The organism is Mesorhizobium sp. M0060 (assembly GCF_040323155.1).
Classification (GTDB): Bacteria; Pseudomonadota; Alphaproteobacteria; order Rhizobiales; family Rhizobiaceae; genus Mesorhizobium.
Genome location: NZ_JAMYUP010000018.1, coordinates 57055 through 113275 on the forward strand (window position 1 = coordinate 57055; position 56221 = coordinate 113275).

The following is a 56221-nucleotide window of genomic DNA, read 5'->3' on the forward strand; positions in this document are numbered from 1 at the left end:
CAACACGGCGGCTGCTTTGCCGCCGGCTCACATAGAACGCCTGCAGTTCCTTTTTCCCGGTGTCAGGCTCTATTCGATGTATGGCCTGACGGAATGCAAGCGCTGCACCTATCTGCCGCCCGAGGAGCTCGACCGTCGGCCGGGGTCGGTCGGAATAGCCATTCCAAACACCGAAGCCTTTGTCGTCGACGACCACGGGCAACGAGTGCCGCCGGGCGTAGCAGGTGAGTTGGTCATTCGCGGGCCGCACGTCATGCAGGGTTATTGGCGAAACGAAGCTGCGACGGAACAAGCCCTGCGACCAGGCCCGAACCCTTGGGAGAAGGTTCTCTACACCGGCGATCTGTTCAGGACCGATGAGGACGGCTTTCTTTATTTCGTCGGACGCAAGGACGACATCATAAAGTCGCGGGGAGAGAAGGTGGCGCCCAAGGAAGTGGAAGCCGTGCTTCACGCTCATCCGGGCATCGCGGAAGCAGTGGTTGTCGGTGTGCCGGATCCTGTGCTCGGGCATGCGATCGGCGCACTCATCGTACGGTCCGACCCGGCGCTTAGCGAAAAGGATGTCGTTCGTCACTGTGCACGTCACCTTGAGGACTTCATGATCCCCAAGGTCATCGAGTTCCGCCGCGAACTGCCGAAGACGGATACCGGCAAGGTCAGCCGTCGGCTTGCGGCAGAAACCATGGAGGCCGCGCAATGAATGTTCGCCCAACCGAGGACGCGCGGATCTTTCTGGCGCAGGCTCTGGCGATCGATTTGGCCGCCGAAACGGACCGTATCGTAACGGCCTTGCGCGAGCAGTTGCGCGGGCTTCGCAAGCGGGGCCTTGTGCTCGGTCTTTCGGGCGGGATCGATTCGAGCGTGTCGGTCGCGTTGGCCGCACGAGCCGTCGGCCCCCGGAATGTGCTTTGCCTGTTCATGCCGGAAAGCGATTCCGATCCCGAAAGTCTGCGGCTCGGCCGCCTCGTCGCCGACACTTTCGGTGTCGAGGCTATTACGGAAGATATCGGGGCGGCCTTGCGCGCAATGGGCTGCTACAAGCGTCGGGACGCCTTCATCCGCGAATTGGTCCCGGAATACGGGGAAGGCTGGGCCTCGAAGATCGTGATCGCGAACGCGCTCGAGGGCCAAGGCTATAATATCTCGTCGCTGGTGGTGCAGGATCCTGAAGGCAAGCAGACGAAACTGAGAATGCCGTTGCCTGTCTATCTCGGCGTCGTCGCCGCTACCAATATGAAGCAGCGCACCCGCAAGCAGATCGAATACTACCATGCCGATCGTCTGAACTTCGCCGTTCTTGGAACACCGAACCGGCTGGAATATGATCAGGGTTTCTTCGTGAAGAACGGTGACGGCGCCGCGGACGTCAAGCCGATCGCCCACCTCTATAAAACACAGGTTTATGCGCTGGCGGCCCATCTCGGTGTTCCGGAAGAAATCCGGAACCGGCCGCCGACCACCGATACCTACTCGCTGGCGCAGACGCAGGAGGAGTTCTACTTCTCGCTTCCTTATGACCGCATGGACCTTTGCCTTTGCGGTCTCAACAACGGCGTGGCGGCAGAAGCGGTGGGGCAGGCAGCGGGATTGGCCGCCTCCCAAGTGGAACGCGTCTGGGCCGATATCGTCGCCAAGCGCAAGGCGACGCGTTATCTGCACATGCGTCCGCAACTCGTCGAGGAAGTCGAAGAACTCGGTACCTGACCTGCTTCGAGACCGGCCACGTCCCAAAGCGCCTTAGGTGAAGCGGCTACCGATCAGCCGGCTCCACTGCTCGCCCGCAAGCCCGTTCAGGAAAACTTGCGAGTTCTTCATGGCGTCCAGAACCTCTGGATCACGTGAATGCACCACCGTGGAGGCAACGGTCAGGAAAGCGACGCGTCGTCCAAGCATCGCTTCCAGAAGTGCAGGTTGAATACGTCCGCGCAGGCCGCTGACGCCGCGCGCGGCGGCATGATCGATCAGGCAGTCTATCACGGAGCCCGCCTGGCCGGGGAGGGCGAGGATCTGCAGCACGCGACCGATTTTATACTTCCGTGCGTAATAGGCGAAAGCGCCGACATTGGTGCCGACTGGCGAAGTCACGCAAACGTAGACAAGCTCGCCCAGGTCCGGCTTCTGTGCCGCGTCGGTCAGGATGTGGTCGAGTTGGCCTTCCGTCCAGTCCGGCCGCAGGGCGAATTGAGTGGCAAACGGTTCGATGAGCTTGGCAAATGCGTGGCTGTCGACTTCGGAGGTCCGAAAGGCTCCGTGGCCTGCCCCGTCCACCGCCACGCCCGACCAGCGTCGTTCGCTGGACGTCATTCGCCTGCAATAAAATCGGTCGACGGCACGCGCCAGCGGATTGAGCACTCTGGCAAGCGCCATGCGATTGGCGGAAAGGCTGAGCATGAAGGCCGCCGGGCGCAATACGCGTACCCAGTCAAGGCTGTATTGCGGCAGGACCACGCCGCGCAGCCGGGTCCACAATTTCACGGAAATATCATTGGCGGTCTCGCTGAAGGAGATGTCCTGCGGACCGTCCAGGTAGGCTTTCAGCAAGCGTGCGCCGGCCATCGGGTCGCGCTCACGGTCCTCGACCATCAGCGAGCTACAGACAGCAGCGCGTAATTGTCGGCCGTTGAACGTCATCGGCAATACGTGAACGCCGACGAACCCGGAGACATGACCGGCATCGTTGACATGGACAAGCGACCGGAGATCGCCTCCGCAAGCGGGCGCGTCCAGATAGAACCGTCTCATGTATTCGACGAGAGAGGCCGGCGCTTCGGTCCGTTGTCTCAGCAGCACGCGTTGGAACATGTTCGCGACTGCCGGAAGGTCGGCGCCCTCCAAGGCGCGAATGAGGCTCAAGCCCGGCTCCCGGCACCGAAATCCAGCCCGCCGAGTTTCCGGGCGATGGCGACGCGAGGCGTCCCATCGGCCGTCGCGGCGAACGTCGGGTGTTCGTAGGATTTCGTTCTCGACAAAAGGGCAGCTACCTGGCGATCCTGGCCTTCCCCGAACTCGAACAACAGCCATCCGCCCGTCTTGAGGAAGGCTGCGGCCTCGCGGACCAGCCTTTGAAGGATCGAAATGCCATAAGGGCCTCCATCGAAAGCCTCGCGGGGTTCATTCTCCAGCAGGTGCACGCTTTCGCCCTCGACGCGGGATGACGAAATGTAGGGCGGATTGCACACGATCATGTCGACGGCATCTTCTAGATCGTCGCCCCCGAGCGCGGCAAACAGGTCGCCTTGCCGAATCGTAATCCTGTCTTGCAAGGCGAGACGTGCAACGTTGCGGCGGGCAAGCGCAACCGTGCTGTCGGTCAAGTCCGCTGCCCATGCCCGAACCCGCGGACAAGCGTTCGCGATCCCGATTGCCAGATTGCCACTACCGCAGCACATGTCGATCAGGATCGCTTCGCCTGCTCGTTCGCGAAGCATGGCTTCGGCCTCTCGGCCAAGCAGTTCCGTTTCCTCTCTCGGCACGAGTACATCGGGCGTGAGCTCCAGTTCGACCCCCATGAAGCGGTGCAACCTCGGCCAGTTGCGATCGCTCGGGTGACCGAGCGGAGAGGTGAAATGCTGCTGCAAGGTGGACCCTTTGCTGAACCGACGAAAACGGGCGTCATAGCTGCTAGCAGATTCAGGTAAACCGATATTAAAGTCCTTGCCTTGAATGATAGCGAACCGGGGTTTGTCGGCGCGGCTCAGCGGACATGGATTTGATCACGCATTCCACGCCGTCATTGCGGCTGCCCAAAGTTTCGCGTGGCGGCTCTTGACTAGGGGCGACGGCGTAATACGGTAAGGACAAATACCGGCTCTGGTCGCCGGACGGCAAGAATGCCTCGTATGCCTCGCCCTTTGCGGCGGCGGCTGCGGGGCATTGTCATTTGGGGCTTTGTTTGAAACCGCATATCGAGATCGGCATTCTCTACTCGCGGTCCGGCAACTACCGGCTGCTGTCCGAATCCTGCCGTGCGGGCGCGATAAACGCCATTGCCGACGTCAACACCGATCCCGCGATCCCGTTCGAATTCGTCCCGGTCGAGCGCGACCCGCAGGGCAACATCGATCGGTATGCAACCGGCTGCGCGGACATTCTCGCCAACAGCGGCGCGCGCCACATCATTGGCTGCATCACCTCGTGGAGCCGCAAGGAGGTCATTCCGATCCTGGAAAGGGCAGGCGGCACGCTCTGGTACGCCTGCCCCTACGAGGGCTTTGAAGCCAACGAGCATGTCGTCTACACGCACGCCTGCCCCAATCAGCATCTCGTCCCGCTGCTTGCCTATGTCGTGCCTCGTTTCGGCGCCGACGGCTTCCTGCTCGGTTCAAACTACATCTGGGGCTGGGAGACCAACCGCGTGGCGCGCGACCTGATTGCGGACGCCGGCGGCAAGGTGCTGGGGGAACGCTATCTGCCGCTCGGCGAGGTCGATGTTGCGAGGCTGATCGCAGAGATCCAAGCGACGAGACCTGATTTCGTTCTGAACAATCTCATCGGCTCTTCTTCCTATGCCTTCATCGCCGCTTATGCCGAGCTTGGCCGGCGCGATCCGCATTTCAGGCCGGAGCGTTGCCCGATCCTGTCCTGCAATCTCACGGAATGCGAATTGCCGGCGCTCAACGGGGCCGGCGATGGCCATCTTTCCGTTGGGCCCTATTTTCACGACATCTCGGTAGCGGATCGCGGAGCGGCTTTGGTGTCTTCCGTTATGCCTGCCTCATCCTTCGAGGCGGCTGCCTATGCCTCGGTGCGCACGCTCGCCGAGATACTCACCCGCAACTCCGATGCACAGTGGATGGACCTTCCCAAGGTCTTTGCCGGAACATCATTTCGAACGCCGCTGGGCGACATCGCTATCGATCCGCAAACCCAGCACGCTACCTTGCCGGTGCAGATCGGACGTATCGAAGGGACATCGTTCAAGACGGTCACGCTGACGAAGGGCGTGGCACCCGATCCCTACCTTTCCCGCTATGACCGGACGGAGACGTTCGGGCAGCCGCGCCTGCGGGTGGTGTCGTGAGCAAGATGCCGCGCATCCCGAATCTCGGAGGCGCCAAGGCTTTTGTCCTGCATCGTCCACATCCGATCGTGCAGGCGATCACGCGGCAATTGTCGGCCATCGGCCTTGAGACGATTGGCTTTTGGCCGGAACTGCCGGCCGAAGCTTTGGCGGCAGACTTCGTTTTCTTCGACGTCGATCTCGGCTTTGACGAGCAATTCCCTTGGAAGCCGGGCGAGGCACCGATGCCACTGATAGCGCTGATCGGCTCCGAGGCGCCGGGCCGCGTTGAATGGGCACTGTCGCACAAAGCTGATGCCCAGCTGCTGAAGCCGGTCGGCAATGCCGGCGTCTATAGCGCGCTTTTGATCGCAAGGCAGAGTTTCGAGGCGCGCAAGCTTCTGGCCAGCGAGATCGCCTCGCTTCGTCAGCGGGTCGCCGAGCGCCAGACCATCGTGCGCGCGGTGGAGGTCTTATCGAAGGGCGCCGAGGACGGTCGCGCCTATGCGCAGCTCCGCTCACTGGCGATGAGCTGGCAAATCAGCGTCGAGGAAGCCGCACGCCGGATCGTGGCAAGGACGCAAGAAGAAGGCGACGATGACCAATCCGATCGCGCCTGAGCTTTCCGCCACCCGGCGCATGCCGGCCAAGCCGCACGCTGGCCTCTGGCGACGTCTGCTAAAACGGCCTCTGGCGTTGCTCGGCCTGGTGATCATTGCCCTCGTCGTGGTCGGCGCCGTCCTTGCACCGTGGCTGACAGGCTACGATCCCAACGAGCAGATGTTCGACGGGCTCACCCTTGAAGGCGCGCCAATGCCGCCGGGCGCCCAATTCTGGCTGGGCACCGATCTGCTTGGCCGCGACCTCCTGACCCGTCTTCTCTTCGGCGCGCGCACCTCGCTGATCATCGGCATCGTCGCCAATGGCGTGGCGCTTCTGATTGGCACGCTGATCGGCATCACCGCCGGCTATTTCCGCGGCTGGATCGGCAGTGCGCTTATGCGCTTCACCGATTTGATGATGGCCTTCCCGGCGCTGCTGCTTGCCATCTGCCTGGCGGCAGTGCTCCAGCCGAGCCTGTGGATCGTCGCCATGGTGATCGCACTGGTGAACTGGGTACAGACCGCCCGGGTCATCTACACCGAGACAAGCTCGCTCTCCGAGCGCGAGTTCATCGACGCCGAGCGTACCATCGGGGCAAGCGCCCCACGCATCCTGTTTCGCCATATCCTGCCGCACCTGGTGCCGACGATCATCGTCTGGGGCACGCTCGGCATCTCGACCACGGTGCTTCTGGAAGCGACGCTCAGCTATCTCGGCATCGGCGTGCAGCCGCCGACCGCATCCTGGGGCAACATCATTTTCGAAAACCAGACGTACTTCCAGGCAGCGCCCTGGCTGGTCTTCTTTCCGGGTACGGCGATCCTGGCGCTGGCGCTGGCCTTCAACCTCGTCGGTGATGCGCTGCGCGACATCCTCGATCCGACGCAAAGGGGCCGGGCATGATCGCCTATCTCGGCCGCCGCGTTGTCCAGTCCGTGCTCATCTTGCTCGGCGTCTCTCTGATCACCTTTGCACTGCTCTATCTGCTGCCCGCCGATCCCGTCCGCCAGATCGCCGGCCGCAGCGCCACGCCCGAGACGGTCGAGAACATCCGCCGGCAGCTCGGCCTCGACCAGCCCTTTGTCGTCCAGTACTGGCACTACCTGACCAGGCTGCTCAGCGGTGATCTCGGGCGCTCCTACATCCAGCGTTCCGAGGTGACTGAGCTCATCATTTCACGGCTGCCGGCAAGCCTGCTACTGATGGTCGGTGCTATCGCTTGCGAGGTCGTGATCGGCCTGACGATGGGCCTCATCGCGGCCGTCAAGCGTGGCACCGCCACCGACCAGTCGCTGATGGTCGCCTCCTTCGTCGGCGTTTCGGCGCCGCAATTCGTCGTCGGTTTGCTGCTGCTTTATGTGTTCGCGGTGCGGCTCAGCTGGTTCCCGATCGGCGGCTACGGCACCTGGCGGCATCTGGTGCTGCCGTCACTGACCATGGGAATTCTCGGCGCCGGCTGGTACGCACGCATGATGCGCTCGTCGATGATCGACGTGCTGCGCCAGGATTACGTGCGCACCGCGCGTGCCAAGGGCCTTGCGCGCAGCGCCATCATCTTTCGCCACGCGCTGCCCAACGCCATCCTCCCGGTCATCGCCATGATCGGCATCGACATCGGCATCTTCATGGGCGGCATCGTGGTCGTCGAAAGCGTGTTCGGCTGGCCAGGTATCGGCCAGCTTGCCTGGCAGGCCATCCAGCGCATCGACATTCCGATCATCATGGGGGTCACCCTGGTTTCGGCCTTCGCCATCGTGCTCGGCAATCTCCTGGCCGACACCGTCGCACCGTTCATCGATCCACGCATCAAGCTCAGATGAAAACCAAGAAAACCAGAGAAAGGGAACATGACATGAGAAACTATTTGATATCGACCGTGACGGCATCGGCGCTTGCGCTGGTGCTGCTTGGCATGACAAGCGTGCGCGCCGAAGATGCCGTCGATCCGAATGCCAAGCAGGGCGGCGCGATCACCATCACCTACAAGGACGACGTCGCCACGCTCGATCCAGCCATCGGCTATGACTGGCAGAACTGGTCGATGATCAAGAGCCTGTTCGACGGGCTGATGGACTACGAGCCGGGCACCACCAACCTGCGGCCCGACCTCGCCGAGAGCTACGAGATTGCGCCCGACGGCAAGACCTTCACCTTCAAGCTGCGCCACGGAGTGAAGTTCCACAATGGCCGCGAGATGACGGCCGACGACGTGAAATATTCGCTCGACCGGGTCACCAATCCAAAGACCCAGAGCCCCGGCGCCGGCTTCTTCGGCTCGATCAAGGGCTATGACGATATCGCCGCCGGCAAGGCGGAAAGCCTGGCGGGCATCACCGTCGTCGATCCCTACACGATCAAGTTTGAACTGACCCGGCCCGACGCTACCTTCCTGCATGTCATGGCCATCAACTTCTCGCATGTCGTGCCGAAGGAGGAGGTCGAGAAATACGGCGCGGATTTTGGCAAGCATCCGGTCGGCACCGGCGCCTTCAAGCTCGCCGAATGGACGCTTGGCCAGCGTGTGGTCTTCGAGCGCAACCCGGATTACTGGCACAAGGGCCTGCCGCATCTCGACAAGATCACCTTCGAGATCGGCCAGGAGCCGATCGTGGCGCTGCTGCGCCTGCAAAAGGGCGAGATCGACGTTCCCGGCGACGGCATTCCGCCGGCCAAATTCCAGGAGGTGATGGCCGATCCCGAGCAGAAGGCCCGCGTCGTCGAGGGCGGCCAGCTGCACACCGGCTACATCACCATGAACACCACCATGGCGCCCTTCGACAATGTGAAGGTACGGCAAGCGGTCAACATGGCGATTAACAAGGAGCGCATCGTCCAGCTGATCAACAACCGCGCGGTGCCCGCGAACCAGCCGCTGCCACCGTCGATGCCCGGCTATGACAAGACGTTCAAGGGCTATCCCTATGACGTGGCACAGGCCAAGGCGCTGCTTGCCGAGGCCGGCCACCCCGACGGCTTCGACACGCAGCTGTTTGCCATGAATACCGACCCCAACCCGCGCATTGCCCAGGCGATCCAGCAGGATCTGGCGGCGGTCGGCATCAAGGCCAGCATCCAGGCGCTGGCCCAGGCCAACGTCATCGCCGCCGGCGGCGACAAAGCCGGTGCGCCGATGATCTGGTCCGGCGGCATGGCCTGGATCGCCGACTTCCCCGATCCGTCCAACTTCTACGGACCGATCCTCGGCTGCGCCGGTGCCGTTCCCGGCGGCTGGAATTGGTCGTGGTATTGCAACAAGGATCTCGACAGCAAGGCGGCGGAGGCCGACTCGGTCGTCGACCCGGCCAAGGCCGGCGAACGCGCCAAGATGTGGAGTGCGATCTACGGCAAGATCATGGACGACGCGCCCTGGGCGCCGGTGTTCAACGAGCAGCGTTTCACCATGAAATCCACCCGCATGGGCGGCGCTGACAACCTCTATGTCGACCCGGTCCATATCCCGATCAACTACGACAATGTGTATGTGACCGATGTGCAATAACTGCGACTACACCATCCACGGGCGCCACCATCATTTCGGCTGGGATAATTCCTTTGTCCCGGCCGAACGGGTGGCGCCCGGGTCGACGATCGAGTTCGAGTGCCTCGATTCGTCGGGCGGCCAGCTGACGATGGAGAGCACTGTCGACGACGTTGCTCTGCTCGACTTCGCCAAGGTGAATCCGGTTACTGGGCCGATCTATGTCGACGGGGCGGAGCCGGGCGATGCCCTGAAGATCACCATCGAGGCGTTCAAGCCGTCCGGCTTCGGCTGGACCGCGAACATCCCGGGGTTCGGTCTGTTGACGGATGACTTCACTCAGCCGGCGCTGAACCTCTGGAAGTACGACGCCGTCTCGCTCCAACCGGCGCTGTTCGGCAAGAGCGGCCGGGTGCCGCTCAAGCCCTTCGCCGGCACCATCGGCAACGCCCCGGCTGAGCCGGGCCTGCATTCGGTGATCCCGCCGCGCCGCATGGGCGGCAATCTGGACATTCGCGATCTCGCTGCCGGCACGGTTCTCTACCTTCCCGTGGAGGTTCCGGGAGCGTTGTTCTCGGTCGGCGACACACACGCCGCGCAGGGCGACGGCGAGGTCTGCGGCACGGCGATCGAGAGCCCGATGAACGCCGTGCTGACACTCGATCTGGTCAAGGATGCCCGGCTGCGAACCCCTCGTTTCACGACGCCGGGTCCGGTGTCGCGGCATCTCGACGCCAAGGGCTACGAGGTGACAACCGGCATCGGGCCGGATCTGATGGACGGCGCCAAGAGCGCCGTCTCCCAGATGGTCGACCTGCTCTCCGGCCGCTACGGCATGGATCCGGTAGACGCCTATATGCTCGTGTCGGTTTGCGGCGACCTGCGCATCAGTGAGATCGTCGACATGCCCAATTGGGTGGTTTCCTTCTACTTTCCCCGCTGCGTTTTCGAATGAAGGTGGCGGAGGACACCAAACCACCCGGGCAGACCGCCGCGGAGAGTGGCTCTGTCAGGCCGGTTCTCAGCGTCTCAGGTCTGACCGTCGCCGTGCGTGGCGATGAGGGCGATCGCGACGTCGTTTCCGGCCTGACATTCGGCCTGATGCGCGGCGAGACGCTTTGCATTGCTGGCGAGTCCGGTTCCGGCAAGTCGATGACGGCGCTGGCCATCATGGGCTTGCTGCCGCAGCCGGCGGCACGCATCAGATCAGGCTCCATCCAACTCGGCGATCAGGATCTCGCGGCGCTCAGTGAGAGCCGCATGCGCCGCATCCGAGGCGACCGCATTGCCATGATCTTTCAGGAGCCGATGACGTCGCTCAATCCGGTTCTTTCCGTCGGACGGCAGCTCACAGAAGCGATCGAGGCCCACACCTCGCTGTCGCGCTCCAACTCGCGGCTGAGGGCGCTCGAGGCGCTGAAGGCAGTGCGAATTCCGGATGCGGAACGGCGGCTCGAGCAATATCCGCACGAGCTCTCAGGCGGCATGCGGCAGCGCGTGATGATTGCCATGGCTTTGGCCCTGAACCCGGACGTGCTGATCGCCGATGAACCGACCACCGCTCTCGACGTCACGGTTCAGGGCGAGGTGCTGGAGCTGCTGCGGGACCTGCAGCGCGAGCACGGCACCAGCGTTATCCTAATTACGCACGACATGGGCGTCGTCGCCGAGATGGCGGACCGTGTCATTATCATGCGCGATGGCCGGATGGTCGAGCAGGGCAGAGCGGCCGACATTTTCACCCGCCCGCAAGCTGACTATACGCGCGAGCTTCTGGCGGCGGTGCCGCGCATCGGCGGCGAACGGACGGCCGAAGACCGACAAGATGCCGCTAAAATGCCGGCCGAGCTTGTAGATGTCAGCGATCTTCACGTCCGCTTCGACCTGCGCGGCGGCTTCTTCGGCCGCGTCGACCGCAGAGTGCACGCGGTCGAAGGCGTCAGCTTCTCGATCGCGCCACACGAAACCCTGTCGCTGGTCGGCGAATCCGGCTGCGGCAAGTCGACGACGGCCAAGGCGATCGCCGGGCTGGTACCCTACACCGGCAGCATTTCAATCGGCGGTCAGGACCTGTCGACGCTCAGTCGCAAGGAGCGCAAGGCTGTACGCCGCAATGTGCAGATGATCTTCCAGGATCCCTTCGCGTCCCTAGACCCACGCATGCGAGTGGGCGATCTCGTGGCCGAGCCTCTGCTGATCCACGGTATCGGCGACAAGGAGCAACGGCACGCCCAGATTGCCGCCCTGTTCGAACGTGTCGGCCTCTCCGCTGACCAGATGGAGCGCTATCCTCACGAATTCTCCGGCGGCCAGCGCCAGCGAATCTGCATTGCACGGGCGCTGGCGCTGCGACCAAAGCTGATCATTGCCGACGAAAGCGTCTCTGCTCTCGATGTGTCGGTGCAGGCGCGCGTGTTAAGATTGCTGAAGGAGCTGCAGCGCGAATTCGGCGTCGCATATCTCTTCATCTCACACGATATGGCAGTGGTGGAGAACATCTCCGATCGCGTGGCGGTGATGTATCTGGGGCAGATCGTCGAGATGGGCACCCGCGACCAGATCTTCTCCAATCCGAGGCATCCTTACACAAAGCGGCTGATCGAAGCCGTTCCGGTTCCCGATCGAGGCCAGCGCCGCGCCCGGTTCGCGCGTCTGGACAGCGAAATTCCAAGCGCTATCCGGCGTGTCGGCGAGGAGCCCTCGAAACTCAAGCTTGAAGACGTTGGCAACGGCCACCTCGTCGCCACCTGATCGAGCTTAGGCTGCGTTGTCCAGCCAATCCCGCGGAGGCTCGGGGACAGCAGCATGTGTGATGCTCGGGCGGTAGGATGTGATCGGCGATGGCGCCGCCGCGGCAGCGCCGTTCGGCAGCGATCAGTTCGGAAGATCGCCAGTTTACATCTAACATGTTAGTGTGCTAGCACTACGCGCACATTGATTTAAACGGAGATCGCGTTGGCTTCCCGCTTTGGTCTTTCGGTTGCTCTCACCACACCCTTCGACGCGTCGGGACAGATAGCTCTCCCGCCGATGATCGCGCACGCCCGGGCCTGCCTTGGCGCCGGCTGCAGCAGCGCGACGTTGTTCGGCACCACCGGGGAAGGCGCCTCGGTGGGCACGGACGAGCGGCGGGTCGTCACCGAAGCCATGCTGGCGGCCGGTATTCCGGCACATCAGCTCGTGGCCGGAGTGCTGGTCGATGCGGCCGAAGACGCCGCCGATCAGGCTCGGTACGCTTTGCAGCACGGCGTTCGCAACATTCTGCTCGCTCCGCCGAGCTACTTCAAGAATGTCGGCGAGGAAGGGCTGTTCGGATGGTTTTCCGCCGTCTTCGCCGCACTCGGTCCGCTGGCTCGTGACGTCCTCCTCTATAACATCCCTTCTGTCACCATGGTGCCGCTCCCGCTTGGGCTGATCGGCCGGCTGCGCGCCGCCTTTCCCGCTGCGGTGGCCGGGGTGAAGGATTCCGGCGGGGATTGGAGCTACAGTGAGGCGCTGCTTGAAGCGCACGGCGATCTGGTGATCCTGATCGGCGACGAACGGCATCTGGCGGGAAGCGTGCGCCACGGTGGACAGGGTGCGATTTCCGGCATGGCTAATTTTGTTACCGGCGAAATCCGTGCAATGGTCGAAGACGGCCGCGACGATCCCCGCGTCGAGGACTTCGTGCTTGAATTGCTCAAATATCCGGTCACGCCGGCGGTGAAGGTCATGGTGGCGCGCAAGACCGGCGACGAGCGCTGGCTGGCGGTCCGCCCGCCCCTGGAGGCGATCGGCCCGCAAGGACAGCGACAGCTTGCTGCTGCCTACGACAGGCTGTTTGCGACAGAGCCGGCCTGATCGACAAAGCCAGTTGACTGACAAAGGAAGCGAGCTGAATTGGAAGACGGCAGCGAACCGATCACTCTCCGGGAGAAAGCCTATGCCAGCTTCACGCGGCATTTGCTGGCCCGCGATCTGCGGCCGGGGCAGTTCGTGTCTCAGCGCGAACTGGTCGCTTTCACCGGGCTGCCGCTGGGCGCCATTCGCGAGATCGTCCCGCGTCTCGAGGCCGAGGGACTGCTGACCACCATCCCGCAGCGCGGCATGCAGATCGCGCATATCGACATCAATCTGATCCGCGAGGCTTTTCAGTTTCGGCTATTCATGGAACGCGAGGCAGTGGCGCTATTTACGGTCAGCGCTTCAGATGCCGAACTTGCCCGCATGCGGCGCGAACATGAGGAGATGCTGGCTCAAGCCCTGCTGCAAGCGCCGACATCGGAAATGGAAGCCAAGGCCCAGAACGTCGACTGGGCCATGCACGACACCTTCATCAATGCGCTGGGCAACGAGATTATCGCCAAGGCCTATCTGGTCAACTCGGTGAAAATCCGGCTGATCCACCAGGAGCGTTTCCGCATCGACGGTCGTGTGGTGCCGGTGATGCGCGAACATTTGGCAGTTATCGAAGCCATGGAGAGCCGCAAGCCGCAAAAAGCGGTTGAAGCGATCAGTGTGCATATCGACAATGCACGCCGGCTGGCGCTCCAGATCTGAGGAAGTGAAGGCCGCGCCGCGGTCGCGATGCAACGCACACGACAGCAACCCGGGAGGAAAAAATGTCGTCCAATCCGTTCAACCCAACCAGGAGGCAACTCCTTGCAGGAACCGCGGCGCTTACCGCTGCCGGGCTTGTGGGACTCCGCCCCAGCTTTGCCGCAGGCGTCGACTGGAAACGCTTTGCCGGGACGACGCTTGACGTCAATCTGGTGAAAAGTCCGCGCAGCGACACCATCCTGAAATATCTCGCCGAATTCGAGGAACTGACCGGCATCAAGGTCAATGCCGAGGCCACGCCCGAGCAGCAGCAGCGCCAGAAGACCGTAATCGAGTTGAGCTCGGGCAAGCCGAGCTTCGACGTCGTGCATCTGAGCTACCACGTGCAGAAGCGCCAGTTTGAAAAGGGTGGCTGGCTGGCCGACATCGCCGGCTATCTCGCAGACCCGTCGCTCACCGACCCGGGGCTGGTCGAAAGCGACTTCGCCGAGGCCGGCATGCTGTTTGCCAAGGACGGCCAGGGCGTGCTGCGCTCGCTACCCTTCTCGGTGGATTACTGGATCCTCTATTGGAACAAGGAGTTGTTTGAGGCCAAAGGCCTCAAATACCCCGAGACGTTCGAGCAACTGGTGGCCGCCGCCGAAGCGCTGACCGACCCGTCGACCAACACATACGGCTTCGTCGCCCGCGGGCTCAAGAACGCAAACACGCCGGTGTGGACGTCGTTGATGCTCGGCTACGACGTGACGCCGCTCGACGACAAGGGGAAGCTGCGCACCGAGGCTCCCGAGGCGATCGAGGCTGCTGCCCTCTATCAAAAATTGATGACCAAGTCCGCCCCTCCGGGCGTCACCGGGTTCAATTGGGCCGAAGCACAGTCGGCCTTCCTGCAAGGCAAGATCGGCATGTGGCTCGATGGCGTGGGTTTTGCCCCGCCGATGGAAAACCCGGAAAAATCGAGAGTGGTCGGCAAGGTCGGCTACGGCGTCATGCCCAAGGGTCCCAAGGCGCATGCCTCGGGCACCTTCGGCGACGGGATTGGCGTTACCGCCGCCAGCGAGAAGAAGGAGGCCGCCTATCTGTTCTGTCAGTGGGCCGTATCGCCAGCCATGGGCGCGCGGCTGTTGCAGGCCGGCGCTGGCGTTCCGTTCCGCAAATCCGTGCTGGAGGATCCCAAGGTGCGCGAAGGCGTCACCATGCCGGCAAGCTGGCTTGATGCCGTGATCGGCTCAGGCAATATCAGCCGGCTGGCGCTGCCGGTCATCATCCCCGTCACTGAATTCCGCGACATCTATGGCGTGGCGTTGACCAACATGATTGCCGCCGCCGATCCCGCCGCGGAGCTGAAGAAGGCCACCGAGCAGTTCCAGCCGGTTCTCGACAGGAGCGAGCAGGGCTGATGTCGGCCACCACCCCAGAACAAGCCGGGGTGACGATGCCGGTTATCGACGGGAGCCAGACGATCCGGCTGGCTCCCAATTACTGGCCTTTCGTTGTCCCGGCACTCGTCGTCGTCGGCGCCGTCATCGTCTTCCCCTGGGCTTTCACGCTGTGGATGAGCGTCAACCGCTGGACGCTCGGCCAGTCGCGGAGCTTTGCCGGGATGGAAAACTATCTCCGGTTGGCCAGCGATCCGCGGTTTTGGGAATCTCTGGTTCATACATTGACCTACACCTTCCTCTCGGTTGCAGCGCCGATGTTCCTGGGCACTCTGGCCGCCCTGATCTTCGATGCCAGGTTTCCGTTGCGCGGCCTGCTGCGCGGCGTCTTCGTCATGCCGATGATGGCAACACCCGTTGCCGTGGCATTGGTTTGGACAATGATGTTCCATCCCCAGCTTGGCGTGCTCAACTACCTGTTGTCACTGGTCGGCATCCCGGCTCAGGAATGGATCTTCAATGCCAACACGGTCATCCCGTCGCTGGTTGCGGTCGAGACCTGGCAGTGGACGCCGCTGGTCATGCTGATCGTGCTGGGTGGGCTGGCCTCGGTGCCGCGCGAGCCCTTCGAAAGCGCGGAGATCGACGGCGCCAATGCCTGGCAGCAATTCCGCTATCTCACTCTGCCGATGATCGCGCCGTTCCTGATGATCGCGGTCATCATCCGCACGATCGATGCGCTGAAGAGCTTCGATATCATCTACGCGATGACCCAGGGCGGGCCGGGCACGGCCTCGGAAACCATCAACATCTATCTCTACAACACCGCCTTTTCCTACTACGATATCGGCTACGGCTCGGCCATGGCCGTGGTGTTCTTCATTGTCATCGTGGCCCTGTCTTTTGTCCTCCTAATGCTGCGCCAACGCTCGCAGTGGATCGATACGGAGGGCAAATAGATGAGTTCGCGGCTGCTCAACCAGATCGGTCTGTTTTTCGCTGCCCTGGTTTTCGTCTCGCCGGCGATCCTGTTCTTCCTCTGGATGATCTCGTTGTCGCTGAAATTCGAGATCGACAACGGTGCCTATCCGCCGATCCTGATCCCCGAACGTTTCGCCTGGTCGAACTATGTGAAAGTGTTCGAGGAGAATAACTTCCTGCTCTATCTCTGGAATTCGGTTCTGGTGACCGGCACGGCCACGTTGTTAGCGCTGTTGATCGGCGTGCCGGCGGGCTATGGCATCGCACGGCTCAAGGCTGAACGGTCGGCGGTCGTCATCATGATAGCCCGCATGACGCCCGGGCTATCCTATCTCATCCCGCTGTTTCTGCTGTTCCAGTGGATCGGGATCCTCGGCACGCTGTGGCCGCAGATCATCATCCACCTGGTGGTGACGGTGCCGATCGTGGTCTGGGTGATGATCGGCTATTTCGAGACCACGCCGATGGAACTGGAAGAGGCGGCCAACATCGACGGCGCCAGCTCCTGGCAGGTGTTCCGGCTGGTCGCCCTGCCCATCGCCAAGCCGGGCATCGTCGTCGCCTTCATCCTGTCCGTCATTTTCTCATGGAACAATTTCGTCTTCGGCGTGGTGCTCGCCAGCCGAGAGACGCGCACACTGCCGGTCGCCGTCTACAACATGCTGTCCTACGAGCAGGTGAGCTGGGGGCCGCTCGCCGCGGCAGCGCTGGTGGTGACGCTGCCGGTGCTGATCCTGACCATGTTCGCGCAAAGGCAGATCGTGGCCGGGCTGACAGCCGGCGCCGTCAAGGGCGGCTGAGGGCGCGCCCGGACATTCTTTTCCAGGAAAGATCCAATGGCATCGGTAACGATCAACAACGTGCAGAAGGCCTTCGGGGCAACCAAGATCATTCACGACGTCAGCGTCGATATCGCCGACGGCGAGTTTGTCATCCTGGTCGGCCCGTCGGGATGCGGAAAGTCGACGCTCTTGCGTATGATTGCGGGACTTGAAACGATCTCCGGCGGAAAGATCGCCATCGGCGAGCGTATGGTCAACAATCTGCGGGCGCGAGATCGGAACATCGCCATGGTGTTCCAGAACTATGCGCTCTATCCGCATATGACGGTCGCCGACAACATGGGCTTTGCCCTGAAGATCAAGAAGGCCGATCCGGTCGACACCGCGGGCCGTGTCAGGAAGGCAGCCGGCATTCTCGGCCTGGAAAAGCTGCTTGACCGCTATCCGCGCCAGCTTTCCGGCGGCCAGCGCCAGCGCGTCGCGATGGGCCGCGCGATCGTACGCGACCCGCAGGTCTTCCTGTTCGACGAGCCGCTCTCCAATCTCGACGCCAAATTGCGCGTCCAGATGCGCGGCGAGATCAAGGCCCTGCACCAGCGGCTGGGTACCACGACGATCTATGTCACGCACGATCAGATCGAGGCCATGACCATGGCTGACAAGATCGTCGTGCTGCATGACGGCCTGGTCGAGCAGATCGGCGCGCCGCTGGACCTCTACGATCATCCGGCCAATCTCTTCGTTGCCGGTTTTGTCGGCTCGCCCGCCATGAACTTCATTGCCGGCCGCATCGAGGAGGGCGTTTTCCGCAGTGCCGGCGGGCTGATTCTGCCTCTGCCGGAAGGTGCCCACCCGGCGGATGCTGCAGGACGCGAACTCGTCTACGGCATTCGCCCGGAACATATCCGGGCAACCGGGCAGGGCATGCCGGGTACGGTCACGCTTCTCGAGGCGACCGGCTCGGAAATCTTCGCCAGGGTCGACTGCTCCGGTGAAGAAATCTCCTGCCTCTTCCGGGAGCGGCTTGCCCTCAAGCAAGGCGAAGGGGTGCGGATCGAGATCGACCGCGCATGTGCGCATCTGTTCGACGCAGAAACCGGTCGGCGCATCTGACTCGACGGTCCGGTGGATGTCGTGGTCAGCCTAGGTCGGCAACGCGAATTCACCGGCGAGTTCGATGGCGCGGCCTTCGCGGGCCGATCTCTGGGCGGCGAGGCCCATGACGACGGCCCACCAGCCGTCTTGCAAGGTCACCTCCACTTTGCCCTGTCCGCGTACCGCAGCGGTGAAGCGGGCGTGCTCGAAATAGGTCGAGCCGTTATGGTCGCCTGCCTCGAGCAGCCGGGGGTCGACGGGAATCTCCAGCAGGCGTGGTCCAGGCGGATTGCGAGGGCTAACGATCAACTGGGGCACTGGCGCGGGGCCAAGGTGGGTCGGCCAGAAGCGACCCGGTCCCGGCACCAGACATTCGATCTTTCCGTTGCTGCCGACAGCGCAAAGTTCCTCCTGGTAGCGGCTGCCCTCGGCGAACATGCACAGTTCTAGCATGGCGCGCGCGCCGCTCGCGAAGTCAACCAGCACGTAGCCATGGTCGAGAATATCCGGCCTCTCACCGCCATAGCTTTCGTCGAGATGGTTTACGGCCTGTCCCGCGCTCGCCATCACACGGACAGGGTCGGATTCGAGGATCAGCCGCATCAGATCGAAGAAGTGGCAGCACTTCTCGACGAACGTGCCGCCGGTGTTGCGGTTGAAGCGGTTCCAGTCGCCGATCTTGGCCAGAAAGGGGAAGCGGTGCTCGCGGACCGTCAGCATGCGGATGCCGCCGGTGGCGTGGCGCGCCTGCTCGATGAATTCGGCGACCGGGGGCATATAGCGGTATTCCATGGCCACCCAGACGAGCGGAAGCCGAGCTTTCAGCGCCGCGATCCACCCCTCGTCGGGGGCGTCGGTAAAGAGCGGCTTTTCCACCAGCACCGGCAGTGGTCGGAGTGCGGCGATCTCCTCCATCTGACTGAGGTGACGGTGGTTGGGGCTGGCAATTAAAACGCAGTCCACCTCGTCCATGGCCAGCAGTTCGGCGATCGATGCCGCCGATCGCGCCCCCGACGCCATCGCCAGCGACGCTGCCAACATGACGGGGTCCGGCTCGAAGATCGCGGCCACATGCGCGTCAGGCAACAGGGCAATGTTGCGGATGTGCTCCCGGCCCATCATGCCGCAGCCGATGATGCCGTAGCCGATCGATGATTTGGTCACCCGGCGTCTTCCTCCGGCCTATCTGAAACGCGTGACGTACCGCGCCGCGCCCGGATCGAACCAGCTGCGGGAATACTCTGCGCTGGCACCGTCGCCAGCCCAGGCGATACGTTCTATGAAACCCACAACCATCCCTGGCGGCGGCCTGAACTCGAGAGGAGCCCAGTCCGGCGCAGGCGCGAGGGCAACATGGTCTTCGGCACGAACGATCGAGAAGCCGAGCGCGAGCCGGTAGTGCAGATAGAGCGATTCCGACAGATCCTCGCGCTCGAGCCGCTCGGCGCGGCTGACGTCGAGCCAGATCTCCTCGACCGCGGCCGGCTCGCCGTCGAGCCGCCGCAGCCGGCGTATACGGTGGGCTTCGACTTCGCTGCCGAATTGCGGCAGGTCGGCGGGCTTGGGCAGCCGCTCGACTGACAGCACGTCGGCGCTTGGCAGGCCGCCACCGCCGATGCGCTCCAGGCGAAAGAAGGCATAGATCCCGAGCAAATCGCCGCGCGCCCGCACATAGTTGCCCGACCCCTGGATGCGGTCGAGAAGCCCCTTTTCGGTCAAATCTGCAAGCGCCCGCCTGAGCGTGCCGACGGCGATCCCCAGGCTCGCGGCCATCTCGCGCTCGGGCGGCAGCCGCGCCCCGTCGGCCAGCCGTCCGGCGGCGATTTCGCGGATCAGCATTTCGCTGGTCTGCAAGTGCACGGGCAAGGGGCCGCGCATCTGGCTCGATCGGTGGCCGGGATCGGCCCTTGTCAACTGCATCATGCGTCCCAATAGCATCCGGTTTTCGGGTCGGCGCCCAAAAATTGATACAGTATTGATCTACACCAAAACGAATGCTACGCAAGCGCCATTCGCAGCGCCGAACTTTCGTTGAAGAGTGGCCCGGACTTCTTTTTTGAAGAGTGGCAATGAGCATCGTCCCAATCACCTCGCCGGATCTCGACGCAGCCGAAGTTTCCTGGTTCGCCGCACTCTGCTCGGACGACTATCGTTTTCTCGGCGTGCCGGACGGGGCGTTGCGCTCGAGCTGGGCGCATTGCTCCGAGATCGTGAAGACGTCCGAGGAACTCGGCTTCCGCAACATCTTGTGCCCGTCGTCCTATCAGGTCGGCCAGGACACGCTGAGCTTCGTTGCCGGCTGCGCGCCGATCACGTCGAAGATCAATCTGCTCGCCGCTGTGCGCTGCGGCGAGATGCAGCCGATCATGCTGGCGCGCACGATCGCGACGCTGGACCACATGCTGGAAGGCCGGCTGACGGTGAACATCATTTCGTCGGACTTTCCGGGCGAGACGGCCGACAGCGCCTACCGATATCAGCGTTCCCGCGAGGTGGTGCAGATCCTGCGCCAGGCCTGGACCCGGGACAGCATCGATTTCGAGGGCGAGGTCTTTCGTTTCAAGGGGCTCTCGACGGCGCCGGCGAAGCCCTATCAGCAGAATGGCGGTCCACTGCTCTATTTCGGCGGTTATTCGCCCGATGCGCTCGAGCTTTGCGCCGAACAGTGCGACGTCTACCTGATGTGGCCGGAAACCAAGGAGGAGCTCGCCGGCCGCATGAAAGCCGTCCACGAACGTGCCAAGCGCCATGGGCGGACGCTCGACTACGGCCTGCGCGTCCACATGATCGTGCGCGATACCGAGGCCGAGGCAAAGGACTATGCCCGGGAGCTGGTGTCGAAGCTGGACGATGAGCAGGGCAGGGCGATCCGGGAGCGCGCGCTCGACGCCCGATCGCTCGGCGTATCGCACCAGGCCAAGAACCGCCAGATCGCCGATGCGCAAGGCTATGTCGAGCCGCATTTGTGGACGGGCGTCGGGCGGGCGCGCTCGGGCTGCGGCGCGGCGCTGGTGGGCTCGACCGATCAGGTTCTGTCGGAAATCGAGGCGTATATGAAGATGGGGATCCGCGCCTTCATCTTTTCCGGCTACCCGCATCTCGACGAGGCGCGTCATTTCGGCACCAAGGTGCTGCCCCAGCTCAAGACGTGCTCACTGCCGCACGCCTATGGCAGGGTGCCGGACCGGGTCCCGGCAACACCATTGGGAACGGAGGAGCGCCGCTGATGGAGCATGTCGTGTGCGATCCGCGCCTTTTGCGCAACGCCTTCGGGCGTTTCGCCACCGGTGTCACGGTCGTCACCACACGCACGGCCGACGGGCCGGTCGCGATCACTGCCAACAGCTTCTCATCCGTGTCGCTCGATCCGCCGCTGGTGCTCTGGTCGATCGGCCGCCACTCGCGCCGGTTCGAAGCCTTCGCCAATTCCGCGCACTACGCCATTCACGTGCTGGCGGAAGATCAAATCGATCTGTGCTGGCGCTTTTCGAAGTCGGGGACCGACTTTGCCGATCTTGACCTCTCGTGGAACGAGCACGGCGTGCCGCTGCTGCCACGGGCGTTGGCGCGGTTCGAATGCAGCGTCGCCGACCGCTTCCCGGCAGGCGATCATATGATCCTGCTTGGACATGTCCTTGAACTGGAGACGCAAGAGGGTTTGCCGTTGCTCTTTGCTGGCGGCAAGCCGCCGGCTCAAGAGGCGGGCTGATGACGGCCAGCGCCCCTCCGGGCTGGTGCCGTCGACTGGCGCACCACGAGATTGCAGGCGAGCTCGACGCGGCGCGGCGGCAACCCCGAATGGGCCATGTCATCGAGCAGCAGGCTAAGCGCCGCCGATCCGATCTCGCGCATGGGAATGTGCATCGCCGTCAGCGGCGGGTTGCAGAAGGCCGCCAGCGGCAGGTCGTCCATACCGACGACGGACACATCGCCAGGCACCGAATATCCGGCTTTCTGGACGCCGGCGATGGCACCAAAGGCCAGGCTGTCGCCGGCCGTCAGCACGGCGGTGAAATCAAGGCCGCGGGCCGCGATGCGCTCGGTCACGGCCTCGCTCGCAAGCTCGGGGAGCCAGTCCTGCACCTCGACCACGAGATCGTCGAAGCCGGCAATGCCGCCCGCGATCAGCGCGTCGCGCCAGCCTTCGTAGCGCCGCTCGATCGTGCGCCGGCCACGCCGCATCAGGAACAGGATGCGGCGGTGGCCGAGGCTGATCAGATGCTGCGCGGCAAGCATCGCGGCGGAGCGATTGCAGGGCGTCACGCTCGAATGGCGCATCGAGGGATCGTCGCCGTTGACGAGCACGATCGGCTTGGTAAAGCCGGCTGTCAGCGTCAGCACGTCATCGTCATCCAGCGTCAGAAAGAGGCAGCCGGCGACGCGGTCGTCGCGCTCGGACTCACGCAGAAGCGCGATTTCGTCTTCGGACGTCGCGACCGGCCGGGTCACCAGTTCGACGCCGAGCAACCGGGCGCGTTCGTTGAGCCCGTCGAGAACGTGATAGGTGAACTGATTGCGGGCGCTGTCGACCATTGCCACGCTGCTTGCGGCCAGGATGACCTTGCGGCCCGCAACCGAGGCGGGAATGGCGTAGTTCATCGACTTAGCCGTTTCGATGATCCTGGTGCGAAGCTCATCCCTCACGCCACCGACCCCGCTCAGCGCACGGGAGGCGGTGCTGACCGACACGCCGCAACGCGCCGCGATCTCTTCAAGTCGAATGCGGCGGCTGGGGCGGCCGCGCTTGCCTTGGATCGTCATCCGCTCCCGCATCTCCGACAAAGTCACCTAGGTTAATGCAAAAAATTTTCAGATTGCGCAAGAAAAATGCCTGTGAAACAGTTCTGTTGAAGCGGGAGAAACGGGAGGAGTGATGCCGCTGTCGGCCGAACGCCTGAATTCCGCGCTTGCCAGCCTCGTGGCCGGCATGACCGGCTTGCGCCATGACGGGCGGTTCCACGAGCCGAATCTCGACGGGACGGCGGGCGACTACGTCAGCTTCGACAGTTGGGAATGGCCGCAGGGCGTCGGGCTCTACGGGCTGGTCCGGCTGTGGGCGCTGACCGGTGATGATCGGCTGCTGCAGACGATCGAGGCCTGGTACGACCGACGCATCGCTGCCGGTCTCCCGGCGTTGAACGTCAACACCACCGCACCTCTGCTGGCGCTAAGCGAATTGTGGCGGCGCCGGCGCCAGCCGCGCTTTGAGCCGGTCTTGCGCGAATGGGCCGAGCGGGTGGTCACCGGCTTGCCGCGGACGCCCGAAGGCGGTTTCCAGCACGATGTTTCGGACCGGGTCAACGACGACGAATTGTGGGACGATACGCTGTTCATGGTGGCGCTGTTCCTCGCATCCTACGGCCAGGCTGCCGGCCAGCGTCGCTTCGTCGAGGAAGCGGAACGGCAATTCCTGGTCCACGCCCGTTATCTCGCCGATCCGGCATCCGGGCTGTGGTTTCACGGCTGGACGTTCGCGGGCCGGCACAATTTCGCCCGCGCCCTTTGGGCGAGAGGCAATGCCTGGATCACCGTGGGTATCCTCGATCTGGTGGAGTTCGCCGAAATTGCGCCTTCGGTTCGGGCCTATCTGCTCGGCGTGCTGGAGACGCAGATCAAGGCCCTGCTCGAGGTGCAGGCAGGTTCGGGCGCATGGCATACTCTGCTCGACGACCCGACTTCCTACGAAGAGATTTCTGCCACGGCCGGTTTCGGCTACGGCTTGATGAAGGCCGCGCGGCTCGGAATCGGTTCGACAGAGTGCCGTGCCGCCGGTCTCCGCGCCTTGGAAGCTGTGGTGGCCAACATCGATGACAAAGGTGTGGTGGCGAACGTGTCCTATGGCACACGCATGGGCCCCGACCTGCAGTTCTACCGCGACATACCGATCCATCCGACGGGCTACGGGCAGGCGTTGGCCATTCTATGCCTGACCGAAGGGGCGCGGCGTCTGCAGGCGAAGGTGGAGGCGGCATGATGCGGACGCTCTACGGCGCGTCGCCGGCCGACATTGCCGGCATGGACACGGACCGGCTGAGGGCCGAGTTCCTGGTCGACGGCCTGTTCCGGCCTGGCGCGATAGAATTCGTCTACACCCATGTCGACCGCATGATCGTCGGTGGCGCGCTGCCGCTGGCCAACCCGCTGACATTCGGTAACGGGGCCGAAGTCGGCACCCCGCTCTTCTTTGACGCGCGCGAGATGGGCATCGCCAATCTCGGCGGCAATGGCGCAGTCGCGGTGGACGGCAGGCGCTTTCCCGTGGCTAACCGCGACATCGTCTATGTCGGACGCGGAGCACGCGAGGTGATGCTGGAGAGCGACGATCCGGAGAGGCCGGCACATTTCTACATGAACTCGGTTCCGGCCGGCGCTGATATTGCGCATCGTCTCATCGTCAGCAGCGAAGCCAAGCCGCTTGTGCTCGGCGAGGAGGCTCGCGCGAACAGGCGCACGCTGCGCATGTACATCCATCCCGAAGTGGCCCCGTCCTGCCTCTTGCTGATGGGGATCACCGACCTCGCACCGGGCAGTGTGTGGAACACCATGCCGCCGCATCTGCACGAGCGGCGCATGGAAGCTTATTGCTACTTCGACCTCGCCAAGGCCGACCGTGTGGTCCATCTGATGGGCCGGCCGGACAATACGCGCCACCTGATGGTCGCCGACGGTGACGTCGTCCTGTCGCCTGCCTGGTCTATCCACATGGGCGCAGGAACCGGCCCCTATGCCTTCGTCTGGGGCATGACCGGCGAGAACCAAGCCTACACCGATGTCGATCCGGTTGCCGTGAAGGATTTGCGATGAGCGAGGCCTCGCAAAGCATTCAGACCGACTTTACGCTGCGCCGGCCGCTCATGGCGGGGCAGCCAATCGTCTACTGGCGACTGGGGTCTATCCCCGAGCAACGCTACGACGTGGCCGACCAGCCCATGCAAGGCGAGATGGATCCCTTCTTCTTCCTGACCAAGCACAAGAATTTCATTCCGCATGAATATCCATGCCGCACGCAGTTCGCGGCGGAACGCCGCGGCAAGCGACCTCAGGTCAGCGCCGAATTCGGCGCCGAGCGCGTCTGGCTGCCCTTCGCCTCGCCCCGCGTCGACCTGTCGGGCTTCTGGTTCCGGCCGACGGTGCTTGGAACCTGGGCCGAAACCACCATCGAGGCGGCCTCGACTGGCGAGGCGCTGGTGCGGCTGCGCACATGCGGCGGCGCCATGCTCTTTGCCAATGGCGAGGAAGCCGGCTGGATGGCGCCCTACGGCCGCAATCTGGAAAGTGCTGAGGATTTCAAGATCGCGCTGAAGGCCGGCCGCAACGACATTCGCATATGGTTCGACGACCTCGCCGAGCGCGATGCCCGCTATTATTTCCAGCTCGATTATCTGTCGGGTCCGGCTGCTTCGGTCGCACTGCCGGTCGAGGTGGCGGGCGGTGTCGCCAGCGCGATGGAGGCGGCTCTCGACGATATGCATTTCGAGCGGCCCGCCTATGACGGCGGCGAGGTGGCGCTGGTCACCGGAGTGGCCCTGCCGTGCGACGCGCAAATCGAGGTCGAGATCGAGGGCGATTTCATGTCGATCGAGGCGCCGGTGCGCTTCGCCTTCGATCTGCCGGCGGGCCAGACGCGCCTGCCGATCGCCGATACCGAGCAACTGCCGGCCGACTTTCGCCATTTCAAGGTGACGCTGACGGTCGCAGGCTATTCCGTATCGCGTGTCTTCGGCGTCGAGATCTGCCACGCGCGCCGTCAGGGCGAGGCACCGGAAACGCTTGCGGCGCGTATCGATGAAGCCCTGCGCGAGGTCGCCGGTCACGCCGAGGCTGACACAGTACGCGCGCTGGCGCGCCTGGCGATCGGGCAGGAGGGCGCCGAGACCGACGCCATGATCTCCGGCACGCTGCCGGCGATCGAGGATTGTCACGATTGCGCCGACTTCATCCTGGTGCCGCTGCTGTGGTGCCGCAAGGCCTATGGCGATCGGCTGGAAGTGAGCCTGCGCGCGCGCGTCGACAACGCCATTCTCGGCTATCGCTACTGGATGGACGAGCCCGGCAACGATGTGCAGTGGTACTTCTCCGAGAACCACGCGCTGCTCTTCCACACCGCCGCCTATATTGCCGGTGGCCTGTTGGCTGACGCACGCTTCGTGCGATCGGGCCGCCTTGGCCGCGAGCAGTCCGCAGTTGGAGCCGCGCGGGTGCGGGCCTGGCTCGACCATTTCGAGGCATGGGAGGTGGCCGAGTTCAACTCGGCGCCCTATTTCCCGATCGACCTCAAGGGCTTGTGTGCGCTCTACGCGCTGGCCCCGGACAAGGACATCGCCGAACGTGCCGGCAAAGCAATCATACGCCTGCTTGAAATCGTCGCCCGCTCGGCCCATCGCGGCATTCTCACCGGGGCGCAGGGCCGCTCTTATGAGCACACGCTACGCGCGGCGCGTTCCCTGGAGCTATCGGGCATCTGCCGCATGCTCTGGGGCAAGGGCAATTACGGCATGCGCTTTCACGCGCTGCCGCAGCTCGCACTCTGCCTGCGGGACCACGGCTTGAGCGTTCCGGACGGGTTGGCGGCAGTTGCTTCCCTCACCGACGATACGGCGTGGGAATGGACTTTCGCGCAGGGACAGGACCGCTTCGCGCGGCTCTACCATTACAAGACGCGTGACCATGCAATGGGCAGCGCCGCCGGCTATCGCTGGAACCACTGGGGTTATCAGGAGACAGTCATTCACGCCCGGCTGGGCAAGAATCCGGATGCGCAGATCTGGATCAACCACCCGGGCGAGGTGCTGCAGTCGGGGTATGGCAGGCCGTCTTACTGGGGCGGCTCAGGCACTTTGCCCCGGGTTCACCAATACCGCGACCTCGCCCTCGTCAGCTTCTCCTGCTCGGATGAACAGCCCGACTTCACGCACGCCTGGTTCCCGGCAAGTGCCTTCGATGCCGTGCAAGTGGATCGCGATCGGGCGTCTGGGCAATCCGGCGACGCCTTCGTCTTGCTGAAGACGGATGTGCCGCTCACGCGGGTCGAGGCGGGCCCGACGGCCGGCAATGAGTTGCGGGCGGCGGGACGTAGGACGACATGGATCGTTCGCCTCGGTGACCGGGATGCCAATCTGCCGGCGCTCGATGCTTGGGCTGCCGCTTTTGGGGGCCTGTCGGTGCGGTCCGGCCCTGACGGCGAGTTGATCGTCGAGGATCCGGAGTACGGCACGGTGCGCTTCCTCGCCGACGCAAGGATCGTGGCTGAGGGACGTACACTCGATCCGGCCAACTGGATCGTGCGCGGTGAGGCGAAGCGCATGAAACGCAAAGAGTAGGGAGGAATCGGCTGCGACCCTCAAGAGGAGAGGGCGTGGCAGCTTGAATCATCGGGCGCTGCCCCGGATAAAGGAGGAGACGAAGCATGAATAAGACCCGCACTTTGCTGGCCGCGTTATCGGTCAGCCTGCTCGCATCGACCAGCGCGTTTGCCGGCGACGTGCGCATCATGTGGTATTCGGACGGTGTCGAAGGCGATGTCATCCAGGACATTCTGAACCGTTTCATGAAGGACAATCCCGATATCCACGTCACGCTCGACAATGTCGCCTACAAGGTGATCCAGGAGCAGCTGCCCATCCAGCTCGAAGCTGGCCAGGGCCCGGACATCGCCCGCGTCACAAACATCAAGGAGCTCGCCCAGCACTGGCTCGATCTCAGGCCGTTGGTGGCCGACCCGAAATATTGGGAGGACAATTTCAGTGACACGCTGGACTGGATGCGCCCCGACGGCTCCAACGCCATCCCAGGGTTCATGACCCAGCTCACGCTCACCGGCGGCTTCGCCAACAAGACGCTGTTCGAACAGGCCGGCGTGCCGCTGCCCGGCGACAAGGCGACCTGGGACGACTGGGTCAACGCCGCCGCCGAGGTGGCGAAGAGTCAGCAGCTTCCGGCGGCCTTCGCGATCGACCGCTCCGGCCACCGCATTTCGGGTCCGAATGTCTCCTTCGGGGCGAACTACATCGGACCCGATGGCACGCCGGCGAAAGTGGACGACGGCACCAAGGCATTCGTCGGCAAGCTCGTCGACTGGACCTCCAAGGGTCTGATGCTGAAGGATACCTGGGTGTCGGCGGCAGGCTCGACCTACCGCGCGGCCGCCGACGACTTCATCAACGCCCAGATCCCGTTCTATTATTCGGGCAGCTGGCAGGTCGCCAATCTGTCGACCAAGATCGGCGACAGTTTCGACTGGGTGGCGACCGGCTCGCCCTGCGGCCCCGCAGGCTGTTCGGGCGTGAAAGGCGGCGCGGCGCTGGTCGCCATCAAATACACGAAGAACCCCAAGGACGTCGCCAAGGTCATGGATTATCTGGCCCGCGAAGACGTGGTGAAAGAGTTCAGCGAACGCACGCTGTTTCTGCCCGCGCACAAGGGCATCGTCGAGAAGGGCGGACTGAAATGGGATTCGGCCGACAAGAATGTCGGTCCGGCGCTCGACAAGTTCGTCAAGGCGGCGGGTGAAACCCTGCCGGCGGCCGATGCGCTGCCGCCGTGGAAGTGGGCCAACGCTTATTTCGCCGCGCTGGTGACGCGCGTCAGCCAGGTGATGGCCGGCGAACTCAGCCTCGACGATGCCTGGGGCAGGATCGACCAGGATATCGCCGACAAGGTTGCCGAGGCGAAGTGACCGCCGCCGCGACACTGGCATGGACTGGCGCCGCTCTGGCGGCGCCGGTCGTCTGGCTGGCGTCGATCGTCAACGTGCCGCTCAAGTTCTGGCAGCGCGCGACGGGCACCGGCGGCATGGCCGCCTTCTTCCTCGCCCCAAACATGGCGATCTTCGGCATTTTCGTGCTGGTGCCGCTGGTCATCAACTTCTTCTATTCGGCCACGTCAGGAACGGCCTACTTCCTGCAGGACCGAACCTATGTGGGGCTGGAGCAATATCGGCGCCTGCTCGATTGCGGCAGCTACCTGGATACTGCCACTTGCCACGAGGATCTCTTCTGGAAGGCCGTGCACAATACGGGCCTGTTCGTCGTCGTGCAGGTGGCGCTGATGACGGTCGTGTCGATGGCGACCGCGCTGATCCTCAACCGCGAGATCGTGGGGCGCAGTTTCTGGCGCGCGGTGTTCTTCTTTCCGGTGCTGCTGTCGCCCGTCGTCACCGGCCTGATCTGGCGCTGGATCCTGCAACGCCAGGGCCTGCTGAACCTGATCGTCCATGATCTGGGCGGCGAGCCGCACAACTGGCTGACCGACCGTTTCTGGGCTTTCACCGCCGCCGTCGGGGTTTCGGTCTGGGCACATATGGGCTTCTATACGCTCATCCTGCTTGCCGGATTGCAGGCGATCCCGCGCGACCTTTACGAGGCGGCCGAGATGGACGGCACGAAGCCGGCGCGGGTGTTCTGGCGCATCACGCTGCCGCTGCTGATGCCGAACCTGCTTGTCGTCATCGTGCTGGCGCTGATCCGCGCCGTGCAGATCTTCGACGAAGTCTATGTGCTGACGGGTGGAGGGCCAGGAACCTCGACCCTCTATATCACGCAGTACATCTATGAGATCGGCTTCGCCTCCCTGCTGCGCAATCCGGGGCTGGCTTCGGCGGCTTCGATCCTGATGGGGTTGGTGCTGGTCGTGCTCACCTTGCTTCAGCTGCAGGTCGGACGCCGGGGTGAGCGGAAAGAGGCGCGCGAATGAGCGGGGTCATGACATTCCTGACCCGCCGGCGCGGCGGTCGCGGCTGGCACTGGACGGATATCGTGAGCTGGTTGTGGCTGCTCGGCGGCGTTGTCATCATGTTCGGTCCGGCCGTCTGGCTGGTGGGTTCGTCGTTCAAGACACCGGCACAGCTCGCCGAGTTCCCGCCGACCATAATGCCTTATGTCAGCCAACAGGCGAGGGTCGAAGGCTACGACAAGCCGCTGACCCTCTACAGAGTGAAGCTGCCGGATGGTTCGACCAAGGTGCTGGCCGAGGTGCGCCGCATCGGCATCGTGGCGCAGATGGTGGACCCACAGGCGCCGAACGATATCGTGAAGGTCAACATCGCCGACCGGCAGCCGGTGCGCGAAATCGGCTTCGCGACGGAGAACTACACCGGGCCCTTCGTCCATTTCGACTTCCTGCGCTATCTGCGCAATTCGGTTTTTGTAACCGCTATGGCGACGCTGATCACGCTGCTCACCAATTCGATGGCCGCCTTCGCTTTGTCGAAATACAAGTTCCGCGGCCGCGATCTGACGATGCTTGTGATCGTCGGTACGCTGATGGTGCCGCTGTCGGTAATCCTGGTGCCGCTCTATTCGGTGGTGGGCGCCGTCGGGCTGCTCGATTCGCTCTGGGGCGTGATCTTGCCGACCGTAGCGACGCCGACCGGCGTCTTCCTGCTGCGCCAATACATGCTGACCATTCCGGATGAGCTGCTCGATGCGGCGCGCATGGACAACGCTTCCGAATGGCAGATCTACTGGCGCATCGTGTTGCCGCTTGCAGCACCGGCGCTCGCGGTGCTGGCGATCTTCTCGGTCGTCTGGCGCTGGAACGACTTTCTGTGGCCGCTGGTGGTGCTGTCGCGCAAGGAGCTCTACACACTCCAGGTCGGCCTCAATACCTATGCCGGCCAGCTCAACGTGCAGTGGCACTACATCCTGGCGATGACCGTGGTGACGATGATTCCCGTCGTCCTCGTCTTCGTCTTCCTGCAGCGTTACATCACTTCCGGCATTGCCGGCACCGGGCTGAAGTGAGGACGCCATGGGACGGATAACGCTGACCAACATCGATCGCGCTTTCGGCAAGATGAAGATCTTGCACGGCATCAATCTCGACGTCGGCGACGGCGAGATGTTGGTCCTCGTCGGCCCGTCGGGTTGCGGCAAGTCCACGCTGCTGCGGTTGATTGCCGGGCTCGATCGGCCGACCGATGGCAAGATCGAGATCGACGGGGTCGACGTCACCAATGTTTCGGCCGCGCAGCGCGGTCTGGCGATGGTGTTCCAGTCTTATGCGCTCTACCCGCACATGAGTGTGCGCCAGAACCTCGCCTTCGGGCTCGAAAACATCCGTATGCCGAAAGCCGAGATCGACGCGCGGATCACGGAGGCGACGCGCATGCTGGAAATTGCTCCCTATCTCGACCGCCGGCCCGGTCAATTGTCGGGCGGCCAGAAGCAGCGCGTGGCGATCGGCCGTGCGGTGGTGCGCAATCCGACCGCCTTTCTACTCGATGAACCGCTGTCCAACCTCGATGCCGAACTGCGAATCAGCATGCGCGCTGAACTGGCGGCCCTGCACAAGCGGCTGGCAACCACGATGATCTACGTCACCCATGACCAGATCGAAGCGATGACGCTGGCGGACCGCATCGTGGTAATGCGCTCGGGGCGGATCGAGCAGGTCGGCCGGCCGCTCGATCTCTACAACGCGCCGGCCAACCTGTTCGTCGCCGGCTTCATCGGCGCGCCGCGGATGAACCTGCTGCCGGTGAAGGTGCGTTCGGTAAACGCCGCCGAAGTGCATGTCGAAGGTCCGGGCGGGCTGTCGGCCTCGGTCGCGGCTGACGGGGTCGCGCTGAAACCGGGAGACGACGCGACGCTTGGCATCCGGCCACACGACATCGAACTTTCCGACGGCAGCAAGGGATCGGTGGAAGCGCGGGTAACGCTTGCCGAGGCGTTGGGACCGGAAACCGTTGTCCACGCCACCATCGCCGGCGACAGCAAGCTGATCGCCGTTCTCAAGCAGCAGGGCGTTGAAACGCAAGGCCCGCCGATCAGCCTCGCTCTGCCGCCGGAGCGCATGCATCTCTTCGATGCCGCCGGGCTGCGCGTCGCACCGCGTTAGCCGGTGGCATCGGCGCGACACTCCCAAGGGCCAGTTTTCCTGACGCTGCTGTCCACATTGACGTTGCGCTTGACTCGTCCATATTATCCATAATAAATCATACATATTGCCGTGAAAAAAGACGGCAAGTCGGGAGGACCAATGAAAATCACGGCCATCAAGGCGCGCGTCTGCAATGCGGAAATGCGCAACTGGGTCTTCGTTCGGGTCGAAACCGACGAGCCCGGACTGTTTGGCTGGGGTGAGGCAACACTGGAATGGAAGACCCGAGCCGTCGTTGGAGCGCTTCAGGACCTTGAGGCACTGCTCATCGGGCAAGATCCGCGCAACGTGGAGCAGTGCTACCAGATACTTACGCGCCACGGATTTTGGCGTCTTGGCGTCGAGGGAATGTCTGCCGTCAGCGGCATTGAGATCGCGCTCTGGGACATCCTGGGCAAATCATTGGGCGTCCCCGTCTGGCGCCTTCTGGGCGGCCAGGTCCGCGACTATCTGCGCACCTACACGCATCTTGGCCTCGGAGACATGAAAGCGGTCTATGAGACCGGATCCGCGGACGCGATCGTGGAACGCGGACGCATCGTGACGCAAGCAGGCTACGACGCGGTCAAGGTCGTCTGCATCCCTTATACCCACTACGTATCGCCTGCGAAGGCAGTCGATTCTGTTGCCAACATGGTTGGCTCACTTCGCGAGGCCATAGGTCCGGACATCGACATCATGGTCGATTTCCATGGACGCCCTGCGTCCGTTAACGCGGCGATGGACTACCTCAGGGCAATCGAGCCGGCCCGCATCATGTTCGCGGAAGAACCCGTGCCGCCCGAAGATGTTGCCGGACTGGCGCATATCACGGCGCGATCGGCTGTGCCGATCGCTTCCGGCGAGCGGCTGATCGGACGTCGCGAATTCACGCACTCGATCGCAGCCCGTGCCTTCAACATTGCCCAGCCTGATATCTGCCACACTGGTGGTCTGCTCGAGACAAAGAAGATCGCGGCTATGGCGGAAACCGCGGGTATCGGCCTTGCGCCGCACAACCCGCTCGGTCCGATCGCCGGTGTGGCTGCTCTTCACTTCGGCATATCGACGCCAAACGTCGTCATTCAGGAGGAGATGTCCGGTGCCGTCGCCTGGTACGACGACGTCGTTACCTGGCCAATTCAGCGTAAACCGGGCCGCTGGAACCTGCCCGAACTGCCGGGCCTTGGCGTCACCGTCAATGAAGACGTCATCGCGCGTCACCCCTTCAAGCAGGAAGTGCTGCATGCCCGCAACGCCGTCATGCCGGACGGCACCGTGGTCGACTGGTGAATGCAATGGCAGGCCGGCTGCAAGGAAAGATCGCAATCGTCACGGGAGCGGGCCAGGGCATCGGTGCCGCCACCGCCCGCGCCTTTGCGATGCATGGGGCAAAGACCGTTATTGCCGAACTGAATGCGGCAAGCGGGAAAGCGATCGCCGACGAATTGCGTGCCAAAGGCGCCGACGCCCTGTTCATCGAGACGGACGTCACAGACGCATCCGCGGTCGCCGACATGGTCGCCCGGACGATCACGACCTATGGCGGCGTCGACGTTCTCGTCAACAATGCCGGTGCCAACGTCTTCTACGAACCATTGCTGATGCCGGATGAGGAATGGGAGCGCTGTCTCAAGCTCGACCTCCAGGCCGCGTGGTTCTGCGCCAAGGCGGTTTTGCCGAACATGCTGGCGAACGGCTCGGGGTCTATCGTCAACATAGCAAGCTGTCACGCTTTCCAGATCATTCCCCATACCTTCCCGTATCCGGTCGCCAAGCATGCGCTTGTGGGTCTCACCCGCTCGCTCGCCATCGAATATGCCGCGCGCGGTATCCGGGTGAACGCGATAGCACCCGGCTATATCGAGACGCCGATCGCGGAAGCCTATTGGAACACATTCCCGAACCCCGCCGAGGAGAAGCGGCGAGCCTACGACCTCCATCCGCCCAAGCGCATTGGCCGGCCGGACGAGGTTGCAATGACGGCGGTTTTCCTCGCTTCGGACGAAGCGCCGTTCATAAATGCCGAGACGATCACCATCGATGGTGGGCGCTCGGTTCTCTACCACGACTAGCAACCACCATAGAGCTCTCAGGGAGGATCTTCATGAAAACCACAACAAAGGCTTTGGCGACATTTGCGATACTGGCTGCCGGACTGATGAGTGGCGCAGCAAGCGCGGAAGACATCAAGATCGGCTACATCAACAAGATGGGTGACCATCCATGGTTTGTCGCCGAAGTTGGCGGCGCCAAGAAAGCGGCTGAGGCGGCAGGGGCCGCGTTCGTGTCGCAGGACGTCCAGTTCGATGCCAATTTGACGATCACGACCTTTGATACGATGGTCGGCGATGGTGTGAAAGGCATCGCGATCGTCGTCCCAGACAAGGCACTGGGACCGGTCATCGCGGAAAAGGCAAAGGCCGCAAAAATTCCCTTGGTGGCGGTCGACGACGACATCTACTACCAGGATGGCACCAGGTCCCCTATGTCGGAATGAATGCGTACAACATCGGCGCGCGGGTGGGCGAAGAGCTTGCCAAGCTCTACAAGGCCGACGGCTGGGCGGGCAAAGAGGTGCGCATCGCCTCGATCGAGGACCGCAAGGCGGATACCTGCATGCAGCGCAACAAGGGCGCGGAAGAAGCGTTCCTGAAGGCGGTGCCCGATTTCAAGCCGGGGAATATCGTGCGCGTCCCCTACGACAACACTATGGTCAACGCCATCGACGTGATGACCACCACGTTGACGGCCAATCCCAGCGTCACGAACTGGATATTCTACTCATGCAACGATGATGGCGTGCTGGGTGGTGCGCGAGCACTGGAGAATGCCGGCTATACCGCAGACCAGGGCATGGGGATAGGCATCGACGGGAGCCGCGCCTGCGACGCCTTCGGATCAGGGAAGCCTTCGGCATTCCGTGGCACGATGTGGCTCAATTCGGCAAATTACGGCGCACTGGCGGTGAAGATCTTGTTGGCCTCCATCAAGGATGGAACGAAGCTACCCGTTCAGTCCTTCACCGACCCGGAATACATCACCGCCGACAATTTTGCGTCGGACTACAAAGCCAAGCTCTGCCACTGAACCGGCTATGCGTCATGCGCCGCAGGGCGCATGACGCTCTTTGGGCCGGCAGTTCGTCAGCGGGCACACGCCACCGACACGGGATCGATCCTCGGGAGTGAGCTTTGATGCAATCGGATTTCTTCTCGCTCGATAGGATATCGAAGCGCTTCGGCGTCGTGCAGGCGCTCGACAACGTCTCGATTGCTTTTCGGCCGGGGGAGGTGCTTGCCCTGGTTGGCGAGAATGGGGCTGGCAAATCGACGATGATGCGAATTCTCGAGGGCGTGTTCGCACCGGACACCGGCACCGTGCTGCACGGTTCCACGCCGATCGTTTTCGGCGAGCCGCGCGACAGCCACAGAGCCGGAATACGCGTCATCCATCAGGAGCCGGAGATCGTTCCGAACCTGACGGTGGCCGAGAACATTTTCGTTGGGGAACTGCCGCGGTTGGCAGGCGTCCTGCTCGACTGGCACAGGCTCGAGGAGCAGACCGACCGGGTGCTTGCGACCTTCGGCATGCAACAGGATATGCGGCCGCGGCAACTCTGCAGCACGCTCGGTCCGGCGCAACGTCAGATGATCGAAATCATGCGCGCCATACGTGCCGGCGGCCGGCTGATCGCATTCGACGAGCCGACCTCGTCACTGACCGACGACGAAGCGCGCCGTCTGTTTTCAGTAATACGCCGGCTGCGCGAAGAAGGCACTTCGATCGTCTACATCTCTCACAGGCTGAACGAGATCATCGACCTTGCGGATCGCATTGTCGTTTTGCGGGATGGCCGGCTGGTCGACGATTCCCCGGCGGCAGGTGCTAGCGAGCAAACCATAGCCAAGCTTATGGTCGGCCGCGACATTGCCGATCTGTTTACGCGCGAGACGTGGCAATCGGGAAAACTGTTGCTGGACGTGGCGGGCCTGACCACCGACCGCGTCACCGATGTGAGCCTCAAGATCCGCCGCGGCGAGGTGCTCGGCATCGCCGGCCTTATGGGGGCGGGGCGATCCGAATTGGCAAAGGCGATTGTCGGCTATGATCGGCGCCTCGGCGGAACCATAGCGATGAATGGCGTGCCCGTTGGCCCCAACAGTCCGCATGCAGCGATCGTGGCGGGCATCGGCTTCGCCCCCGAAGACCGCAAGCACGAAGCCCTGCTGCTGTTCCGAAGCATTCTTGACAATGCATCGCTTTGCGTGCCCGACAAGACGTCGACCTTCGGCTTCTTCAACCGGCGAAAGGCGCTGGAGATTGTCTCACCGCTCGCAGCAAAAATGTCGATCAAGGCGCCCAACCTCGACGAACAGGTTTCGAAGCTGTCGGGTGGAAATCAACAGAAGGTCGTTCTCGCGCGCTGGCTTGCCCGGCAGCCGATGCTTCTCATCCTCGATGAACCGACCCGCGGCATCGACATCGGCGCCAAGGCGGAAATCTATCGCCTGATCGATGAACTCGCCGCCAGCGGCATCGGCATAATCCTGATTTCCTCGGAAATGCCCGAACTGATCGGGCTAGCCGACAGGGTGCTCGTCATGGCTGGAGGCCGGATCACGGCCGAACTTTCCCGCCCCGACATCGACGAGACCACGATCCTGAAACACGCCATGCCGCAATCTGTACCATCGCTCGGAGGACAAATTCAGTGAACAGCCTTGAGCTTAGGACAGCAACAACACAAACCGACAAAAGGCGCGCTTCCTTGCGCATCGCAGAGCGCATCGGCATTCACAACATAAGCCTTCTTGTTGCTCTCGCCATTCTCGTGCTCATCTTCGGCACCCTGAGAGGCGATGTGTTCTTCTCCAGCCGAAACCTGCTGAACATTGGCCTGGGCATCACCATCCTGGGCGTTCTGGCGATGAGCCAGACCGTGGTCATTGTCGCGGGCGGACTTGATATCGCCGTCGGCGCAATTGTGGGTCTGACCACTGTATCGACGGCAATGGCCATCCAGTCGACGGGCTCGCCCGCAGCCGGTATTCTTGCCGGCCTGGTTCTGGGCGGTCTTGCCGGTCTCGTGAATGGCATCATCATCACCTATGGGCGGGTCAATGCAGTCATCGCGACACTCGGTACGATGGCGATTTTCCGCGGCATCGCATTCATCATGTCCGATGGGCAATCGATCGCGATTTTCAGCGACACTTTCCGCTTCATAGGGATCGGACGAATCCTCGGCCTGCCTCTGCTGATCTGGATTCTTTTCCTGACCGCGATCGTGTTCCATCTCTTCCTGGCGCGCTCGATCATTGGCCGCAACATCTATGCTCTGGGCGGCAATCCCGTTGTCGCACGCTTCTCTGGCATCAATATCAACCGCTACCGCGTCGGTATCTACATCATGAGTGGAGTGGCGGCCGGATTGGCCGGGATTCTGCTTGCTGCTCGTACCGGCTCGGGGCAGCCCGTTTCCGGATCCCAGGGCCTGGAGCTCGAGGCCATCACGGCGGCCGTGCTGGGTGGCTGCGCCTTGCAGGGCGGGAAGGGCACGATTGTCGGCGCGCTCCTCGGCGTCGCCATCATTGGCGTGCTCAACAACGGAATGATACTGACGTCCGTGCCAACCTTCTATCAGTTGCTTGCCAAGGGCTCGCTGCTGATACTTGCTGTGGTAATTGCCGAGTACCACTTGAACAGGACATGACGATGGACGCGGCGATCGCTTCGACTGGTCAAGCTAGGCAAGACCTTCCTGCCGGAGATGGCGCCACGTCATCGCTCAAGGATCGCATCGCACGCGATCTCGGACAACGCATCCTCGCCGGCTCCTACGCGCAGAACTCCGTACTTCCGACGGAAGCCGAACTTTGCGTCATCTACGGCGCGAGCCGCACGGCGCTTCGCGATGCTCTTCTCACGCTTTCGGCCAAAGGATTGATCGAAGCGCGCAAGCGGGCCGGGACGCGTGTGCGCGCATCGAGCGAATGGAACAGGTTGGATGCACAGGTTCTCGAATGGATGCGCGACATCGAGCCAGATCTCGATTTCGTCCGTGGACTGATCGAGGCGCGGCTCGTCATTGAACCCGCTGCGGCCCAACTTGCGGCCAAGATGGCGACGTCAGGCGATCTCGCGGTCATCGAAGCGGCGTATGAGGCCATGCGCATTGCTCCGGAGGACGATCTCGCTGCGTGTCTTGATGCCGATGTCAGATTTCATACCGCCATCCTTCGTGCCAGCCGCAACCCGGTATTCGCCAATCTCGGCAATATGCTCGCGGCGGCCCTCAGCTTCTCCTTCCGATTGACCACATCGGCCACCGCTAACTATCAGCAGACACTCAGCGCGCATGGCGACGTGCTGGAGGCAATTAGGATGCGCAGGGCCGACGACGCTCATGATCAGATGAAAGCGCTCATCGGGATCGCGTCGAATGACCTTCTTGCAGTGGCTCGCAAAGGCCGCCATCAACAGCCGATCGCCTCTGCCAGGGCCGATACCGTCTGAATTAGATGGTCCGGACGATCAAGATTCGAAGTGGAGAACTATCCGCTGAAATCGTCCCGTCGCTTGGGGCAGGTCTTGCGAGACTGGACTATGGGCGCGTGCCGCTCTTCAGGCCATGGCCAAACGGCGGGAGCAGCAACCCCTTCGACCTTGCCTGCAACCTGCTTTTGCCGTGGTCAAATCGCATCTCCGGCGGCGGGTTCTTATTCGACTCCAAATTCCACGAACTGCCTTCCAACGTCGCAGGCGAGCCATTTCCGATTCACGGCAATGGATTTTCGAGCGAGTGGGACGTCGACAGTCTGACGCAGGACAGAGCGAAGCTGTCGCTCATCAGCAACGGACCCGGCCCATATCGATATCGCGCCGAGGTGAGCTACGCGCTGGCCGGACAGGGGCTCGACCTGAAGTTTCGCATCGTCAATCAGGCGCCGGTCAGGCTGCCGTTCGGGCTTGGCATCCATCCGTGGTTCCCAAGAACAGCGTTGACCACGCTTCACGCCGCGGCCTCGCAGGTTTGCCTCGAACGGCCCAACCATCTCCCTGAAAAATTTGTCGATGTCAAAACCCGTCCCGACCGGGATTTCGGCGCCCCGGCCGCCTTGCCGAGCGGATGGATAAACAATGTGTTCGCTGGCTGGGACGGCGTCGCTACCATCTCTTGGCCAGAGCACAATTGCGGCCTCACGATCAAAGCGTCCTCGCCCTTAAATTTTTACCTGGTCTATTCGCCATCGGATGAGAGCGATTTCTTCTGTTTTGAACCGGTCAGTCATGCTGTCGATGCTCTCAATCGTGGTTCGATCGACAAATGGAATGGACTGTCGGTGCTTGGGCCTGGCGAGAGCCTGGCGGCCCGTTGCAGCTTCGCCGTCAGTTAGGCGGACCTCTGCGGCGCCCTCGAGTTGGCGTATGTCGGTGTCGGCCAGCATGTCCGGGGAGAACGAAGCCGGCCTTTCGTCCAAACGGAGCTTGGGAAGAGGGACCTCAGCGACCGGGAACGCATGAGCCCGTTCGACGTTTGCCGGATGTCGCTGCGCAGTTCGTCTGCTTGACGGTCCGGTACGGGCCTACTCCGAATGTACCTGGCAGGATTGGATCAATGACAGATGTTGACCCAAAGGAATTCATGCTCGCAGGCATCGTCATGAAGCGACTGGTCTCCGGCGAACAGACGGGAGGCTTGTTGAGTCTCTTCGAAAACAGAAGCGACGGGCAGACGAAAACGCCAATCCATGTTCATGCGAATGACGACGAGACGGTCTACGTCATCGAAGGGCAGTTGACTGCAATTGTGGACGGTGTGGTCCGAACGCTCTCGCCCGGCGAGAGCATGTTTTTGAAGCGGGGCATCCCGCACCAGCTTATGAATCCCGGCAATCAGCTCGTTCGCTATATCCTGATAAACACGCCAAGTGTGTTCGAGCAGTTTCTCGCCGAAGGTGGCCATGAACTCGGCAAGGGAGAGGTGGTCGGGCCGCCGACGCCTGCCGATATCGAGCGACTCAAAGCGGCGGCGCCGAAGTTTGGGATTACGCTTCTGAGAGACTGGCCGGCAAGAGAGTAGATGACTTCGTGATAGCGGCTCGGATCGCCGCTAAAGCCGGCCCTTGCCCGAGGAACCGTTTTGGCTAGCCGTCGGCAATCCAATCCGAGAGGCTGCGGGCAAAACTTCGCGGCACGATGAGTTCACACGCGGTCTCGCCGGTGCGCAGGAAGACCACGGACACGTGATGGAAGGATGTCAGCACGGCGCGGCCCGGAGCGGCGGCCGGCGCGTGCCAGTCGACGGTAACGCAGCCGGACAGAAGCCTTGCGATGTCAGGGCCGGTCATTTTCAAACGAACGCGACCTTCGCCGAGGGGAACCGAGCAGCCGAGATCGGGGTCGACGGCAAGCGCAGGCGCTTGCGTGCCTTCGTCGAGAGCCAGCCAGAGGCGGCGAGGTGCAACGCGGATGATTAGAAGGCCTTTGTGACGAACCGTCTCTCCGACCGAGGCTGGAAGCTTCGTGCCGAGCGATGCCGAGACGCTCTTTTCGAATTGCGTCAGTGTCCCGTCCCAGCCCTCGACCTGGATGAGCGGGCAATCGGCCACGGACAGGCTGAAATCCCGCGAAGACATCGAGCTAGCCATGCAGCCGTTCTCCCTGCGGATCGAGGAACACCGGCGAGACGATGCGAGCGCGAACCGTTTCATCATCCTTCATCGGGTAGACCGCCACGACCTCGCTTCCTTCTGCCGCGACATCACCGGCAAGCAGGGCCAGCCCGACATAATGGCCGCGTTCGGGGCTGAAACTGACGGAGGTGACGCGACCGCGCCCATGGCCATAGGGTTTCTCATCCGGCAGGAACAGGATGGCGCCGCCGCGCAGGCGTTTTCCGTCCTCAATGCATTCCAGTCCGACCAGGCGCTGTCGGTTGGGAGCCTGGAGGGCAGGGCGCCGTCGCAGGACGTCGCCGACGAAGCCGCTGCGTTTGCCGGCCATGCGACCGAGGCCGAGATCGTCGAGCGTCGTGCGCCCATCGATCTCCGGTCCGGCGACATGGCCCTTTTCGACGCGTAGCGCGCCAAGCGCCTCGACGCCGTAAGGCTTCAGGTCGAACGCTCTGCCGGCTTCGAGCAGGCGGCTCCAGAGCTGTTCGCCGGCAGTTGCGCCGACATAGATTTCGTAGGCGCGCTCGCCGGAATAACTGAGACGCAGGATGCGGAGCGCACGGCCCTCCCATTCGCTTTCGAGTAGCCCCATGTGCGGAAGCGCCTCGTCGGAAACGTCGAGAGCGGGAAACGCTGCACTCAGGACTGCGCGGCTGTTAGGCCCGGCAACCGACATCGCCGCCCATTCATCGCTGACCGAGGTGACGGCCACGCGCAAATCCGGCCAGGCCGTGTCGAGCAGGAATTCGAGTCGCGACAGCACATCGGCGGCCTTGGCCGTCGAGGTGGTCATGAAGAACCGGTTTTCCGCCAGCCGCGTCGTGGTGCCGTCGTCGAAGACGATGCCGTCGTCGCGCAGCATGACGCCGTAGCGGGCGCGGCCGACGGGCAGTTTGGCAAAGCCGTTGGCGTAGATGCGATCGAGAAAAATCGCCGCATCCGGACCCTGGACGTCGATCTTGCCGAGGGTGGAGATGTCCATCAGGCCCGCGGCCTGACGCACATTCCGCATTTCGGCGACATAGGCGTCGTTCACGTCGCGCCCCGACTGCGGGTAGAAATAGGGCCGCATCCAGAGACCGACCTCGAGCATCTCGGCGCCGTTCGCCATGTGCCAGTCGTGCATCGGTGTGCGGCGGATCGGCTTGAAATGATGGCCGGTCGCGCGTCCGGCAAGCGCGCCGATTGCCACCGGCGTATAGGGCGGGCGAAAGGTCGTGACGCCGGTCTTGGGGATTGTTGCGCGGCGCAGGGTTGCCATCGCGGCAAGTGCGGCAAAATTGCTGGTCTTGCCCTGATCGGTGCCCATGCCGAGCGTGGTGTAGCGCTTCAGGTGCTCGACCGATTCATAGCCCTCACGATGGGCGAGCTCGATATCTTCGGTCGTCACGTCCATCTGGAAATCGACGAAGGCCTTTCCACGTCCAACGGAAGGGATTTCGCGAAGTGAAATCGTGGCGGTCTCGTCCAGGTCGAGTTTCGACGGAGCGGGCACCGATGCCGACTTGCCGCAGGACGATGCGGCCTCGGTACCGGCGCGATGACCGTCCTCGATGGCATCGCCAGTCGCATAGGTTCCCATCATCGCGCCGGCGCCGAACCGGCCGGCCGGAAACGAACCCGGCACGAAGCCGTCGATGTCGTCGCGGTAGGCGGGCTTGCTCCCCAGGTGCGAGGTGAGATGCACGGTTGGCGACCAGCCGCCGGACACGCAGACCAGGTCGCAGGCGGCCTCGGATTGGCCGTCCGGCCCGTTGAGCGTTACACGTCTGACAGCATGGCCGCCGTTAAGGTCGACGATGCGCGTTGCGGCCCGCACCACCACGCCGAGCCATGCGGCTTCTGCGGCAAGTGCTGCGGGCGGGACGGGGCGCAGATCGGCAACCGTCACCTCCGCGCCGGCTGCGGCATAGTCGAAGGCGGTGCGCCAGGCACCGTCATTGGTGGTGGCGACGATGATTTTCTTGCCCGGCAGGACGGCGAAGCGATTGAGATAGGTCCGGGCGGCCGAGGCAAGCATGACGCCGGGCCGATCATTGTTCGAGAACACCATCGGCCGCTCGATGGCGCCGGTGGCGAAAACGATCGAGCGGGCGCGCAGCATGGTGACCGTTTGCCGTGTCTCGCCATTCGGCTGCGGATCGGTTGGATCGCGCTGTTCGACCAGTCCAAGGACATTGCCGTCATAGCTGCCGAAAGCGGCCGTCCGCTTCATCAGCGCGGCGGTTTCGAAGCCCTCCAACTCGGCCTCGGCCTGCTTCAGCCATGAGGCCGCTGCGCTGTCGGACGGTTCCGCCAGAAGCTGGCCGCCAAGCAGGAAATCCTGCTCGATCAGCGCGACCCGCGCGCCGGCCGCGGCGGCTGCCCGCGCCGCCGACAATCCCGCCGGGCCGCCGCCGACGATGGCGACGTCGGCGAAGGCATGACGAACCTCGTAGCGGTCGGGATCAGCGTCGGTGCCGGCCCTGCCCAGGCCGGCCGCCTTGCGGATGAAATGTTCGTAGAACATCCAGGCGCGGCGCGTTGGGCCCATGAAGGTCTTGTAGTAGAAGCCGGCGGACAGAAACGGTGCCAACAGCCCGTTGACGCTTTGCACGTCGAAGGCAAGCGATGGCCAGCGGTTCTGACTCTCCACGACCATGCCGTCGGCGAGTTCCAGTGTGGTCGCCGGCAGGTTCGGCTCGCGCCTGCCGGCGCTCCCGAGCGTAACCAGCGCATTCGGCTCTTCGGGCCCGGCGGAAAAAATGCCGCGCGGGCGATGATATTTGAAGCTGCGCCCGACCAGCGTGACACCATTGGCGAGCAGCGCGGAGGCAAGCGTGTCGCCGCGATATCCAGCCAGCTTGCGGCCGTCGAAGGTAAACTCGACCGGCTGCTCGCGGTCGATACGGCCACCCATCGACAGCCGCTTGTGGTTCGAACTCATGCCGGGGATTTCCTGAGAGTTGATTTCCTGGCCCGCAATTTTCTGGCGAAGTCGACGGCTGCGATGGCATGGTTGCGGGTGTCGCGTTCGACCACCAGCCATTGCCGGCAACCGGTCACGTGCTGCCAGAATTCACGGTGCGGGCCGGCCGGGTTTGTCCTGATATAGACGTAGCGGTGCCAGGCCTCCGGATCGGGATCGTCATGGGCCGGACGCTTGACCGAGGCATCGCCGCCATAGCGGAACTCGTCATGGTCGCGCGGGCCGCAGCAGGGGCATTCGATGCGCAGCATTTTGTCCCGCCTCCTATTGCAGCCAGGCGGAAGGGCCGACACCGGCCTCATCGAGCGTGTGGCCGGTGCGGAAACGATCGAGCCCGTAGGCTGCGATCAAGGGATGCGGCTTGCCGGTGGCGATCGTGTGGGCGAAGCACCAGCCGGAAGCCGGCGTCGCCTTGAAGCCGCCATAGCACCAGCCGCCGTTGAGATAGAGACCCTCGATCGGCGTCGGGCAGATGATCGGGCTGGCATCGGGGGTCATGTCCATGACGCCGCCCCAATGGCGCAGCAGACGGACACGCGAAATGCATGGCATCAGCGCAATCGCTGCCTCCGCCACTTCGCGCACGACGCCGAGATTGCCGCGCTGGGCATAGGAATTGTAGCCGTCGAGATTGCCGCCGAAGACCAATCCGCCCTTGTCGGACTGGCTGACGTAGAAATGGTCGGCGCCATAGGCGACGACGTGATCTACCAGCGGCTTCAGCGGCTCGGTGACGAAAGCTTGCAGCACATGGCTTTCGATCGGCAGTTCCAGGCCGGCCTTGGTGCCGAGCACGGACGTATGGCCGGCAACAGCAAGGCCGATCTTGCCGGCGCCGATCCGGCCTTTCGTCGTTTCGACGCCGACGATCCTGTCGCCGTTGCGGACGAAGCCTGTCACCTCGCAGTTCTGGATGATGTCGACGCCATGGCCGTCGGCGGCGCGGGCATACCCCCACGCCACGGCGTCGTGGCGCGCCGTGCCGGCGCGGCCCTGGAAGATGGCGCCATGGATCGGGAAGCGGGCGGTATCGGAAAAATCGAGATAGGGCACCAGCCGGCGCACCTCTTCGCGGTCAAGGATATCGGCATCGATGCCGTTCAGCCGCATGACGTTGGCGCGGTGGCTGAAGCCGTCGAGCTGATCGGCCGAATGCGCCGTGACGAGCTGGCCGCGCTGCGAGAACATGACGTTGAAGTTCAGCGCCCGCGACATGTCCTCCCAGAGCTTCATCGAGAATTCGTAGAACTGGGTGTTGCCGTCGAGCAGGTAGTTGGACCGGATGACGGTGGTGTTGCGGCCGACATTGCCGCCGCCGACATAGCCCTTTTCGAGCACCGCGACGTTGCGGATGTCGTGGTTCTCCGCGAGGTAGAAGGCGGTGGCGAGGCCGTGTCCGCCGCCGCCGATGACGATCACGTCATAGGACGATTTTGGCTCCGCTGCCCGCCAGGCGCGCTGCCAATTCTTCTGGCCGGACAGCGCGTTGCGTAAAATCGAAAATGCCGAGTAGCGCGCCATGTGTGCAGGCCTATCGAACGATCGGGCCGGCCGGCGTGCGGGTAAGCACTTCGGCGCCCGCATCGGTCAACAGCACCGTGTTGGAGACGAAGTCATTGCCGCGACGAGTGCCCATCAGCCACGACAGGATGTGGAAGCTCATCCCGGTTTCGATCTCGAGGTCGGAATCGTGTCGCAAGCCGGTCACCGAATTGCCGCCGGTCCATGACGGCGGCTGGCCGACTCCGACAAGGTAACCGCAGTGATGGCGGCGATAGTGGGAAAGACCGGCCTCGTCGGCGACGGCCTGCCAGGCGGCGTAGACATCGCGCGCCTTGGCGCCCGGCCGCAGCGCCTCGACGACGGCGTTGAACGCCTTGGCGGTCACCTCCGCCATTGTGGCGTCTTCGTCGCTGATGTGGCCGATGCGAACGAGCCGGCCGAGCGGGGCGTGGTAGCGCGAGATGCACCCGGACAATTCAACGAAGACCGGCTCGCCCTTGCGATAGATCCCGTCGCCCCAGGTCGTGTGCTCTTCACCCAGGCGCGCGGCCGGGCGGATGAACGGTCCGAAGCCCGGCGCATGACCGCCGGCGCGGATCATTGCCGCAACACATTGGGCGGCAACCTCCTGTTCGGAAGCGCCATCCGAGATCGCGGCGATCGCGGCACCGGCGGCGGCGTCCGTCACCTTTGCGGCCCGCCGCATCAGCGCCTGTTCCTCGGCGCTCTTCACCCGCCGCATCTTGTCGATCAGACCGGAGACATCGCTCCACTTGGCATCGGCTTGCATCTGGAGTGCCACGGCAAGTCCATGGCTGAAGCCCGCCGTCCAGTATTCTAGGCCGATCCGCTTGCCGGACAGGCCGAGCTCTGCGAGCACCCGCGCGGCAAGATCGGCCGCCGTTTCGCTATCGGAGTGGCCACGGAATTCCGCTGCCTTCACCTGCTTCTCGATTGTCACCTTTTCCATCGAACGGGTGACCAGAACAGGTCTTCCCTGAAGCGGAACGATCAGCAGGTGAGGGGCAAAATACCCCCAGTGATCGAGCCCTGTGAGATAGAAGACGTTCTCCGGCGAGGCAAAGACCGCCGCGTCGAGTTCGCGCTCAACCAGTGCCGTACGGACCTTGGCAAGGCGGCCGGCGATTTCGGCTTCGGAAAACGGATTGCGGTCCATCGGTCGTCCTTGTGCTTGTTGCCGGCTTGGTGGCGGGCATGGTCTTTCAGCAGTCCGGTTTCCCGGCCGCCATGTCAGTCGATGACGATGAGTTCGCGCGCCACGTCGCAGAGGCGTTCGCCGCCGCGATCCGTGACGATGAAGGATTCCGAGATGGCGATGCCGAAATCGTCGAGCCAAACGCCGGCCATGAAATGGAAGCACATCCCGGACTGCATCTCGGTGGTGTCGCCGGGACGAAGGCTTGCGGTGCGTTCACCCCAATCGGGCGGGTAGGCGAGCCCGACCGGATAGCCGACGCGGCTTTCCTTCTTCAGCCCGTTCCTCCGCAAGACTGCCTGCCAGGCGGCTTCCACCTCTTCGGCCGTGTTGCCGGGGCGCGCCTTCTCGAGGCCAGCGTCGACGCCCTCGACGATCGCCTTGGCCATGTCGAGGATGGCTTGCGGCGGCTTGCCAAAATGTACCGTCCGGGTCAGCGCCGCATGATAGCGGCGGCGCACGCCGGCGATCTCCAGAATGGCGAGGCCGCTGTCCGGCAGCGGCGCGTCGGACCACGTCAGATGTGGCGTGCTGGTGCCCTCGCCAACGGGCATCAGCGGACAGATCGCGGCATAGTCGCCACCCGCTCCGGGCACGCCCATGATCTGTGCGTGATAGATTTCCGCAATGACATGGTTCTGAGGCACGCCAGGCCGCATTTTCCCGATGGCGCGGTTCATGGCATGCGTGCAGATCGCACCCGCCTCGCGGATCAGCACCAGCTCGGCTTCCGATTTGACCAGCCGCGCCCAGTTGACGAGATCGTGGTTGTTGGCGAAGTGCGCGTCGGGCAGCCCCTGGACGAGATGGGCGTGGCAGCGCGCGGTGTAATAGTGCGCGTCCATCTCGACGCCGATGCGGGCCTTTCCCCAGCCACGCGACCGGATCAGTTGGCCGAGCTCGTCATAAGGGTGTTCGACGGGCTGCTGCACCAGCCGCTCCGAGAACGGCACGATATTTTCGTCCGGCAGGCCAGTGGTTAGGCGTGCGCTCCTGGCGTCCTGCGCCCTGCCGAACCAGATCGGCCGATCCCCCTCCAGATGGACGAGCACGCACTGCGGAACGTAGAACGACCATCCGTCATAGCCGGTCAGCCAGCACATGTTGGCGGGATCCTGGCAGACGATGAGGTCGAAGCCGGCCTTTTGCATGCGTGTCTTCACGCCGGCCAGGCGCTGCCCATACTCCGCTTGCGTGAATGTCCCGAAACCGTTCGCGGTCGCCACCGAAATCCTGCCTTCTGGGTACGCTGTTTGCCTTTTGCAAATAGGCATCAGCCTAAATTGTGCACAACTCGACGACCAATTTATTGGTTAACTACGAATTATCGTCGAATTTCCATGGTTTTTACATCTCTGCTTGCGAAATGTCTAGGGCAGTTGTATACGTCTTATCAAGCAGGCGCCGACCTCGAAGAAGGCCGCGCCCTGGGAGCCATCCACAGTTGTTCAATGGGAGAAAAGCATGCTCAAATCATCGATATCGCGCCGTATGGTCGTGAAAGCGGCTGCCTGCATCGCGCTCGCCGCGACGTCATTGACGTCGCTGTCCGCCCACGCCGAGACCACCCTCGAACGGGCCAAGAAGGACGGCTATATACGTATTGGCTTCGCCAACGAGGCACCGTTCGGCTACGCCACGCCCGACGGCAAGCTGACCGGCGAGGCGCCGGAAGTCGCCAAGGCCGTGCTCGCCAAAATGGGCATTCCGCAGGTCGACGGCGTGCTGACCGAATTCGGCTCGCTCATTCCGGGTCTCAAGGCCGGCCGTTTCGACATTATCGCTGCGGGCATGTTCATCACTCCGAAGCGCTGCGCCGAGATCAACTACTCCGAGCCTTCCTACGGCATCGGCGAGGCTATGTTGGTGGCAAAAGGCAACCCGAAAGGCGTGAAGGACTTTTCCAGCATCAAGGACAATCCGGATCTCAAGCTCGCCGTGATGGCGGGCGCCGTCGAAGGCGGCTTCGCCAAGGACGCGGGCGTTGCCGATGGGCAGATCGTCTCCTTGCCTGACCAGTCCAGCCTGGTCGCCGCCGTCCAGTCGGGCCGCGCCGACGCTGCCGCGCTGACCGCCCTTTCGATCGCCGACATGGCCAAGAAAGCCGACGGTGTCGAATCGACCAAGCCGTTCGGCGAGGTTGCCGGCAAGTCGGTGAAAGGCCATGGTGGCTTCGGCTTCCGTAAGGAAGATACCGACCTGCAGGAGGCCTTCAACGCCGAACTGAAGAAGTTCCTCGGTTCGCCGGAGCATATCGCGCTGGTCGAGCCACTCGGCTTCGGCAAGGATTATCTCCCCAACAAGACCACCGCAGAGCTCTGCGCAGGCAAATAGGTTCCCAACTGCTGGCGGCGCGAAAGCGCCGCCCTTTTTTCCCGGGGCAATCACATGGGAATCCGTACGCTTGTCATCCTGCTGGTTGTCGCGCTTGGCGTGATCGCCGCCTTGGCAACGCAGGAAGCCTATAGTCTGTTTCTACCGGGGCTGCTGCAAGGCGCGGTCCTGACGATCGAAATCGCCATCCTCGGCAGCCTGCTGGCAATTGTCATGGGCGTGCTGGCGGCGCTGGCGCGGATGTACGGCCCGGCGCCGCTTAGATGGGTGGCCACGATCTATGTCGAGATCTTCCGCGGAACGTCGGCGCTGGTGCAGCTGTTCTGGCTGTTCTTCGTGCTCCCGCAATTCGGCGTCACGATCAACGCCTTCGTGGTGGCTGTCCTGGCGCTCGGCCTGAATGTCGGCGCCTACGGATCTGAGTGCGTGCGCGGCGCGATCCAGTCCGTCGCCCGCGGGCAGTGGGAAGCGTGCACGGCATTGAACATGAGCCGCCCGCAGATGCTGCGCCGAATCATCCTGCCGCAGGCCTTTGTCGCCATGATCCCACCCTGGGGCAATCTGTTCATCGAGCTTCTGAAATCGACAGCGCTTGTCTCGCTGATCACGCTCTCGGACCTGGCGTTCAAGGCTCAGCAAATGAACCAGAACACGTTCAAGACCATTCCGATCTTCACCCTCGTCCTTTTGATGTACCTGGCGATGTCGCTGGTTGTGACCATCGGCATGCGGCTTCTCGAAAGGCGAGCTTCGCTTGGACTGGCGCGGGGGAAGGCGGCATGATCTGGGATTGGGGATTTGCCCTGGAAATCCTGCCGGTGCTCGCCCGCGCCGCCATCGTTTCCATCGAAGCGACGCTGATCGGCTTTGTGCTTGCCGCCTCACTTGGCCTGGTACTGGCGGTCGTCCGCATCGCCGTGCCATGGACCAGCTGGACGATTTCGGTGATGGTCGAGCTGATCCGCTCGACCCCGCTGCTCATCCAGATATTCTTTCTCTATTTCGTCTTTCCAAAATTCGGTGTCGTGCTCGACGCTTTCACCGCCGGAGTGCTCGCCATCGGCATCCACTACGCCGCCTATTGCTCCGAGGTCTATCGCGCCGGTTTCGACAACATCCATCGCGGCCAGTGGGAAGCCTCGATCGCGCTTAATCTGTCGTCCTGGACGACGTTCCGCGACATCATCATCCCGCAGGCGATCCCGCCGATCATTCCGGCGCTCGGCAACTATCTGGTGGCGTTGTTCAAGGAGACGCCGTTGCTTTCCGCAATCGCCGTGATGGAACTGATGCAGACCGCCAAGATCATCGGCTCCGAAACCTTCCGCTACACCGAGCCGATCACGCTGGTCGGCCTGTTTTTCCTAGCCATGAGCCTGGTTTCGGCAGCGCTCATCCGCTCGCTCGAAGGGCTGCTCAACCGGAGGACCATGCGATGACGGAACAACCGATGGTACGCTTCGACAATGTATCGAAACGCTACGGCACGTTAACCGTTCTCGATGGGCTCAATCTCGAAATAGCACGCGGCGAAAAAGTCTCGGTCATCGGTCCGTCGGGTTCGGGCAAGACGACGGTGCTGCGCATGTTGATGACGCTGGAGACGATCAATGACGGCGTCATCTGGGTCGAAGGCGAGCCGCTGACCCATATGGAGAGGAACGGCAAGCTTGTTCCCGCCGATCTCGCCCACATCCGCAAGATCCGCGCCAAGATCGGCATGGTGTTCCAGTCGTTCAACCTGTTTCCGCATATGACGGCGATGCAGAACTGCATCGAGGCGCCGATAACGGTGCTCGGCATGAAGCGGGCGGACGCCGAGGCGAGGGCGGCCGAGCTCCTGGAACTGGTCGGCCTGGCCCAGAAGAAGGACCACTATCCATCACAGCTTTCTGGCGGCCAACAGCAGCGCGTCGCCATCGCCAGGGCGCTGGCCATGCGGCCCAAGATCATGCTGTTCGACGAGGTGACCTCGGCGCTCGACCCGGAGCTTGTCGGCGAAGTGCTGCAGGTGATAAGGCAGATCGGGCGCGAGCATGATCTCACCATGCTGATGGTCACCCACCAGATGGGCTTCGCCAAAGAGTTTTCCGACCGTGTTTGCTTCTTCTATCAAGGCAAGATCTGCGAGCAGGGACCGCCAAGCGAACTGTTTGGTGCTCCCAAGAACGAGCGGACACGGCAGTTCCTGCACGCTGTCCTGGAGGCTGGGTGACGATCGAGACAGAGGCCAAGCCGCCCACGACGGTGATCGCCGCGCCGCCGCGCCCGCTCTCGGCGCGGGAACGGTTCGAGCGCATCTACCGGATATTGCGCGACCGCATCTGCCTGCTCGACTATGCGCCGGGAAGCCGTCTGTCCGAGGAAGAACTTGCCCAGGAATTCGAGATCAGCCGCACGCCGGTCCGGCGTGTCCTGGCGCGCCTCGAATCCGAGGGTCTGGTTCAATCCGTCCACGGCGTCGGCACGATCGTCACCGACGTCGACATCGAGGAATTGCAACAGGTCTATCATCTGCGCCTGGAGCTGGCGCTCCTCGTCGGCAAGCTTTCGCCGATCCCGCGCACGGCGGACGACCTCGACCGGATACGGGCGCTCATCGCGCGCTGCGATTCCGATATACTCAATCCCGACCAGCGCGCTTTCCTGCGCCTCAACATGGATTTTTTCTACGAACTCACGGCGATGACCGGCAACCAGCCGCTGCGCGAGATCAGTGAGCGCCTGTATTTTCAAGTCGCGCGCGTCGTCCTGAAGCTGATGCCGCAATTGGGCCTTGTCGAGGAATTCACCGCGTTCCGCCGCGAGATGGAAGAGGTTCTTGCCGCCGCCGAGATCGGCGACTGGGAGTCCATCGGGCACATAAGGCGGGCGCATATCTCGATGAGCTTCCGCCGCATGATGCGCCATGCAGGCGAGGCGAATGGTTTGCATGGAGACACATGATCGGCCCTCAAGATTGTGCTGGTCGCCAGGCGTCGACCTGGCTTCGACGCAGCGAAACGGCCGACCACGCGCCTCGGCTGCCCGGCCCTAGCGCGACGGGAACGATCGGCTGCGGCCCGATACCGCAGGCCTCGCCTTCAGAAGGGGCCCTCACTCGGTATGTTGGCCGGATTCCAGACTACCTCCCATAGGTGTCCGTTCGGGTCGCGGAAATATCCGGCATATCCGCCAAAGAACGTGTCCCGAGCAGGCTTGATGATCTCGGCTCCAGCGCGGGCGGTCTCATCCATCACTTGATCGACTTCTTCGCGGCGCACAACGTTGTGGCCGATTGTGAACGAGGTCGAGCTGATCGGCGTCTTGGGCAGGCCGGTGTCGTAGGCGAGGTCGTCCTGAGCCCAGATCGCGAGCTTCAACCTGCCGGACAGCGTGAAGAACGCGACGGCGCCATGCTCGAACTCGCGGCCGATGATCCCTTCCGTCGGCAAGCCGAGACCGTCGCGGTAGAACGCGAGAAACTCTCGAGATTGGCGACAGCGATAGTCAAAACCGAAATGCGCGGTTTCATAGCAGTCTCCTCTGGTTGTCGGAAACACCAGAATAAAGTCGGGCCACGGTGAAGACTTGAACAAAACGGCCAATCGAAGAACGCCACCAAATCGAAGAACGCCGATAGTAGACGCGCTGTCGCCGCGCGATTTGATGGCGGATCGGGGCAGCGTCCGTGGTTTCATCCGTCTTGCAGCAGACGATGAATCTGTCGAGGGGTGCTTCCCGTTAGGCGTCGGCTCTCGCGGACAAGATGCGCCTGGTCGCAATAGCCCGCCTCGGCTGCCAGGATGGCCGTAGCGCTGTTCGATTGGCCCGAAAGCCGCAGAAAGCGCTGATAGCGGAGGATACGGTCAAGCGTCTTCGGGCCATAGCCGAAGCTCTCGTCGAAGCGCCGGCGCAACGTCCTTTCGCTCATCTCAAGCGCGCGCATCAACCAAGGGACGAGAGGCGCGTCGGCCGGCGGCCCGCGCTCGATCAAGCGATAGGCCGCTTGCATGGGAACGTCAGTCTCGTGGCAAGCCATCTCCGCGGCGACGATCTGTTCGAGCGAGCAGGCCAGATCTTCGAGCCTGTCGCTAATACGCACGCGGCTGGCGAGGCGCCGAGCCCGCGCTCCCCACAAATCGTCGAGCGACAGCCTCTGACCGACCAGCTCGATTTGCGGCACGCCGAGCCATGCCGCCGCCGTGGCAGGATGAAAGCGGAAACCAATCACGACCTCGTCTGCCGCCAGAATCTCGGTCTGCGGCTCCTTGTCGGGGCCGGCAACTCGGAAGCTGCCTCCGATCCATTGCAGATCGATCGTCGCGTCGGGCATCACAACGATTGGTGGTGCGCTCGGCGGGTCCATTCGATGCACCCACACCGAAGCAAAGCTGCCGCCAAGCCGCGCCGGCGCTACGCGTTCATGAAATGAACCCGTTGCCTGCGCTGGGACGGGATCGTTCATCTCGCTCCTCTTCGGATTGCCGACGGTGAACTTACGACGCAGCGACAATGTCCCGGCCCTCGCTCGAGACAACAAATCTGCACGACCGACAACTCTGCCGATCGAGAACGGTTGCAAGAACCGGTTGTTTTCTTCCGGCCGGAAGGAAGAGGGCAGGTGAATAATCATGTCAGATGCATCGCCATCGGCAGCGCCGCGTGCAGCTCATACGTCGATGGCCGTTTTGTTCAATCCGGCAAGCGATGGGCGTGCTTAGCTTTCGGCGTCGTACATCACACCGAGAGGTATGCATCATGGGTAACACCAACGACCAACGGATCGACTACGTCGAATTCAACGTGAAAGACACTCAGCGGTCACGCGACTTCTACGGAAAAGCTTTCGGCTGGACCTTCACTGACTACGGCCCGGACTATTGCGAGTTCAACGATGGCCGCTTGTCAGGCGGCTTTGCGGCAGGGCCAGCGAAGTCGGGAGGAGGCCCACTCGTCATTCTCTATGCTGATGATCTGCCGGGAACGGTCAAGCGTGTCGAGCAAGCGGGAGGCAAGATCGTCAGGCCGATCTATGGGTTCCCCGGCGGCCGGCGCTTCCATTTCGCGGACCCGGATGGTTACGAGCTTGCGGTTTACACCGAAGACGGCAGCAAGGAATGATCGCGTTCTTCCATCACCTTGGGTTGGTTTTGCTCGGCGGCGTCTTTATCTGGGCGGGCGCCGGGCATTTCCTTAGATTTCGGGCGATTGCAGCGTCCCTGGCCGAACGAGGCTTTCCCGCTCCCAAGCCTCTCCTCGCCGCCGGATCGGTGCTGGAGATCGGAGCTGGCTTTTGTCTCGCAACGGACGTTGGTGACCCCTATCCCGCCGCAGCTTTGGCCGTATTCACCATCGCAGCGTCTTTCATGGCGCTTAACTTCTGGCGCTACAGCGGCGACGAACGGGAAACCCTTCGTACCGGCTTCACCATCAATGTTGCCGTCTTGGGCGGATTGATCGTCGCCGCGACCAGTAGCCTGTGACGTCGTTTCGGGGCGGCGGCTTCGTCTTCATCTGCCATCAGCCGCTCGTTGGCGATCCGGTGTCTTTGCAGCATTCGCCTATCGCTGCCAGAAGGGCAGCTTGGCGATCTCTTCGTCGGCCTGTCGTCTCGTCAGACCGATATCGTCGATCAGATGGGGATTGGTCTCCGCCAATCGCTTGAGGTCCCAGCGAAAGCGTGTCGGCTCGCGCCAGGCCGCGATAATGCTTCGCAGCGTCGCCAGGCTGTAGCGCCGACGCGACGCTTCCGCCGGCCGCGCTGCCTGAAGCGGGGCCGAGGCAAAGGTGGGAATATCGTTCATGGCAACCTCCATATGGTTTGAGGGTCCGGGGGCCCCTCGACCTGAAAGAGGATGAATTCTGCAGGATACGAACAGCGTCGTAATTAAGCTCTCCCAAATAGTTCTCAAAACTTCCAAACGGGCTATAGATGCGCCGTATGCAGGGATCGCGCTTTGCCTTTGGTCCGTTCGTGCTTGATCCGGGTGCGGGAACGCTCCTTCGGAACGACGTCCCTGTTGCCGTCAGCTACCGCGGGCTAAAGCTGCTTGCGGCACTCGTCGGACGGCCCGGCGAAATCCTGAGCAAGGCTGAGTTGATGGACGCGGCGTGGCCGGGCACAGCCGTCGAGGAAGGCAACCTAACCGTCCAGATCGCGCTGCTGCGGAAGCTGCTTGGCCCGGCCGCCGACGGCGGTGAATGGATCGCCACGGTTCCGCGCGTCGGCTACCGCTTCACGGGGGTCATCGAACAGCTCGGCGGCGCGAAGCGAAAACCTTTGCCGCTGCCCAGCAAACCATCGATAGCCGTGCTGCCCTTCGTTAATGTCAGCAACGATCCCGAGCAGGAATCCTTCGCGGATGGGTTGACCGAAGACCTGATCACCGACCTGTCCAGGATCTCCGGCCTGTTCGTCATCGCACGCAACTCGGCCTTTGCCTACAAAGGAAAGGCGATGGACGTGCGCGGGATCGCACAGGACCTTGGCGTCCGCTACCTGCTGGAGGGTAGTGCACGGCGCGCCGCGGGGCACGTGCGCATCAACGCACAGCTGGTCGACGCAGTGAGTGGCGATCATCTATGGGCGGAACGCTTCGATCGCAGCCTGGAAGATATCTTTGCCGTTCAGGACGAGGTCACCGGCAAGATCGTCGAGGCGTTACTCGGCCGGCTGCGTGCACCGCCGCCGCGCAATCGGCCCAAAAATCTCGAGGCTTACGATCTCTGCGTGCGGGCGCGCAAGCTGATGGATGATTCGCCGCAGACGGCGCAGGAAGCGCATCTGATGCTCACCCGCGCGGTTTCGCTCGATCCGGAATATGCCGAGGCCTATCGCTGGCTTGCCATGAACCACTGGATGGGATGGGTGCATTCCGGCGGACCAACCGAAACATCGCGTAGCGTTGCTTTGGAACTGGCGCGCAAAGCTGTGGCGATCGACCCTAACGATGCCGGCTGCCGCTGGGTTTTGGCTTACCTGCTTGCATATGAGCGCAGCTTCGCCGAGGCGGATGCGGAATTCGCCAAGGCAATCGAGCTCGACCCGAACGAGGCCGATGCCTGGGCGGCATTATCCGACATCGCGGTCTTGGCCGGACGGGTCGATGAGGGCCTTGAGCACATTCGCAAGGCGTTCCGGCTGAACCCGTTTCCGGCTAGTTGGTACTATCTGACGCTCGGCCAGGCGCAATATGCGGCCGGCGAATACGAAGCCGCTGTCGAGACACTGCGCAGGGACGAGACTTATCGTACTAGCTCACGCCGTTTCCTGGCGGCAAGCCTTGCCCAACTGGGGCGGCTCGACGAGGCGCGCGCAGAGGTCGAACTGTTCCTCGTCGGCAACCCGCATTTCACAACCCGCCACTGGGCCACGACGGAGCCATTCCGCGACGCTGCGACGCTTGAGCATTTTGTTGATGGCTTCCGCAAGGCCGGTCTTCCAGAGTGACGCAACGGCGCCTTCGCACCGGGCGTGCGACCTATTCCTCAAAGCGACCCGTGGTGTCACGATCGCGCTCGTATCGTCTGGTCAGCGGAAACGGCGGCAACCAGGACTCGCGACGGACGATCCAGCTTTCGTAGGTTGGCATCAGTTGGTCAGGCGCATCCAGCGATCCCAGGCTCACTTCGATTTCGTCGGCGGTGCGTGCGAAAATGGACGAGCCGCAGCGGGGGCAGAAAAACCGCCCGGCGTAGTCGCGTGTTTCGCCGTCGATCGTCACCGCATCCTCAGGAAATATCGCGGAAGCGTGAAAAAGGGCGCCATGATGCTTGCGGCAGTCGAGACAGTGACAAAGGCCGACCCGGTATGGGCGCCCCGAC

56 protein-coding genes (2 of these 56 running past the window's edge) are annotated in these 56221 nt (G+C 62.9%); 41 read left to right on the top strand and 15 right to left on the bottom strand.

Going from position 1 to position 56221, the window contains the following annotated elements; genetic code table 11:
• Both NKJ94_RS18740 and nadE read left to right on the top strand, forming a co-directional pair.
• Nucleotides 1-703, top strand: partial view of a class I adenylate-forming enzyme family protein gene (locus NKJ94_RS18740; protein ID WP_352527000.1) — the 3' portion only. The gene continues 845 nt to the left of window position 1, outside the view; only the last 703 of its 1548 coding nucleotides appear in the window; its start codon lies off the left edge, out of view; it ends in the stop codon at nt 701-703.
• The gene (nadE, locus tag NKJ94_RS18745; protein ID WP_352527001.1) at nt 700-1707 is read left to right on the top strand and encodes an NAD(+) synthase; all 1008 of its coding nucleotides are present in this window, start codon (nt 700-702) and stop codon (nt 1705-1707) included. Before NKJ94_RS18740 ends, nadE begins: the two co-directional genes overlap by 4 nt.
• A 33-nt stretch (nt 1708-1740) precedes the next feature.
• Here the strand turns inward: nadE and NKJ94_RS18750 are convergent, their stop codons facing one another.
• Both NKJ94_RS18750 and NKJ94_RS18755 read right to left on the bottom strand, forming a co-directional pair.
• Nucleotides 1741-2856, bottom strand: coding sequence for a hypothetical protein (locus tag NKJ94_RS18750; RefSeq protein WP_352527002.1), 1116 nt, complete (start codon nt 2854-2856; stop codon nt 1741-1743).
• On the bottom strand, nt 2853-3512 hold the full coding sequence (locus NKJ94_RS18755; protein ID WP_352527068.1) for a N5-glutamine methyltransferase family protein: 660 nt from the start codon (nt 3510-3512) through the stop codon (nt 2853-2855). The genes NKJ94_RS18750 and NKJ94_RS18755 overlap by 4 nt, the downstream gene beginning before the upstream one ends.
• Before the next feature lie 383 nt (nt 3513-3895).
• Here NKJ94_RS18755 and NKJ94_RS18760 point away from each other — a divergent pair, with 383 nt between their 5' ends.
• The 13 genes from NKJ94_RS18760 to NKJ94_RS18820 all read left to right on the top strand — a co-directional run bounded on the left by NKJ94_RS18760 (nt 3896) and on the right by NKJ94_RS18820 (nt 17877).
• Entirely contained in the window at nt 3896-5023 is a 1128-nt protein-coding gene (locus NKJ94_RS18760) for a transporter substrate-binding protein (RefSeq protein WP_352527003.1), read from the top strand.
• On the top strand, nt 5020-5622 hold the full coding sequence (locus NKJ94_RS18765) for an ANTAR domain-containing response regulator (RefSeq protein WP_352527004.1): 603 nt from the start codon (nt 5020-5022) through the stop codon (nt 5620-5622). The genes NKJ94_RS18760 and NKJ94_RS18765 overlap by 4 nt, the downstream gene beginning before the upstream one ends.
• Before the next feature lie 19 nt (nt 5623-5641).
• Nucleotides 5642-6508 carry an ABC transporter permease gene (locus tag NKJ94_RS18770; protein WP_352527069.1) on the top strand — a complete coding sequence of 289 codons (867 nt, stop codon included), beginning with the start codon at nt 5642-5644 and terminating at the stop codon, nt 6506-6508.
• Nucleotides 6505-7425: an ABC transporter permease gene (locus tag NKJ94_RS18775; RefSeq protein WP_352527005.1), complete on the top strand. Its 921-nt coding sequence runs from the start codon at nt 6505-6507 to the stop codon at nt 7423-7425. The genes NKJ94_RS18770 and NKJ94_RS18775 overlap by 4 nt, the downstream gene beginning before the upstream one ends.
• Before the next feature lie 32 nt (nt 7426-7457).
• Nucleotides 7458-9104 carry an ABC transporter substrate-binding protein gene (locus NKJ94_RS18780; protein ID WP_352527006.1) on the top strand — a complete coding sequence of 549 codons (1647 nt, stop codon included), beginning with the start codon at nt 7458-7460 and terminating at the stop codon, nt 9102-9104.
• Nucleotides 9094-10038: an acetamidase/formamidase family protein gene (locus NKJ94_RS18785; protein ID WP_352527007.1), complete on the top strand. Its 945-nt coding sequence runs from the start codon at nt 9094-9096 to the stop codon at nt 10036-10038. Before NKJ94_RS18780 ends, NKJ94_RS18785 begins: the two co-directional genes overlap by 11 nt.
• Nucleotides 10035-11834: an ABC transporter ATP-binding protein gene (locus NKJ94_RS18790; RefSeq protein ID WP_352527008.1), complete on the top strand. Its 1800-nt coding sequence runs from the start codon at nt 10035-10037 to the stop codon at nt 11832-11834. Before NKJ94_RS18785 ends, NKJ94_RS18790 begins: the two co-directional genes overlap by 4 nt.
• 204 nt (nt 11835-12038) lie before the next feature.
• Nucleotides 12039-12923: a dihydrodipicolinate synthase family protein gene (locus tag NKJ94_RS18795; protein ID WP_352527009.1), complete on the top strand. Its 885-nt coding sequence runs from the start codon at nt 12039-12041 to the stop codon at nt 12921-12923.
• Nucleotides 12924-12962: 39 nt separating this feature from the next.
• On the top strand, nt 12963-13622 hold the full coding sequence (locus NKJ94_RS18800; protein WP_352527010.1) for a GntR family transcriptional regulator: 660 nt from the start codon (nt 12963-12965) through the stop codon (nt 13620-13622).
• A 62-nt stretch (nt 13623-13684) separates the two neighbouring features.
• A complete protein-coding gene (locus tag NKJ94_RS18805; RefSeq protein WP_352527011.1) occupies nt 13685-15022 on the top strand; it encodes an extracellular solute-binding protein in 1338 nt (445 codons plus the stop codon).
• Nucleotides 15023-15057: 35 nt separating this feature from the next.
• Nucleotides 15058-15960 (top strand): carbohydrate ABC transporter permease, encoded by a 903-nt coding sequence (locus NKJ94_RS18810; protein WP_502896139.1) that lies wholly within the window; start codon nt 15058-15060, stop codon nt 15958-15960.
• Nucleotides 15961-16782: a carbohydrate ABC transporter permease gene (locus NKJ94_RS18815; RefSeq protein WP_023674179.1), complete on the top strand. Its 822-nt coding sequence runs from the start codon at nt 15961-15963 to the stop codon at nt 16780-16782. It begins immediately after the preceding gene.
• A 36-nt stretch (nt 16783-16818) separates the two neighbouring features.
• Nucleotides 16819-17877 carry an ABC transporter ATP-binding protein gene (locus NKJ94_RS18820; RefSeq protein ID WP_352527013.1) on the top strand — a complete coding sequence of 353 codons (1059 nt, stop codon included), beginning with the start codon at nt 16819-16821 and terminating at the stop codon, nt 17875-17877.
• A 30-nt stretch (nt 17878-17907) separates the two neighbouring features.
• Here the strand turns inward: NKJ94_RS18820 and NKJ94_RS18825 are convergent, their stop codons facing one another.
• Nucleotides 17908-18981 (bottom strand): Gfo/Idh/MocA family protein, encoded by a 1074-nt coding sequence (locus NKJ94_RS18825; RefSeq protein ID WP_352527070.1) that lies wholly within the window; start codon nt 18979-18981, stop codon nt 17908-17910.
• 60 nt (nt 18982-19041) lie between these two features.
• Entirely contained in the window at nt 19042-19698 is a 657-nt protein-coding gene (locus NKJ94_RS18830; protein ID WP_352527014.1) for a GntR family transcriptional regulator, read from the bottom strand.
• A 230-nt stretch (nt 19699-19928) separates the two neighbouring features.
• Here NKJ94_RS18830 and NKJ94_RS18835 point away from each other — a divergent pair, with 230 nt between their 5' ends.
• Together NKJ94_RS18835 and NKJ94_RS18840 are read left to right on the top strand one after the other, a co-directional pair.
• A complete protein-coding gene (locus NKJ94_RS18835) occupies nt 19929-21086 on the top strand; it encodes an LLM class flavin-dependent oxidoreductase (protein ID WP_352527015.1) in 1158 nt (385 codons plus the stop codon).
• Nucleotides 21086-21568 (top strand): flavin reductase family protein, encoded by a 483-nt coding sequence (locus NKJ94_RS18840; protein ID WP_352527016.1) that lies wholly within the window; start codon nt 21086-21088, stop codon nt 21566-21568. The genes NKJ94_RS18835 and NKJ94_RS18840 overlap by 1 nt, the downstream gene beginning before the upstream one ends.
• Here NKJ94_RS18840 and NKJ94_RS18845 read toward each other — a convergent pair.
• Nucleotides 21553-22620 (bottom strand): LacI family DNA-binding transcriptional regulator, encoded by a 1068-nt coding sequence (locus NKJ94_RS18845; RefSeq protein WP_352527017.1) that lies wholly within the window; start codon nt 22618-22620, stop codon nt 21553-21555. The two genes, NKJ94_RS18840 and NKJ94_RS18845, sit on opposite strands and share 16 nt — an antisense overlap.
• A 112-nt stretch (nt 22621-22732) precedes the next feature.
• On the opposite strand from NKJ94_RS18845, the gene bglB reads away from it, so the two are divergent.
• The 16 genes from bglB to NKJ94_RS18925 all read left to right on the top strand — a co-directional run bounded on the left by bglB (nt 22733) and on the right by NKJ94_RS18925 (nt 39802).
• Nucleotides 22733-23833 (top strand): beta-galactosidase BglB, encoded by a 1101-nt coding sequence (gene bglB / locus NKJ94_RS18850; RefSeq protein ID WP_352527018.1) that lies wholly within the window; start codon nt 22733-22735, stop codon nt 23831-23833.
• Nucleotides 23830-24663, top strand: coding sequence for a 5-dehydro-4-deoxy-D-glucuronate isomerase (gene kduI / locus NKJ94_RS18855; RefSeq protein ID WP_352527019.1), 834 nt, complete (start codon nt 23830-23832; stop codon nt 24661-24663). Before bglB ends, kduI begins: the two co-directional genes overlap by 4 nt.
• A complete protein-coding gene (locus tag NKJ94_RS18860; RefSeq protein WP_502896136.1) occupies nt 24660-27179 on the top strand; it encodes a hypothetical protein in 2520 nt (839 codons plus the stop codon). Before kduI ends, NKJ94_RS18860 begins: the two co-directional genes overlap by 4 nt.
• 86 nt (nt 27180-27265) lie before the next feature.
• Nucleotides 27266-28534 carry an ABC transporter substrate-binding protein gene (locus NKJ94_RS18865; protein WP_352527020.1) on the top strand — a complete coding sequence of 423 codons (1269 nt, stop codon included), beginning with the start codon at nt 27266-27268 and terminating at the stop codon, nt 28532-28534.
• The gene (locus tag NKJ94_RS18870; protein WP_502896135.1) at nt 28531-29550 is read left to right on the top strand and encodes a carbohydrate ABC transporter permease; all 1020 of its coding nucleotides are present in this window, start codon (nt 28531-28533) and stop codon (nt 29548-29550) included. The genes NKJ94_RS18865 and NKJ94_RS18870 overlap by 4 nt, the downstream gene beginning before the upstream one ends.
• Complete coding sequence (locus NKJ94_RS18875; RefSeq protein ID WP_352527021.1) at nt 29547-30599, top strand: carbohydrate ABC transporter permease; 1053 nt, start codon at nt 29547-29549, stop codon at nt 30597-30599. The genes NKJ94_RS18870 and NKJ94_RS18875 overlap by 4 nt, the downstream gene beginning before the upstream one ends.
• A 7-nt stretch (nt 30600-30606) precedes the next feature.
• Nucleotides 30607-31695, top strand: coding sequence for an ABC transporter ATP-binding protein (locus NKJ94_RS18880; RefSeq protein ID WP_352527022.1), 1089 nt, complete (start codon nt 30607-30609; stop codon nt 31693-31695).
• A 141-nt stretch (nt 31696-31836) separates the two neighbouring features.
• Complete coding sequence (dgoD, locus tag NKJ94_RS18885) at nt 31837-33009, top strand: galactonate dehydratase (protein WP_352527023.1); 1173 nt, start codon at nt 31837-31839, stop codon at nt 33007-33009.
• Between the two features lie 5 nt (nt 33010-33014).
• A complete protein-coding gene (locus NKJ94_RS18890) occupies nt 33015-33791 on the top strand; it encodes an SDR family oxidoreductase (protein WP_352527024.1) in 777 nt (258 codons plus the stop codon).
• Between the two features lie 32 nt (nt 33792-33823).
• Nucleotides 33824-34216, top strand: a complete 393-nt coding sequence (locus NKJ94_RS18895; RefSeq protein WP_352527025.1) for a substrate-binding domain-containing protein — start codon at nt 33824-33826, stop codon at nt 34214-34216.
• The gene (locus NKJ94_RS18900; RefSeq protein ID WP_352527026.1) at nt 34213-34806 is read left to right on the top strand and encodes a substrate-binding domain-containing protein; all 594 of its coding nucleotides are present in this window, start codon (nt 34213-34215) and stop codon (nt 34804-34806) included. Before NKJ94_RS18895 ends, NKJ94_RS18900 begins: the two co-directional genes overlap by 4 nt.
• A 107-nt stretch (nt 34807-34913) precedes the next feature.
• The gene (locus NKJ94_RS18905; RefSeq protein WP_352527027.1) at nt 34914-36434 is read left to right on the top strand and encodes a sugar ABC transporter ATP-binding protein; all 1521 of its coding nucleotides are present in this window, start codon (nt 34914-34916) and stop codon (nt 36432-36434) included.
• Nucleotides 36431-37432: an ABC transporter permease gene (locus tag NKJ94_RS18910; protein WP_352527028.1), complete on the top strand. Its 1002-nt coding sequence runs from the start codon at nt 36431-36433 to the stop codon at nt 37430-37432. The genes NKJ94_RS18905 and NKJ94_RS18910 overlap by 4 nt, the downstream gene beginning before the upstream one ends.
• Before the next feature lie 2 nt (nt 37433-37434).
• Nucleotides 37435-38235, top strand: a complete 801-nt coding sequence (locus tag NKJ94_RS18915) for a FadR/GntR family transcriptional regulator (RefSeq protein WP_352527029.1) — start codon at nt 37435-37437, stop codon at nt 38233-38235.
• A 5-nt stretch (nt 38236-38240) separates the two neighbouring features.
• A complete protein-coding gene (locus NKJ94_RS18920; RefSeq protein ID WP_352527030.1) occupies nt 38241-39116 on the top strand; it encodes an aldose 1-epimerase in 876 nt (291 codons plus the stop codon).
• A 221-nt stretch (nt 39117-39337) separates the two neighbouring features.
• Nucleotides 39338-39802 (top strand): cupin domain-containing protein, encoded by a 465-nt coding sequence (locus tag NKJ94_RS18925; protein WP_352527031.1) that lies wholly within the window; start codon nt 39338-39340, stop codon nt 39800-39802.
• A 64-nt stretch (nt 39803-39866) separates the two neighbouring features.
• Here the strand turns inward: NKJ94_RS18925 and NKJ94_RS18930 are convergent, their stop codons facing one another.
• The 6 genes from NKJ94_RS18930 to NKJ94_RS18955 all read right to left on the bottom strand — a co-directional run bounded on the left by NKJ94_RS18930 (nt 39867) and on the right by NKJ94_RS18955 (nt 47313).
• On the bottom strand, nt 39867-40370 hold the full coding sequence (locus NKJ94_RS18930; RefSeq protein WP_352527032.1) for a sarcosine oxidase subunit gamma family protein: 504 nt from the start codon (nt 40368-40370) through the stop codon (nt 39867-39869).
• On the bottom strand, nt 40363-43320 hold the full coding sequence (locus NKJ94_RS18935; RefSeq protein ID WP_352527033.1) for a sarcosine oxidase subunit alpha family protein: 2958 nt from the start codon (nt 43318-43320) through the stop codon (nt 40363-40365). The genes NKJ94_RS18930 and NKJ94_RS18935 overlap by 8 nt, the downstream gene beginning before the upstream one ends.
• Nucleotides 43317-43613, bottom strand: a complete 297-nt coding sequence (locus NKJ94_RS18940) for a sarcosine oxidase subunit delta (RefSeq protein WP_502896134.1) — start codon at nt 43611-43613, stop codon at nt 43317-43319. The genes NKJ94_RS18935 and NKJ94_RS18940 overlap by 4 nt, the downstream gene beginning before the upstream one ends.
• A 13-nt stretch (nt 43614-43626) precedes the next feature.
• Complete coding sequence (locus tag NKJ94_RS18945; RefSeq protein WP_352527034.1) at nt 43627-44883, bottom strand: sarcosine oxidase subunit beta family protein; 1257 nt, start codon at nt 44881-44883, stop codon at nt 43627-43629.
• A gap of 10 nt (nt 44884-44893) precedes the next feature.
• Nucleotides 44894-46042 carry a M24 family metallopeptidase gene (locus NKJ94_RS18950; RefSeq protein ID WP_352527035.1) on the bottom strand — a complete coding sequence of 383 codons (1149 nt, stop codon included), beginning with the start codon at nt 46040-46042 and terminating at the stop codon, nt 44894-44896.
• A 74-nt stretch (nt 46043-46116) separates the two neighbouring features.
• The gene (locus NKJ94_RS18955; protein ID WP_502896138.1) at nt 46117-47313 is read right to left on the bottom strand and encodes a M24 family metallopeptidase; all 1197 of its coding nucleotides are present in this window, start codon (nt 47311-47313) and stop codon (nt 46117-46119) included.
• Between the two features lie 232 nt (nt 47314-47545).
• Between NKJ94_RS18955 and ehuB the strand changes: the two genes are divergently transcribed.
• From ehuB to NKJ94_RS18980, 5 genes are read left to right on the top strand one after another with little or no spacing between them, the layout of a single operon-like run.
• Complete coding sequence (ehuB, locus tag NKJ94_RS18960; protein WP_352527037.1) at nt 47546-48415, top strand: ectoine/hydroxyectoine ABC transporter substrate-binding protein EhuB; 870 nt, start codon at nt 47546-47548, stop codon at nt 48413-48415.
• Nucleotides 48416-48469: 54 nt separating this feature from the next.
• On the top strand, nt 48470-49198 hold the full coding sequence (ehuC, locus tag NKJ94_RS18965; RefSeq protein ID WP_352527038.1) for an ectoine/hydroxyectoine ABC transporter permease subunit EhuC: 729 nt from the start codon (nt 48470-48472) through the stop codon (nt 49196-49198).
• Entirely contained in the window at nt 49195-49854 is a 660-nt protein-coding gene (gene ehuD, locus NKJ94_RS18970) for an ectoine/hydroxyectoine ABC transporter permease subunit EhuD (RefSeq protein WP_352527039.1), read from the top strand. Before ehuC ends, ehuD begins: the two co-directional genes overlap by 4 nt.
• A complete protein-coding gene (gene ehuA, locus NKJ94_RS18975) occupies nt 49851-50630 on the top strand; it encodes an ectoine/hydroxyectoine ABC transporter ATP-binding protein EhuA (protein ID WP_023717024.1) in 780 nt (259 codons plus the stop codon). Before ehuD ends, ehuA begins: the two co-directional genes overlap by 4 nt.
• On the top strand, nt 50627-51361 hold the full coding sequence (locus tag NKJ94_RS18980) for a GntR family transcriptional regulator (protein ID WP_352527040.1): 735 nt from the start codon (nt 50627-50629) through the stop codon (nt 51359-51361). Before ehuA ends, NKJ94_RS18980 begins: the two co-directional genes overlap by 4 nt.
• Before the next feature lie 137 nt (nt 51362-51498).
• On the opposite strand, the gene NKJ94_RS18985 is transcribed toward NKJ94_RS18980, so the two are convergent.
• Together NKJ94_RS18985 and NKJ94_RS18990 are read right to left on the bottom strand one after the other, a co-directional pair.
• On the bottom strand, nt 51499-52002 hold the full coding sequence (locus tag NKJ94_RS18985; protein ID WP_352527041.1) for a VOC family protein: 504 nt from the start codon (nt 52000-52002) through the stop codon (nt 51499-51501).
• A gap of 89 nt (nt 52003-52091) precedes the next feature.
• Nucleotides 52092-52862 (bottom strand): AraC family transcriptional regulator, encoded by a 771-nt coding sequence (locus NKJ94_RS18990; protein ID WP_352527042.1) that lies wholly within the window; start codon nt 52860-52862, stop codon nt 52092-52094.
• Nucleotides 52863-53152: 290 nt separating this feature from the next.
• On the opposite strand from NKJ94_RS18990, the gene NKJ94_RS18995 reads away from it, so the two are divergent.
• Nucleotides 53153-53518, top strand: coding sequence for a VOC family protein (locus NKJ94_RS18995; protein ID WP_502896137.1), 366 nt, complete (start codon nt 53153-53155; stop codon nt 53516-53518).
• Nucleotides 53515-53880 carry a DoxX family protein gene (locus NKJ94_RS19000; RefSeq protein ID WP_352527044.1) on the top strand — a complete coding sequence of 122 codons (366 nt, stop codon included), beginning with the start codon at nt 53515-53517 and terminating at the stop codon, nt 53878-53880. The genes NKJ94_RS18995 and NKJ94_RS19000 overlap by 4 nt, the downstream gene beginning before the upstream one ends.
• Nucleotides 53881-53958: 78 nt before the next feature.
• Here NKJ94_RS19000 and NKJ94_RS19005 read toward each other — a convergent pair whose 3' ends face one another.
• Nucleotides 53959-54201, bottom strand: coding sequence for a DUF1127 domain-containing protein (locus NKJ94_RS19005; RefSeq protein WP_352527045.1), 243 nt, complete (start codon nt 54199-54201; stop codon nt 53959-53961).
• 137 nt (nt 54202-54338) lie between these two features.
• Here NKJ94_RS19005 and NKJ94_RS19010 point away from each other — a divergent pair, with 137 nt between their 5' ends.
• Nucleotides 54339-55847, top strand: a complete 1509-nt coding sequence (locus NKJ94_RS19010) for a winged helix-turn-helix domain-containing tetratricopeptide repeat protein (protein WP_352527074.1) — start codon at nt 54339-54341, stop codon at nt 55845-55847.
• A 31-nt stretch (nt 55848-55878) separates the two neighbouring features.
• On the opposite strand, the gene NKJ94_RS19015 is transcribed toward NKJ94_RS19010, so the two are convergent.
• Nucleotides 55879-56221: the 3' portion of a GFA family protein gene (locus NKJ94_RS19015; protein ID WP_352527046.1), read on the bottom strand. It continues 50 nt past the right edge of the window; the window shows 343 of its 393 coding nt (coding positions 51-393); its start codon lies off the right edge, out of view; the stop codon is at nt 55879-55881.

Excerpts from the sequence above, each read along its gene's own strand:
- nadE (WP_352527001.1), top strand. The coding sequence starts at position 700 with ATGAATGTTCGCCCAACCGAGGACGCGCGGATCTTTCTGGCGCAGGCT.
- NKJ94_RS18755 (WP_352527068.1), bottom strand. The coding sequence starts at position 3,512 with ATGGGGGTCGAACTGGAGCTCACGCCCGATGTACTCGTGCCGAGAGAG.
- NKJ94_RS18770 (WP_352527069.1), top strand. The coding sequence starts at position 5,642 with ATGCCGGCCAAGCCGCACGCTGGCCTCTGGCGACGTCTGCTAAAACGG.
- NKJ94_RS18775 (WP_352527005.1), top strand. The coding sequence starts at position 6,505 with ATGATCGCCTATCTCGGCCGCCGCGTTGTCCAGTCCGTGCTCATCTTG.
- NKJ94_RS18780 (WP_352527006.1), top strand. The coding sequence starts at position 7,458 with ATGAGAAACTATTTGATATCGACCGTGACGGCATCGGCGCTTGCGCTG.
- NKJ94_RS18785 (WP_352527007.1), top strand. The coding sequence starts at position 9,094 with ATGTGCAATAACTGCGACTACACCATCCACGGGCGCCACCATCATTTC.
- NKJ94_RS18790 (WP_352527008.1), top strand. The coding sequence starts at position 10,035 with ATGAAGGTGGCGGAGGACACCAAACCACCCGGGCAGACCGCCGCGGAG.
- NKJ94_RS18805 (WP_352527011.1), top strand. The coding sequence starts at position 13,685 with ATGTCGTCCAATCCGTTCAACCCAACCAGGAGGCAACTCCTTGCAGGA.
- NKJ94_RS18810 (WP_502896139.1), top strand. The coding sequence starts at position 15,058 with ATGCCGGTTATCGACGGGAGCCAGACGATCCGGCTGGCTCCCAATTAC.
- NKJ94_RS18815 (WP_023674179.1), top strand. The coding sequence starts at position 15,961 with ATGAGTTCGCGGCTGCTCAACCAGATCGGTCTGTTTTTCGCTGCCCTG.
- NKJ94_RS18820 (WP_352527013.1), top strand. The coding sequence starts at position 16,819 with ATGGCATCGGTAACGATCAACAACGTGCAGAAGGCCTTCGGGGCAACC.
- NKJ94_RS18825 (WP_352527070.1), bottom strand. The coding sequence starts at position 18,981 with ATGATGGGCCGGGAGCACATCCGCAACATTGCCCTGTTGCCTGACGCG.
- NKJ94_RS18830 (WP_352527014.1), bottom strand. The coding sequence starts at position 19,698 with ATGCTGATCCGCGAAATCGCCGCCGGACGGCTGGCCGACGGGGCGCGG.
- NKJ94_RS18835 (WP_352527015.1), top strand. The coding sequence starts at position 19,929 with ATGAGCATCGTCCCAATCACCTCGCCGGATCTCGACGCAGCCGAAGTT.
- NKJ94_RS18840 (WP_352527016.1), top strand. The coding sequence starts at position 21,086 with ATGGAGCATGTCGTGTGCGATCCGCGCCTTTTGCGCAACGCCTTCGGG.
- NKJ94_RS18845 (WP_352527017.1), bottom strand. The coding sequence starts at position 22,620 with ATGACGATCCAAGGCAAGCGCGGCCGCCCCAGCCGCCGCATTCGACTT.
- bglB (WP_352527018.1), top strand. The coding sequence starts at position 22,733 with ATGCCGCTGTCGGCCGAACGCCTGAATTCCGCGCTTGCCAGCCTCGTG.
- kduI (WP_352527019.1), top strand. The coding sequence starts at position 23,830 with ATGATGCGGACGCTCTACGGCGCGTCGCCGGCCGACATTGCCGGCATG.
- NKJ94_RS18860 (WP_502896136.1), top strand. The coding sequence starts at position 24,660 with ATGAGCGAGGCCTCGCAAAGCATTCAGACCGACTTTACGCTGCGCCGG.
- NKJ94_RS18865 (WP_352527020.1), top strand. The coding sequence starts at position 27,266 with ATGAATAAGACCCGCACTTTGCTGGCCGCGTTATCGGTCAGCCTGCTC.
- NKJ94_RS18875 (WP_352527021.1), top strand. The coding sequence starts at position 29,547 with ATGAGCGGGGTCATGACATTCCTGACCCGCCGGCGCGGCGGTCGCGGC.
- NKJ94_RS18880 (WP_352527022.1), top strand. The coding sequence starts at position 30,607 with ATGGGACGGATAACGCTGACCAACATCGATCGCGCTTTCGGCAAGATG.
- dgoD (WP_352527023.1), top strand. The coding sequence starts at position 31,837 with ATGAAAATCACGGCCATCAAGGCGCGCGTCTGCAATGCGGAAATGCGC.
- NKJ94_RS18890 (WP_352527024.1), top strand. The coding sequence starts at position 33,015 with ATGGCAGGCCGGCTGCAAGGAAAGATCGCAATCGTCACGGGAGCGGGC.
- NKJ94_RS18895 (WP_352527025.1), top strand. The coding sequence starts at position 33,824 with ATGAAAACCACAACAAAGGCTTTGGCGACATTTGCGATACTGGCTGCC.
- NKJ94_RS18900 (WP_352527026.1), top strand. The coding sequence starts at position 34,213 with ATGAATGCGTACAACATCGGCGCGCGGGTGGGCGAAGAGCTTGCCAAG.
- NKJ94_RS18905 (WP_352527027.1), top strand. The coding sequence starts at position 34,914 with ATGCAATCGGATTTCTTCTCGCTCGATAGGATATCGAAGCGCTTCGGC.
- NKJ94_RS18915 (WP_352527029.1), top strand. The coding sequence starts at position 37,435 with ATGGACGCGGCGATCGCTTCGACTGGTCAAGCTAGGCAAGACCTTCCT.
- NKJ94_RS18920 (WP_352527030.1), top strand. The coding sequence starts at position 38,241 with ATGGTCCGGACGATCAAGATTCGAAGTGGAGAACTATCCGCTGAAATC.
- NKJ94_RS18925 (WP_352527031.1), top strand. The coding sequence starts at position 39,338 with ATGACAGATGTTGACCCAAAGGAATTCATGCTCGCAGGCATCGTCATG.
- NKJ94_RS18930 (WP_352527032.1), bottom strand. The coding sequence starts at position 40,370 with ATGGCTAGCTCGATGTCTTCGCGGGATTTCAGCCTGTCCGTGGCCGAT.
- NKJ94_RS18935 (WP_352527033.1), bottom strand. The coding sequence starts at position 43,320 with ATGAGTTCGAACCACAAGCGGCTGTCGATGGGTGGCCGTATCGACCGC.
- NKJ94_RS18940 (WP_502896134.1), bottom strand. The coding sequence starts at position 43,613 with ATGCTGCGCATCGAATGCCCCTGCTGCGGCCCGCGCGACCATGACGAG.
- NKJ94_RS18945 (WP_352527034.1), bottom strand. The coding sequence starts at position 44,883 with ATGGCGCGCTACTCGGCATTTTCGATTTTACGCAACGCGCTGTCCGGC.
- NKJ94_RS18950 (WP_352527035.1), bottom strand. The coding sequence starts at position 46,042 with ATGGACCGCAATCCGTTTTCCGAAGCCGAAATCGCCGGCCGCCTTGCC.
- ehuB (WP_352527037.1), top strand. The coding sequence starts at position 47,546 with ATGCTCAAATCATCGATATCGCGCCGTATGGTCGTGAAAGCGGCTGCC.
- ehuC (WP_352527038.1), top strand. The coding sequence starts at position 48,470 with ATGGGAATCCGTACGCTTGTCATCCTGCTGGTTGTCGCGCTTGGCGTG.
- ehuD (WP_352527039.1), top strand. The coding sequence starts at position 49,195 with ATGATCTGGGATTGGGGATTTGCCCTGGAAATCCTGCCGGTGCTCGCC.
- ehuA (WP_023717024.1), top strand. The coding sequence starts at position 49,851 with ATGACGGAACAACCGATGGTACGCTTCGACAATGTATCGAAACGCTAC.
- NKJ94_RS18990 (WP_352527042.1), bottom strand. The coding sequence starts at position 52,862 with ATGAACGATCCCGTCCCAGCGCAGGCAACGGGTTCATTTCATGAACGC.
- NKJ94_RS19000 (WP_352527044.1), top strand. The coding sequence starts at position 53,515 with ATGATCGCGTTCTTCCATCACCTTGGGTTGGTTTTGCTCGGCGGCGTC.
- NKJ94_RS19005 (WP_352527045.1), bottom strand. The coding sequence starts at position 54,201 with ATGAACGATATTCCCACCTTTGCCTCGGCCCCGCTTCAGGCAGCGCGG.
- NKJ94_RS19010 (WP_352527074.1), top strand. The coding sequence starts at position 54,339 with ATGCAGGGATCGCGCTTTGCCTTTGGTCCGTTCGTGCTTGATCCGGGT.